This is a genomic window from Burkholderia sp. BCC1047 (genome assembly GCF_902833155.1).
Lineage (GTDB): Bacteria > Pseudomonadota > Gammaproteobacteria > Burkholderiales > Burkholderiaceae > Burkholderia > Burkholderia sola.
The window spans coordinates 1-52621 of record NZ_CADFEH010000047.1 but is presented as its reverse complement, the minus strand read 5'-3'; the positions used below and the strand labels follow the sequence as shown (position 1 = coordinate 52621).

Below are 52621 nucleotides of genomic sequence, written 5' to 3'. Positions count from 1 at the left end.
CACGGGGACTGATCTCGATCCGCCGCACGGTGGATCGCCTCCAGAGCATTAACTGAACCGCCGTATGCGGACCCGCACGTACGGTGGTGTGAGAGGGCCGAGGGGGTAACCCCTCACCCTACTCGATGCCGGCTTACGCCGCCGCGCCGTCAGATCTTCAGGTGCGCGAGCACCCTGGGTGCGACGAGCGCGACGAGCGCCGCGCACAGTGCGACGACCGACAGGCCGATCGTCAGGTTCGCGGCCTGCGCGACCGCGCCGATCACGACCGGACCGAACAGCAGTCCGAAATACGCGAGCCCGGCCACGTGCGCGAGCCCTTCGGCCGCGTGGATGCCCTTCACGCGCGCGGCGGCCGCGAACAGCACCGGCATCATGTTGGCCAGCCCGAGGCCCATCAGCGTGAAACCGGTCAGCACCGCGACCGGATTCGGCAGCAGCAGCGCGCCGATCATCCCCGCACAGGCGAGCGACGCGCTCGCGAACACGAGCTGCGGCGCGCCGAAGCGGGCGCGCACCGCGTCGCCCGCGAAGCGCGCGACGGCCATCCCGCCGGAGAACGCCGCGTACGCGGCGCTCGCGAGCGCGGGGCTCGCCGCGACGACGTCGCGCATGTAGACGGTCGCCCAGTCGTACATCGCGCCTTCGGCGATCAGCGCAACCAGCGCGATGCCGCCGAGCATCCACAACGCGGGCGAGCGCCAGCGGTTGCCGCCGCCGTGCGCCTGTTCGTGGTGCGGTACGTGCGGCAGCACGGCCGGGCTCGCGGCCACGAGCACCGCGGCGCTCGCCGCCGCCGCGAGCGCGAGATGCGCGACCGGCGCCATGCCGGCCGACAGCAGCGCGCCGCCGGCCGCCGCGCCGGCCATCCCGCCGATGCTGAACATCCCGTGCAGCGACGACATGATCGGCTTGCCGAGCGCGATCTCGACCGCGCTGGCCTCGGCGTTCATCGCGACGTCGAGCGTCGCCATCGAGAAGCCGAACAGCGCGAGCACCACGAGCAGCATCCAGTAGTCGGGCACGACGAGGATCAGCGCCGCGCACGCGGACATCACGAGCCCGCCGGCGAGGCACGCGGTGCGCGATCCGACGCGCGCGATCCAGCGCGCGATGGTCAGCATCGCGGCGATCGACCCGCCGGCGACCGCGAACAGCGCGATCGACAGCAGCCCGGGGCTCAGCGCGAACTTGTCGCGCACGGTCGGCACGTGCACGCCCCACGACGCGTACATCATGCCGGCGACGAAGAACAGCGCCATCGACGCCGTGCGCGCGCGCTGGCGGGCCGGCAGCGGCAGCACGCGATGCGCGTCGGGCGGCGCGGCGAACGGGGACGGCGATTCGGAGGAAGGGGATTCGGACACGGGAAGGCTCGTCAGGAAAATGCGCGGGCGCACGCGGCGCCGATCGGATTTGTCCGATTCTATCGAACCGCTTACGATCCTGCCGGGCGCTGGCCGTTCGGCCGATGCGCGGGCGCTCGGGCCGTCCCGCGGCAGTGGCCTCGTGGCGCATTGGCCGTTTGGCCGATGCGCGGCGTGCGGCGCCCGCGGGTAACATCGAAACCCTGGCCGACGCGCCGCCTTTCGACCGCAGGAGTCACCTTGAACATCGATCCCACCTTCGCGCTGCATCTGCTGCACCGCTGCACGTTCGGCACGCTCGCCACCCATGCGCGCGAACCGGAGGGCTTCCCGTATCCGACGGTCGTGCCGTTTGCACCCGATGCAAGCCATCGGCCGGTGATCCTGGTGAGCGGCCTGGCCGAGCACACGCGCAATCTCGCCGCCGATCCGCGCGCCGGTTTCCTCGTCGTCGACGCCAGCGCCGGCGATGTGTTGAGTGCCGAGCGTGCGACGCTGCTGGGCCGGTTCGTGCCGCTCGGCGACGATCCGCACGTCGCCGCGCGTTACCTGCGCTACGAACCGAGCGCCGCGCGCTATCTCGCGCTCGGCGATTTCGGGTTCTGGGCGCTCGAGATCGAGCGGTTGCGCCATATCGTCGGGTTCGGGCGGATGGGCTGGATCGACGGCGCGCAGCTCGATGCGCTGCCGCCGCTCGCGTTCGACGACGAACGGGCGCTGTGGGCGGCATACGACGCGAGCGACGCCCGCCGCGACGGGCTCGACCTGCTCGGCGTCGATCGCCATGGCGCGGACTGGCGATGCGACGGCCGCCGCGTGCGCACGCCGTTCGACGCACCGTCGGCCGACATCGGTGCGCTGCGCGAACAGCTGATCGCCCGCGCAAAGGATGTGACGTGACGTCACGGGTCAGTGATTTGTTCGTTTAGCAAACCGCGTCATCTGGTTTTCGCGAAACTCTCGTCCGATGAAAGCTTTGATTTTCTTCAATGCAGGGTAATTGCGTATGTTGAAAGACCTAATAGCCAATCGCTAATGTCCTAATCTCTATGGAGGAGCGTAAAAATTTGAGAAAAGGCCGCGGCCGGTCAAAATGACATGTGCGAATTTCAATTGATCTCGGGATTTTCATGAATCTCGCTTCTATCAAATCTTTTTTGTGCTAATCTCTGCCTTCAAAAATCCGAGGCACATATATTTCATGAATGGTGAGCTGGCTCAGACCGGCGCCATTGGTCAGATAGATAGAAAGGGAAACTATGTCTTCTTACAAGGACCTGCTGGCCCAGCGGGAGAAGCTGGAGAAGCAAATCGAAGAAGCGAAGTCGCGTGAATACGCTGAAGTGCTGAATGACGTGAAGCAGAAAATTGCCGACTACGGCTTTTCGCTCGCCGAACTCGGCCTCAGCCGCGCGAAGGCCGGCAAGGTCGGTCGTCCGCGCGCAGGCGTGGCGGCCAAGTATCGCGATCCGGAAACGGGCGCGACGTGGTCGGGTCGTGGCAAGCCGCCGCGCTGGATCGCCGGCAAGAACCGCGAACAGTTTGCGATTTAAACGTTCGTTTAGGTTGCCCGCTCTTCGAAAGAGCCGCGTGTCCGTCGAGGAGCGCGGCTTTTTTGTTTTCCGGACACCGGTGGCCCAGCCGGGTCGTCATGAAACTGTAAGCATGTCCGGTGAATGAAAATGCGACACGTTCGCATAAGCGATTGATTTAAATGAGAAATTTGTGGATATTGGCCGGGCTTGCGGGGCGCCTTTGATAGAATTGCGTACCGCACACCGATATCTCATATTTCATGTCCACGTTTTCCGGCGACGCGCAGAGCGCAGATAAGCACGCCGTTGCGCGCAAGAGCACGCTCGTCAGTATTGTCCTCAATGTCGTACTTGCGACATTTCAGATCGCGGTCGGCGTGATTGCGCATTCGCAAGCATTGATTGCGGACGGTGTGCATTCGATTTCCGATTTGATCTCGGATTTTGTCGTGCTGGTTGCGAATCGGCATAGCGGCGCATCGCCGGATGCCGACCACAATTACGGCCATAGCCGCTACGAGACGGTCGCGTCGCTGTTTCTCGGCGCGATCCTGATCGCGGTCGGTATCGGCATGCTCTGGCGCGCCGGCGACCGCCTCGTTAATCTCGAAAACATTCCGGCCGTGCATTTTTCCGCGCTGATCGTGGCGCTGACGGTACTCGTGTCGAAGGAAGCGCTGTTTCGCTACATGCTGCGCGAAGCGCGGCGCGTGCGCTCGGCGATGCTCGTCGCCAACGCATGGCATGCGCGTTCGGATGCGGCGTCGTCGCTCGTCGTCGCGATCGGCATCGTCGGCAGCCTGGCCGGGGTGCGGCTGCTCGATCCGATCGCGGCGGCGATCGTCGGCTTCATGGTCGCGCGCATGGGCTGGACGTTCGGCTATGACGCGTTGCAGGACCTCTCCGACCGCGCGCTCGATACGGCCGACACGGCCGAGATCCGCGCGCTGCTCGTCGCGACGCCCGGCGTGCGCGACGTGCACGACCTGCGCACGCGCAAGATGGGCGATGCCGCGCTCGTGGACGCGCACATCCTCGTCGATCCGAAGATCTCCGTCTCGGAAGGGCATTACATCGCCGAGACCGCGCGGGCGCGCGTGCTGTCCGACCCGCGCGTGCTCGATGCGCTGATCCATGTCGACCCGGAGAACGATGCGGCGCGCCGTCCGGCGCTCGCGCTGCCGCCGCGCGGCGAACTGGCGGCGCGGCTCGAGGCCGCGCTCGCGCAGCGCGGGCTGCATGCGGCGGCGATCAACCTGCATTACCTGAGTACGGGGCTCGAGGTCGACGTGACGCTCGACGGCGATCCGCGCGACACCGATGCGGCGCTGGCCGCCCGGCTCGACATCGACACGCTGAAGCGCGAGTTCGGCGCACGCCGGATCGGCTTCACGCGCACGTTGACCGGGCAGACGTGACTGGCAACCGGCGGCCGGCACCGGCAACGGCGAACGCGGCCCGCCGCAGGGCAGGCCCGCGCGTTACAGCGGCAGTTGCGTGTCGAACTTGATTTCGCGCAGCACGACGCTCGTGCGCACCTGCGACACGGCCGGGATCTTGAAGATGCGTTCGTGCAGGAACACGTCGTAGGCCTTGATGTCCGGCGCGACGATCTTGAGGATGTAATCGGCTTCGCCGGTCGTGCTGTAGCACTCGGTGACTTCCGGGCAGGTCGCGATCTCGCGCTCGAACTGCTCGACGCCGCCTTCGTTGTGGCGCGTCAGGTGCACGTGCGCGAGCGCGCAGACGTGCAGGCCGAGCTTCTCGCGATCGAGCAGCGCCGTGTAGCGCTGGATCACGCCCGACTGTTCCATGTCCTTGATGCGGCGCCAGCACGGCGTGCTCGACAGCCCGACCTGGTCGGAGATTTCCTGAACGGAACGGCGCGCGTCGAGCTGCAACAGGCGAAGGATTTTTTGCGAAAAGGAATCGAGCGTCACCTGCGCCTCCATGCGGCAGCTACAACACGCTGAATGTTAGAGCGCCGGGGAACGAAAGGCAATCTGGCGACGCGCCGTTGAGCGAGATTCGCTAATTTGCTCGCGGATCCGTGGGATTTTGTCCCGCCCCCGCGCTTTCCGACCGATCGGTATCCGACACGGCCAGGCCCGCGAGCGCGGCCTGCTGCCGGCGCAGGTCGGCGAGCATGTTGCAGAACAGCGCGCCTTGCTCGATCGCGTCGTCGAGCGCGACGTGCGTGTGCGGATGGTCGTCGAACCAGTGCTTCGGAAAGCGCGGCTTGATCGCCTTGCGGTACGGCAGGCCCGTCATCGCGAACGCGAGCGTCTTGATGTCGAGCGCCGACCACGAGAACGGGCAGCGCCCCGCGAACCGCATCATGTACCAGAACATGAACGTGAAATCGAAGCCGGCCGGCATCGCGACGAACACCGGCTTGCCGGGCAGCGCCTCGACCCATTCGACGTACGCGACCAGCGCCGCGTCGGGCGTCTGCAGATCGCGCCGGCACGCGGCCCAGGCTTCGGGCTCGGTCTTCCACCACGCTTCCTGCACCGGGTGAGCGCTGGCGCCGGGCAGCGTCTCGAGGTTCGCCGAGAACGTCGCGATCAGCTGCTTGTCCTCGGTATAGGCGGCCGACGCGAAGCTCAGCATCGAATGCGGGCCGGGAATCGGGCCGTCGGCTTCGACGTCGGTGCTGACGTAAATTTCCGGGATGGCGGTCTGGTTCATCCGAATACCTTGTCGGATACGAACGGGTTCGTGCGGCGCTCGTCGCCGAACGTCGACACCGGGCCGTGACCGGGCACGAACGTGACGTCGTCGCCGAGCGGCCACAGCTTTTCCTTGATCGAACGCACGAGATCCTCGTGATTGCCGCGCGGGAAATCGGTGCGGCCGATCGAGCCCGCGAACAGCACGTCGCCGACGATCGCGACGCGATGCGCGCGGCTGAAGAACACGACGTGGCCGGGCGTGTGGCCCGGGCAGTGATAGACCTCGAGCGTCTCGTCGCCGAACCGCACGGTGTCGCCGTCGTTCAGCCAGTGGTCGGGCTCGAACACGTCGGCGGCCGGAAAGCCGAAGCGCTCGCTCTGCGTCGGCAGCTTCTCGATCCAGAAGCGTTCTTCTTCCTGCGGCCCCTCGATCGGCACGCCGTAGCGCGTCGCGAGCGTCTTCGCGCCCGCGCAGTGATCGATGTGCCCGTGCGTGAGCAGCACCTTCTCGACCTGCACGTTCTGCCGCGCGACTTCCTGTTCGATCCGGTCGAGATCGCCGCCCGGATCGACGACGGCGGCGCGGCCCGTCTTCTCGCAGACGAGCAGCGAGCAGTTCTGCTGGAACGGCGTGACCGGAATGAGCGTGACTTTCATGAGGGCACCGGCGGCTAAAAGGAGCGATTGTACCGGTCGCGCGCGTGGCCTGCCGTGCGTGCGATGCATGCCGCGGCACGCGGATCAGGGCATTCCCGGAGCATGCCGATTGTTACAGCCATAGCGAGAATCAATGGTCCGCCGGGGGCCCTTTTCAAGACAAGGTTTTGATTTATGTATAATGCCCCCATTGCGCGTGAATTTCACGCCATTCGCTGGTGTATCGGCCCCGTTAAACGAGGCGTCCGATTCACCGTCAAGCATCAGCCGCCGGGGAGTCCGGCGGTGTATCCAGCACCGAGCAGTCGGTGCTCACGTCTTGTCCGGCCGGGTGCTGCGCGCCCGCCTGCGGCCCTGCTGCCGCGCCGCCGGATGAGGCCTGTGCCGCCGTTCCTGTGCGTTGGTCGTAACGACGCGCGCGAACGTGGAGCCATGTTCGATGGCGGCATGTGGGGTCTGGTCAGGCTGTTGGGGACAGGTTGCGCCAGACGTGAAAGCTAATCAGGACGGTTGCGGCCAGGACGAACGCCGCGCCCATGCTAGCCGCCTGCTCGCATTCGAGCGGGGCGTGCACGCATTTGCCGTCCGGGCCGCATATGTCTGCGTTGTGAAGCAGCGTTGTATCGATGCGGCCCGAACCACAAGGCGACACGTCGATGAATTTACGTTTTCCGAGCCGATTCGGAACCATTGCATTGTTTTTTGCGCTGACGGGCTGTGCGGTGCCATCCAGCCAGACCACCGGCAGCGTGAGCCAGAAGAAGGCGGTCGACAAGACCGCCGCCGCCGCGAAGGCGGACGACGACAAGCAGCCGCTCAATTTCGATTCCGCGCTGGCATCGATGCCGGCTGCCGACAGCAAGGACGCGAAGCAGTCGTCGCTGGCGGACGCCGAGCCGATCGACGGCAAGGATGTGTCCGATTTCCGCCAGAGCGGCCGCGCATCGTGGTACGGGCGGGATTTCCACGGCCGCCGCACCGCGAACGGCGAACGCTTCAACATGAACGCGTTCACCGCCGCGCACCGCACGCTGCCGCTGTCGTCGTACATCAAGGTGACGAACGCATCGACCGGCAAGTGGGTCGTCGTGAAGGTCAACGATCGCGGGCCGTTCAAGCGCGGCCGCGTGCTCGACCTGTCGTATGCGGCGGCCAAGGTGATCGGCCTCGTGCACGCCGGCACGGGCCGCGTGAAGATCGAAGGGCTGTCGCCGCAGGAAGCGCGCGATGCACGCAACGAAATGTTCGCATCGATCTCGGCGAAGTAACGCGGCGCAACAACCCGACGCAATAACACAACGCAACAACCCGGCGGATCGTCCGCTCATGCGCAAAGGGCTGCCTTCCGGCAGCCCTTTGTCATTTCCGCGCGGCGGCGTCGCGTCGCGCGTTAGCCTTCGTTGCCTTCCTTCAGCACGAGCGCACGCGCATACAGCGTGTTGCGCGATGCGCCCGTCAGCGCGGCCGCGAGCTTGGCCGCGCTCTTCACCGGCACCTCTTCCAGCAGCAGCCTGAGCAGCGCGTCGTGCGCGGTGTCGCCGGCTTCGCCGCTTGCCGCTGGCGCGCCTTCGACGACCAGCACGAACTCGCCGCGCTGCCGGTTCGCATCGCCGGCGAGCCAGCTCTGTCCTTCGGCCAGGGTGCCCTGAAACAGTTGCTCGTGTAGCTTGGTGAGCTCGCGCGCGATCAGCAGCCGGCGCGCGGGGCCGAACGCGTCGGCGAGCGCGTCGACGGTTTCGGCGATCCGGTGCGGCGCTTCGTAGAACACCAGCGCGTACGGGTGCGACGCCAGCGCCTGCAGCGCGGTCGCGCGCTGTTTCGCCTTCGGCGGCAGGAAGCCCGCGAACGTGAACGCGCCGGCCCAGTCGCCGGCCACGCTCAGCGCGGTCACGGCCGCGCTTGGGCCCGGCAGCGGAATCACCGGGAAGCCGGCCGCGCGCACGGCGTCGACGAGCCGCGCGCCGGGGTCCGAGATGCCCGGCGTGCCGGCGTCCGACACGTAGGCCACGCGTTCGCCGCCACGCAGCAGTTCGATCACGCGCTGCGCGGCTTCGCGTTCGTTGTGCTCGTGCACGGCGACGAGCGGTTTCGAGATTCCGTAGCGGGCGAGCAGCTGGCCCGTGTTGCGGGTGTCTTCGGCCGCGATGCGGTCGACGAGGCCGAGCACGTGCAGCGCGCGCAGCGTGATGTCGGCCGTATTGCCGATCGGCGTGGCGACCACGTAGAGCGCGGCGTCCGGGTAGTGCTGCGTATGCGCGAGTTCGAGGAGGGCAGTCATGGCAGGCAATGCACGCAATCGCGGCACGAGCGGAACAAGGACGGCATTGTGCCACGCGGCGCCGGCGCGGCCGGAGCGCGCCAGCGATCGGCCGCGTTCGGGCGACAACTTTTCCGGCGCGGCGCGATCCAAACCGGTCGGCGCGGCGTTCGAGCAGCGCGCGCGGCAGTTTCTCGAGCGTCGTGGCCTCGGGTTCGTCGCCGCGAACGTGACGATGCGCGGCGGCGAGCTCGATCTCGTGATGCGCGAGCCAGACGGCATGCTCGTATTCGTCGAAGTGCGCGCGCGGCGCAGCACCCGGCACGGCGGCGCGGCCGCGAGCGTCGGCTGGCGCAAGCGGCGGCGTCTGGTCGCGGCGGCGTTGCAGTTCTGGTCGCGGCACGGCGCCGGCGCCGCGTGCCGTTTCGACGTCGTCGCGTTCGAGGCCGGACGGCTTGCGTGGCTGCGCGACGCATTTCGTACCGACGATGCATAGCCGCGAGCTGTGACGAGATGTAAAGAGTTCTTGCCGGACCGCCGGAGAGGGCGCCGGAGTACGGTAAACTCGCCGCACCCACGATGTCGCGCGAGTTGTGCCGCGCGCCCAGTTCACCAGGAATCGATGTCAGTCGAACGTATTCAGCAACAATTCCGCGACAGCGCCGCGCTTCACGCCGAAGCGGCCGACGCGCTGTCGCTGCCGATCGCAGCCGCGGTCGATGCGATGTTCGCCGCACTGGCGAACGGCAACAAGATCGTCGCGTGCGGTGACGGCCCGTCGGCCGCCGCCGCGCAGTACCTCGCCGCGTCGCTCGTCGGCGGTTTCGAGCGCGAGCGTCCGGGCCTGCCCGCGATCGCGCTGGCCACCGACGCATCGCAGGCCGGCCTCGCGGGCGCGGCGGCGGCCGAGCAGTTGTTCGCGCAGCAGGTGCGCGTGCTGGGCCAGACGGGCGACATCCTGCTGGTGCTCGACGCGGGCGGCGCTTCGCCGCGCGTGCTCGCGGCGATCGACGAGGCGCACGAGCGCGAGATGACCGTCGTCGCGTTGACGGGCGGCAACGACCACACGGTCGCGGCCGCGCTGTCCGATACCGATATTCCGATCAGCGTGCCCGCCGTTCGCGCGGCGCGCATCCACGAAGTCCATCTGCTGACCATCCACTGCCTGTGCGACGGCATCGACGCGATGCTGCTGGGTGAGGATTGAACGAAGGAGAGCCGTCGATGAATCAAAGCCGCGTCAAACAGACGCTCGTCAGAACCACGCTGCTCGCCGCGCTGACGGCGGGCCTCGCCGTGTCGCTGCAGGGTTGTGTGCTCGGGGTCGTGGGCGCAGCGGCCGGCGGCGGCGCGCTGATCGCGACCGATCGCCGCACGCTCGGCGCGCAGACGGAGGATCGCGAGATCCAGGTCAAGTCGCTCACGCAGATCAACAACGGGCTGCCCGACCAGTCGCACGTGAACGTGACGGTGTTCAACCGTCGCGTGCTGCTGACGGGCGAAGTGCCGAACGATGCGTCGAAGCAGCGCGCCGAGGAAATCGTGCGCGGCATCAACAACGTGAACGGCATCGTCAACGAGCTGTCGGTCGGGCCGGCGTCGTCGCTGTCGTCGCGCGCGAACGACTCGTACCTCGAAGGGCGCGTGAAATCGGAGCTGATCGCGACGAAGGGCATCTCGGCGAACTACTACAAGGTCGTCAGCGAGCGCGGCAATCTTTATCTGATGGGGCTCGTCACGGTCGATGAAGGCAATCGCGGCGCGGAAGCCGCGAGCCAGGTGCCGGGCGTCGAGAAGGTCGTGAAGGTGTTCCAGTACGTGAAGCCGCAGGACGCGCAGGCGCTGCAGGACGCGTCGCCCGCGAGCGGCGCATCCGGCGCGCAGGCGGCTGCCGCCCCGGCGGACAGCGCGACGGTGGGCGCGGTGCCCGACGCGTCGGTGCAGTCCGCGCCGCTGCAGCCGCCCGCGCCGATCTCGAATTCGTCGAACGTGCATCCGGGCAATCCGAAGGCGAAGGCGCAATGACGGGCAGGCAGATGACGCAGATCAAACGATGGATGGTGCAGGGCGCCGCGGCCGCGGCGCTCGTGGCCGGCACGCTGGGCGCCGCGCACGCGGACGTCGGCGACGGCCTGAAGGTTGCGCGCAGCAACGCGTGCATGGGCTGCCACGCGGTCGACCGCAAGCTCGTCGGCCCGTCGTTCAAGGATATCGCCGCGCGCTACAAGTCCGATCCGCAGGCCGTCGCGAAGCTGTCGAAGAAGGTGAAGGACGGCGGTTCGGGCGTCTGGGGCGCGATTCCGATGCCCGCGCATCCGCGCATGAGCGACGCCGACGTCCGGTCGGTGGTCGAATGGGTGCTGGCCGGCGCGCCGTCAAAGTAACGCGTCGGGGGTGACGTAACCCCTATTGCCAAGCGCGGAAATGCGTGTGTATGATGATTGACTGTTGGGGCGGTAGCTCAGCTGGGAGAGCGTCGCGTTCGCAATGCGAAGGTCGGGAGTTCGATCCTCCTCCGCTCCACCAACGGAATTTGAAAAGCCCGATCGCGAGATCGGGCCTTTTTGTTTTTCCGCGGGGCCTTGGCCGACGCGCTAGGTCGCCAGCTCGTGGATCAACCTGAACGTCGGCACCGACAACACCGCGAACCCCACCGTAATGACCGCGAGCACCGCGGTCCTCTTCCGCAGCAGCACGCAGACCGCGATCGACAGCCCGCAGAACACGCAGGTCAGAATGATGATCCACCACAGCGCCGCATAGCCCGCCCCGCCTTCGAAGTTCGATACGTTCTGCGTGATCCGGGTCGCGGCATACCCGGCGACGGTCATGCTCGCGGGCAGGCACAGCAACGAATACAGCACGAAGACGATGATCTGTCGCGGTGTCGGATCGGATGACGTCATGAAAAGCGTTCTTGTGCGGACGGAAGAGGGCACCCGACCGTCCGCCGCGCGGGCCGATCAAGGCAGTCGGCAGAATGCGACCGTTTTCCACGTTTGGCAACCGTCCCCCGTCAGCCCACCCGCCATCCCGCCACCCGCGCGCTAAACCCGCCCCAAACTCGGCCGCTTCGGATTATACGTCCACCCCGGCACCAGATACCGCATCGCGACCGCATCGTCACGCGCCGTACCGCCCACCGCGTTGTACAACGCATGCGCGGCCTCGACCTGCACCATGTCCAGTTCGATCCCGAGCCCCGGACGTTCCGGCACGGCCACCTTGCCGCCGACGATCGCGAGCGGCTCGCGCGTGAGCCGCGCGTCGCCTTCCTGCCAGATCCAGTGCGTGTCGATCGCGGTGATCGTGCCGGGCGCGGCCGCTGCCGCATGCGTGAACATCGCGAGCGACACGTCGAAGTGGTTGTTCGAGTGCGAGCCCCACGTGAGCCCCCAGTCGCGGCACAGCTGCGCGAGCCGCACCGAGCCCTGCATCGTCCAGAAATGCGGATCGGCGAGCGGGATGTCGACCGCCTGCAGCCGCACCGCATGATCCATCTGCCGCCAGTCGGTCGCGATCATGTTGGTCGCCGTCGGGATTCCCGTCGCGCGGCGGAATTCGGCCATCACCTCGCGGCCCGAGTAGCCGCCTTCCGGCCCGCACGGATCTTCCGCATAGGCAAGCAGGTGGCCTTGCCCGCGGCACAGCGCGACGGCCTCGTCGAGCGACCACGCGCCGTTCGGGTCGAGCGTCGTGCGAGCGTCGGGAAAGCGCGCCCTGATTGCCGCGATCGCTTCCATCTCGTCGGCGCCGGCCATCACACCGCCCTTCAGCTTGAAATCGGCGAAACCGTAGCGCTCGACCGTGGCTTCGGCCTGCTGCGCGATCGCGGCCGGCGTGAGCGCCGCTTCGTTGCGCAACCGGAACCAGGCGTCCGAAGCGTGCGCCTCGTCGCGATACGGCAGATCGGTGCGGCGTCGGTCGCCGATGTAGAACAGGTACGCGAGCATCGGCACCGCATCGCGCTGCTGGCCTTCGCCGAGCAGCGCCGCGACCGGCACGTCGAGGTGTTGGCCGAGCAGGTCGAGCAGCGCGGCTTCGATCGCGGTGATCACGTTGTCGAGCCGCAGGTTGATCTCGTGCGGCTGGCGCAGCACCGCCGCCTCGCCGGCCGACGTCACTTCGTGGCGGATCGTGCGGCCGGCACCCGCGCCGGACAGCGCCGCGCGCACCGCATTGAGCGTCGCCTGGTAGCGTCCGATCGACTGGCCGACCACGCGATCCGTCATGCGCTCGAGCGCGTGGCGGATGCCTTCGCCGCCCGGTACTTCGCCGACGCCCGTGTGTCCGCTGCTGTCGTCGAGGATCACGAGGTTGCGCGTGAAGTACGGCGCGTGCGCGCCGCACAGGTTGAGCAGCATGCTGTCGCGGCCGGCGACGGGAATCACCTGCATGCGCGTGACGCGCGGGGTGCCGGCACGGCTGGGTTCGGACATCGGTTCGCTCCTGGTTCCGTTGGCGTGCGGGCCGCCGGACGCGCCGGCGCGGCCCGCGCCGTTCATTGAAGCTCGACGCGGCGAATCTCGCCGACGACGAACAGGTAGCAGATCACGGCGACGAGCGCATGCGCGACGACATAGACGAGCGCGCCGTTGAACGAGCCGCTGCGGTCGACGATATAGCCGATCGCGATCGGCGTCGTGATGCTGGAAAGGTTGCCGCACGTGTTGAGCAGCGCGCCGCTCAGGCCGGCGATCTGACGCGGCGCGGTGTCGGCGTTGACGGCCCAGCCGAGCGCGCCGAGCCCCTTGCCGAAGAACGACAGCGCCATGAACAGCACGACGATCACGTGCGAATCGGTGTAGTTGCAGACGATCATCGACATCGACAGCAGCATGCCGAACACGATCGGCACCTTGCGCGCGACCGACAGCGACCGGCCCTGCTTGAGCAGCGCATCGGACACGACGCCGCCGAGAATCCCGCCGAGGAACCCGCACACGGCCGGGATCGACGCGACGAGCCCCGCGTTGAGGATCGACATCCCGCGCGCCTGCACCAGATAGACGGGAAACCACGTGATGAAGAAGTAGGTGAGCGCGTTGATGCAGTACTGCGCGACGTACACGCCGACCAGCATCCGGTTTCTCAGCAGCGCCTTCACGTGACGCATCGACGGGCCGCCTTCGCGTGCGCCCGTCGCCTGGTCGATGTTGACGAGCGCGCCGCCTTCGGCGAGGTAGTCGAGTTCCGCGCGGTTGATGGTCGGGTGCGCCTTCGGGTCGTACATCGTGCGGTTCCACACCAGCACGAACGCGAAGCCGAGCACGCCCATCACCGCGAACACCGACTGCCAGCCGAACGCGTGCACGAGCCAGCCCATCAGCGGCGCGAACACGACGGTCGCCGCGTACTGCGCGGCGTTGAAGATCGCCGATGCGGTGCCGCGTTCGGCGGCCGGGAACCACGCGGACACGATCCGGCTGTTGGCCGGGAACGACGGCGCCTCGGCCGCGCCGACCAGGAAGCGCAGCCCGAACAGCAGCGCGAACGCGGCCGCGCCGCCGAAGAAGCCGATCCCGCCCTGCAGCAGCGTGAACAGCGACCAGAAGAAGATGCTGAATGCGTAGACGATGCGCGATCCGTAACGGTCGAGCAGCCAGCCGCCCGGCAATTGCGCGATCACGTACGACCAGCCGAACGCCGAGAAGATAAAGCCCATCTGCACGTGGCTCAGGTGCAGCGCGCGGGCGAGGCTGGGGCCGGCGATCGCGATCGCCGCGCGATCCGCGTAGTTGATCGTCGTGACCGCGAACAGCACGGCCAGCACCAGCCAGCGCACGCGGGTGCGCCGGGCCGTTGCCGACGCGGACGCCGGCAATGCGTGAAGCGGATTCATGACTTGTCTCCTCCGAAGGGCGGAAGGCGCCGTCGAGCGGCAGGCGCGTCGGGTGCGCGCGTAATGTATTGATGCCGCCGGCGGAGGCCGGGCACCGGACGCCGAGGGCAGGCAGGGCGCCCGGGCCATTCTGTCATGTCGATATTTGCGCTTTCATGCCAATTGCTGACTTGATCGATTCAGCATTTGAATCGATCGAACGAGGGGGGCACGCGCGCGCGTCGTCCGCGCCGCTGCCGTGATGGCGCGCCACATGCTGCGCGAGAAACTCGACGGCCGCGCGTACGCCGGGCAGCTGGCCGCGCCGGTGCGGCATCAGCAGCGTCGTCGTGACGGTGCCGGCGCACCAGCCGGGCAGCACGCGCACGAGCGTACCGGACGCGAGCGCGGCGCCGGCGATCCAGTCGGGCAGGCACGCGAGGCCGAGGCCGGCCGTCGCCGCCTGCAACAGCAGCGTCGATTCGTCGGCCTGCAGCCGCAGGCGCGGCGTCACGTCGACGGCATCGTCGCCGCGCTGCAGCCGCCATGGCTGCGGGCCCGGGTGAAGCCCGTCGTGCTGCGCGAGGTCGGCCGGCGTGTCGGGCGTGCCGGCCCGCGCGAGATAGGCTGGCGCCGCGACGACGACGATCGGCGACGCCGCGAGCGGCCGTTGCACGAGCGCGGAATCGGGCAGCGGCGCGAAATGGCTGCGCACCGCGATGTCGAAGCCTTCCTGCGCGATGTCGACGAGGCGGTCGCTCGCATGAATCTGCAGCAGCAGCTTCGGATGCGCGATCGCCAGCGCCGGCAGGCACGGCGCGAGGATGTGCTGCGCGACCGGCACCGAGCTCGTGATCCGCACGACGCCGGCCGGCTCGGCGGCCTGCCGCAGCACCGCGTCGCGCGCGCTGTCGGCCTCGATCACGGCGGCGCGCGCATGCTCGAAGAATTCGGCGCCGACCGGCGTGAGCCGGAAGCTGCGCGACGTGCGATGCACGAGCCGCGCGCCGAGCGTGCGCTCGAGTTCGGCCACGCGCTTGCTGACCGTCGATTTCGGCAGGTCGAGCCGGCGCGCGGCCGCCGACATGCTGCCGGCATCGACGGCCTGCACGAACAGGTAGAGATCGTTCAGGTTCACTTCCAGCGTCCATATGGAGAAACGACGGGTTTCGATTTTAGCGGCTACTGCGCCATCGTTCGCCATGGGAGCATGACGGCTCGTTCAACTTCCGCGGAATTCTTCGATGTCTCCGATCCTTCTCTACGGTATTCCCGCCGGCTGCTCGTTCGGCTCGATCGTCGCGCTCGAATGGACCGGCCGCCCGTACCGGCTTTCGCGCATCACGATGCCGGGCACTGTGACGAGCGACGCGTTCGTCGCGCTGAACCCCGTCGCCGAGACGCCGGCGTTCGTCACCGCGAACGGCGACGTGCTGACCGAAAGCATCGCGATCCTCGGCCATATCGGCGCGCAGGCGCTCGACAGCGGCCTCGCGTTTCGCCAGGGCAGCGCGGATTTCGACCGGCTGAACCGGATGCTGGCATGGCTGAACACGACGTTCTTCAGTGCATTCGGCGCGCTCTGGTACGTGTACGAACACGACACCGAAGGCGCGGAGAAGGCGGCGCTGCAGGCGTACGGCCGCGGCAAGGTGCTGAAGGCGCACCGGCAGCTCGAAGCGCTGCTCGAACGCGGCGAAGGCCCGTGGCTGCTGGGCGCGCGGCGCACGCTGGCCGACGCGTACTTCACGGGAATCGCGCGCTGGGCCGACTATCACGGCGTGTTCGAGCGCGATGCGTTCCCGCGCGTCGCCGCGCTGCGCGCGCGGCTTGCCGACGATGCCGGCGTGCAGTTCGCGCACGCGATCGAGGAGAACCTGCCGCCGTCGGCGTCGTCGGCGTTCGAAGGGCATGTGTCGCTCGACGACGCGCTGGCCAGCGCGCGCGGCATCGTGGCGCGGGCAAGGGCGACCTGATCGGCCACCGGGGTCGCCCCCGCAGGATGGAATTCGACAGTGACGATATTTTTTTACCCGGATAATATTGACATTCAATTAATACCCGGATAAAAATAGCGCCATTCCGATTCCAGCCCGCGGGCGACCACAATGACTTCTTCTACGCTCCTTCCTTCGTACACCGCCTTCGACGGCCATCGGCGGCTCGCATCGGGCCCGCTTGCGACGGTCGCGCTCGCGGTCCGGCAGGCGGCCGGCGACGCGGCGCCCGGCACGATCCTGATCTTCGACGACGCGACCGGTCGCTCGATCGACCTCGACCTGCGCGGCACGGCGGACGATATCCGCGCGCGCTATGCGGCGCTGTCGGGCGACGCAGCGGCCAGCGCCGGCGAGCCGGGCGGCGCGGTCGCAGGCGAACAGCGCGGCCGCGGCCGCCCGAAGCTCGGCGTGGTGTCGCGCGAGGTCACGCTGCTGCCGCGCCACTGGGAATGGCTCGGCGCGCAGCCGGGCGGTGCGTCGGTCGCGCTGCGCAAGCTCGTCGAGGACGCGCGGCGCACGCATGCGGCGGCCGACCGGCAGCGCGACGCGCAGGCGCGCGCATACCACTTCATGTCGGCGATGGCGGGCGACCTGCCCGGTTTCGAGGAAGCCGCGCGGGCGCTGTATGCGAACGATCCGGCGCGGCTGGCCGAACTGATCGCCGGCTGGCCCGACGACGTGCGCGACCATGCGCTCGCGCTGGCGCGCGGCGATCTGCCGCCGGCCGCCGACGACTGCTGACGGAGCGCCGACGCGATGACCGTATTCGACCTGAACCGCGGCGCGATCGCGCCGGTCGCCGACGAAGTCGACGTCGTCGACCTGCGTGTGACGGGCGCCATTCCGCGCGAACTCGACGGCACGTTGCTGCGCAACGGCCCGAACCCGCCGGGCGGCCGCTTCGAAGGCAACGACGTGCTGTCGTGGTGGCCGGAGGCCGCGATGCTGCATGCGATCGCGTTCGGCGACGGCCGCGCGGCCGGCTACCGGAACCGCTGGGCGCGCACGCGGCGCTGGGCCGCCGTCCATGCACCGGGGCAGGCGCCGCATCTGCCCGACACCAATCCGAACGTGAGCGTGCTGCAGCATGCGGGCGAATTGCTCGCGCTGGCCGAGGGCGGCGCGCCGCTCGCGATCACCGCCTCGCTCGATTCGTTCGGCGTGCCGGCGCGGCACGCGGGCTTCGACGGCGGGATGACCGCGCATCCGAAGGTCGATCCGGTAACCGGCGAGCTGATCCTGTTCCGCGCGGACTGGCGCGCCCCGTGGCTGCGCTACGGCGTGATCGACGCGATGGGCGTGAAGCGTGTCGACGTCGAGATCGAGCTGGGCGCGCCGTCGATGATGCACGACCTCGCGATCACCGAAACCCGCAGCCTGCTGCTCGACCTGAACGTCGGCTACGACTTCTCGCTGCTGAAGCACGGCCACCGGATGCCGTTGCGCTGGCACGACGACCGGCCCGCACGCATCGGCGTGCTGCCGCGCCACGGCGGCGACGTGCGCTGGTTCGGCGTCGAGCCGTGCTTCATCCAGCACGTCGTGAACGCGTACGACTGCGACGCGTCGTGCATCGTGCTCGACGCGGTGCGCTATCCGTCGTTCCTGCGGCTCGACGCGCGCACGGGCCGCTTCGCCGACAACCCGGTCGGCGAGCTGTGGCGCTACGTGATCGATACGGCGAACGGGCTGATCGACGAAGGGCCGCTCGCCGACGGCGGCATCGAGCTGCCGCGCATCAACGAAAGCCGGACCGGGCGCGGCTACCGCTATCTGTATGCGGTCGAGCAGCCGAACAACGCGGAAATGCGCGGCGTGATGCGCTTCGACCACGTGCGCGGCACGACCACGCACTACGCGGTGCCGGCCGGCGACCAGAACGGCGAGCCGGTGTTCGTGCCGCGCCCGGGCGGCGCGGACGAGGACGATGGCTGGCTGCTGGTGATGGTCTACCGCGCGGCGACGGATACGAGCGACGTCGTGATCCTCGATGCGCGCGCGATCGACGCGGGGCCGGTCGCGACCGTGCATCTGCCGCGCCGCGTGCCGGCCGGGTTCCACGGCGCGTGGGTGCCGCGCGAACGTTGAACGTGCGCGTCGGCGGCGCGCGTCACTGCGCGCGCAGCGCGTCGACGATCTTCAGCCGCGCGGCGCGCATCGCCGGCAGGAACCCGCCGACGAGCCCCATCACGAGCGAGAACACGAGCGTTTTCACGACGATCGCGGGTGTCAGCACGAAGCGGAACGACAGGTCCGAGAAGGTCTGGAAGTTGGTCGTCGAGAACGACGCGAACTGCATCAGCGACGCGCACGCGAGCCCCGCGACGCCGCCGACGAAGCCGAGCAGCAGCGCCTCCAGCAGGAACGCGGCGAGCACGTTGGTGCGCTTGAAGCCGAGCGCGCGCAGCGTGCCGATCTCGGCCACGCGGTTCGCGACCGACGCATACATCGTGATCATCGCGCCGATCATCGCGGCGATCGAGAAGATCGTCGACAGCGTGATGCCGAGGATGTTGATGAACGTCGACAGCGCCTTCGACTGGTCGCCGTAGAAGGTCTGCTCGCGCTTCGCCTCGTCGGTCAGGCGCGGATCGACGTCGATGTCGGCCTTGAAGCGCGCGAAGCCGTCGGCGCTCGGGATGCGCAGCACCATCGACGAATAGCTGGTGCGGCGGAACGACTGCATCAGCTGGTCGACGTCGCCCCAGATCTCCGAATCGAAGCCGCTGCCGCCCGCGTCGAAGATGCCGACGATGGTCCAGTCGCGCTGCGCGAAGTGCAGGCGATCGCCGAGCTGCGTGCCGCTGAAGCCTTTCGCGATCGCGCTGCCGACGACGATCTCCGACGAGCCCGGCGCGAACGGGCGGCCGGCCACGAGCGTCACGTGCGGCCGCAGCGCGAGGCCCGCCGGCGACACGCCGCGGATCACGACGTTCGACGGCTTGCCGGTCGACGTCTTCACGAGCGAGATCAGCACCACGGCCTCCTTCGACACGAGCGGCCGGCCGTCGGGGCCGAGCGCGACGGCCGGATGCATCTCGAGCGCATTGGCCTGCTGATGGTCGATCGAACTCTGGATCTCGGTCTCGGCACCCTTGCGGATCACCACCGCGTTGTCGGGTTCGCCGGTCGATACGAGCGTTTTCGTCAGGCCGGCATCGAGCATCTGCACCGTCGCGAACACGAAGATCACGAGCGCCATGCCACCGGCGGTCAACGCGGTGGTGAGCCGCCGGGTCCACAGGTTGCGTGCGATGTAGGTGAGCGGGATCGCCATGCGCGTCTCTATCCGATCGCCCGCAGGCCTTCGACCACGCGCACGCGCGCCGCCTGCCACGCCGGCACGATTGCCGCAGCGAAGCCGACCGCGACCGAGCACGCGGCCTGCAGCACGACCGTCTCGGTCGACACCTTGAATACCGGGAAAATGCCGCCCGCCGCCTGCTTGAACAGGCTCGCGACGGGCGGCGTCGCGAGCATCCCGAGCCCGCCGCCGGCCACCGCGATCACGACCGATTCACCGAACACGATCAGCGCGAGGAACCCGGGGCCGAAGCCGAGCGCCTTCAGCGTCGCGTATTCGGCCGTGCGCTCGCGCGCGCTCATCGCCATCGCGTTGGCCATCACGGCCATGATGATCAGGATCACCACGTACGACACGAGGCGGATCGCCGCGATGATCTGGTTCGACATCGCGACGAAGCCGAGCTGGAACGCCTGCTCGGTCTCGGTCAGCGTTTCGGCGAGCGAGTTCTTGAACACCGCGTCGACGTTGCGCGCGATCGACGCGCCGTCGTCGGGGTTCGCGACGCCGAGCACGAACACGCCGACCTGGTCGGCCTGCTTCGGCGTGCGCTTGCGCACCGTCTCGTTCAGGTAATCCCAGTGGAACACCAGTTGACGCGTGATCGTCGAGTCGTCGCGGCCGTCGAGAATCCCGCGCACGACGAAGTCCCACGTGCCGGGGTAGATCGTGCCCTTCAGCGGAATCACGTCGCCGACCTTGAAGCCGAACTGCGTCGCGAGCTGGCGGCCGACGAGGCAGCCGCGGCGGTCGCGATCGTAGTCGGCGCGCTGCTGCGCCGGCAGGATGAATTCCGGATACAGGTCGAGATAGTTCTCCGACACCGCGAAGCTCGCGAAGAAGTTCTTCGGGTCGCGGTAGATGCCGCCGAACCAGTTCGAGCGGACCACGGCCGTCACGCCGTCGACGCCGCGGATCCGGTTCTCGTAGCTCACCGGCAGCGGAAACACCAGCGAGATCGCGTTGCGCGTGACGAGCCGTCCGCTGGACGCGGCCGCCGCGCCCGCGTACCACGCATCGACGACGGTGTGCAGCAGCCCGAACGCGAGCACGGCGATCGTGAGCCCGAGCACGGTCAGCAGCGTGCGCAGCCGGTGCCGCAGCGCGTTGCGCGCGATCAGCTTCAGCACGTACATCGCGCGCGCTCGCGTCGATCAGGCCGCGTGCCCATCGATCAGCTCCCCCTTTTCCAGATGGACGAGCGAGCGCGCGGCGCCGGCCGCGTGCGCGTCGTGCGTCACCATGATGATCGTCTTGCCGAGCTCGGCGTTCATCCGCTGCAGCATCGCGAGCACGTCGGTGGCCGATGCACGGTCGAGGTCGCCGGTCGGCTCGTCGGCGACGATCAGCACCGGATCGGTGATCAGCGCGCGCGCGATCGCGACGCGCTGCTGCTGGCCGCCCGACAGCTCCGACGGGTAATGGCTCGTGCGATCGCCGAGATTCACCATGTCGAGCACGAGCTCGACGCGCTCGCGCCGCTCGCGGCGCGACAGGTGCGTGAGCATCAGCGGCAGCTCGACGTTCTCGAACGCGGTGAGCACCGGCATCAGGTTGTAGAACTGGAAGATGAAGCCGACGTTCGCCGCGCGCCATTCGGCCAGTTGCGCCTCGGCGAGTCGCGAGATGTCGAGGCCGCCGACGCGCAGCTCGCCGCTGTCGGGCCGGTCGATGCCGGCCACGAGGTTCAGCAGCGTGCTCTTGCCGGAGCCCGACGGCCCCATCAGCGCGACGAAGTCGCCTTCGCCGATGTCGAGCGTGATGTCGGTCAGCACGGGCACGATCTGGTTGCCGCGCCGGTACGACTTCGCGACGTGGCTGAGCTCGACGAGGGGTGGCCGGGCGTCGTTCACGCGCGCTACTTCTTCGCGACGGTCACTTTCGCGCCGTCCTTCAGCTTCGCGCCCGGCGCGAGCACGACCGTGTCGCCGGCTTTCACGCCGCGCACGGCGACGAGTTCGCCGATCCGCGCGCCCTTCGTCACGGCCACCGCATGCACGGCGTCGTCCTTCACGACGAACACGACCGGCCGGCCGTCGCGCTCGACCACGGCGCTCGCCTGCACGGCGGTCACCGGCTGCCGGTCCTGCGCGGTCGCCGGCTTCGACAGGAACGCGATCTTCGCGCTCATGTCGGGCAGCACGCGTTCGTCGCGGTCGACGAAGCGCACCTTCACGAGCACGGTGGCCTTCGAGCGGTCGACGGTCGGCACGATCCGCGACACGCGGCCGGCGAAGCGCATGTCGGGCAGCGCGTCGAGCTGGATCTCGCACGGCTGCTCGGCGCGGATCTTCGCGATGTTCGATTCGGCGACGTCGGCCTCGACCTCGAGCGTCTCCATGTCGGCGATCGTCACGACCGCGCCCTTGCTGTCCGACGCGGACGAGAACGGCGTGATGTTGTCGCCGACGTTCGCGTGCTTCGCGAGCACGATGCCATCGAACGGCGCGCGGATCACCGTCTGGTCGACCGCCACCTGCGCGGCCTGCGCGTTCGCCTCGGCCGACGCGATCGCGGCCTGGTCGCTGTTGAGCGTCGCGCGCGCCTTGTTCACGCGCGCCGTGTCGGTGTCGAGCTGCGCAGCCGGCACGGCGCCCTTCGGCGCGAGCGCGGCGGTGCGGCGCAGCGCGATCTCCGCATCCTTGAGTTCCGCCTGCGCGACGCCGAGGTTCGCACGGGACACCTGCACCTGCGCACGCGCCTGCGCGAGCGACGCTTGCACGTCGTTGCTTTCGAGACGCGCGATGATCTGGTCCTGCTTCACGCGCGTGCCTTCGAGCACGCCGAGCCACTCGACGCGGCCCTGGCCCTTCGACGCGACCGCGGCCTTGCGCTGCGGCACGACGTAGCCGGTCGCATTGAGCTGCGTGTCGTTCTGGTACGGATAGGCGGACGTGACGGACGTGGTGTCGACGGTCGGCCGGCCGGTGAGCGCGAGGCCGGCGACGATCGCGACGACGACGAGCGCGGCGGCGACCGCATAGCGCGCCCAGCGGCGCCGGCGCGGCACCGGGGCGATCGGACGCCGGTCGATTTTCAGTTTGTCCAGATTGTGATCGGGCAATTTGAGCGCCTCGAGACGGCGGCGGTCGTGCGACCGGCCGCGATCCGGTTTCCGGGGAAAGGGACGGATGGACGCCAGTATAAGCGTCGCCCCGGCGCCGCGCGAGCCGGTTTGCGGCGCCGTGCGGCGGCAGGCCCGTCCGGCCCGCCGGCGCCGGCCGACGCGCCCGCCCCCGGGGAAACCCGAGGATGCAAGCAACGTGTCAACTTGCCGCGAATGCGGTGCGTTATGGAACCAGTGCGTCAGGTTTTGTCGCGATGGCACGGCGAAAGCCGGCCTCGCGGCCTGGGGCTCCGGTGCGAATGCCTCGCATCTTTACTTACCGGTACGTTTGATTTTTTCTCCGCTAAAGGAAGAACAATGAAGAAGACGCTCGCTTCGATCATCGCCGCAGCATTCGCACTCGCATCGGTTTCGGCATTCGCACAGGCGTCCGCGCCGGCAGCCGACACGTCGGCTGCCGCATCGGCACCGGCCAAGAAGGATCACAGCAAGCCGAAGCACCAGCTGAAGCACCACGGTTCGAAGAAGGGCCAGGCGAAGGCTGCAGCCGCATCGGCCGCCGGCACGAACGACGCAGGCACGCAGAACTAAGCGGCTCCGCCGCCACGGCCGGCGTTGCCGGTCATCGGTCGGCCAACCCCGCATGCTCCGGCATGCGGGGTTTTGTTTTTTCAGGCGCCGAATGCGCACCGCGCCCGGCCGGCGGCAGGCGCTGCAGCGCGCCGGCATCTGTGTTTAACTCGCGGCTTCACGGAGCGAAGGAGCGAGACATGGATCTCGGGTTTATCGGGCTGGGCGAAATGGGGCAGGCGATCGCGACGAACCTGCTGAAGGCGGGCCACACGGTGCGGGTCTGGAACCGGTCGCGCGAGCGGGCCGAGCCGCTCGCGGCATTCGGCGCGAAGATCGTCGACACGCCGGCCGACGCGTTTCGCGGCGACGCGGTGTTCTCGATGCTCGGCGACGATGCGGCCGCGCGCGCGGTATTCGACGACGCGCTGCTGGCCCAGGCGCCGCGCGGGCTGATCCACGTGAACATGGCGACGGTGTCGGTCGCGCTCGCCGAATCGCTCGCGCACGCGCATGCGTCGCGCGGCATCGACTATGTCGCCGCGCCGGTGATGGGGCGGCCCGACGTCGCGGCCGCCGCGCGCCTGACGATCATGGCCGGCGGCCCGGCCGAGGCGATCGACCGCATGCAGCCGCTGTTCGATGCGATCGGCCAGAAGACCTGGCGCTTCGGCTCGCTGCCGCAGCATGCGAACGTCGCGAAGATCGCCGCGAACTTCACGCTCGCGTCGGCGATCGAGACGCTCGGCGAGGCGTCCGCGCTGCTCGGCGCGCACGGCGTCGCGATGCGCGATTTCCTCGACGTGATCACCAGCAGCGTGTTTCCGGGGCCCGTCTACGAAGGCTACGGCGCGATGATCGCCGAGCGGCGCTACGAGCCCGCGCGCTTCAAGGCGCGGCTCGGGCTGAAGGACGTCCGGCTCGCGCTGGAGGCCGGCGACGCGACGTCGGTGCCGCTGCCGGTGGCGAGCGTCGTGCGCGACAGCCTGCTCGACGCGCTCGCGCACGGCGGCGGCGACCAGGATTTCGCGGTGCTCGGCGAGGCCGCGCTGCGCCGCGCGGGCCGCTGACACGCGACAGGAGCGCGACAGACACGCGACCCGCACGGCATAATCGACAGTCCGTTTTCCCTACATTCATTTCAGGCAGAGGCAGTCATGAACTTGCATACGTGGTGGCTTTTCGTGGCGACGGTGTTCGTCGTGTCGGCGATTCCGGGCCCGAACATGCTGCTCGTGATGACGCACGGCGCGCGCCACGGGCTGCGGCGCTCGTCCGCGACGATGGCCGGCTGCCTGAGCGCGCTGGTGCTGATGCTCGCGGTCTCCGCGGCCGGGCTCGGCGCGGTGCTCGAAGCATGGCCGGCGACGTTCGATGCGTTGCGCTTCGCGGGCGCAGCCTATCTGATCTATCTCGGCGTGAAGGCGTGGCGCGCGCGCGTGGACGACGCGCCGGCGGCCGACGTCGATGCGGTGTCGCCGCAAGCGGCCTCGACATCGCGCGTCGCGCTGTTCCGCAACGGCTTCCTGGTCGCGGGCAGCAACCCGAAGGCGATCCTGTTCGCGGCCGCGCTGCTGCCGCAGTTCATCAACGCGGCCGAGCCGACGCTGCCGCAGTTCGGCATCCTCGTCGTCACGTTCGCGGTGATCGAGGTGAGCTGGTATCTCGTCTACGCGGCGTTCGGCACGCGCATCGGCGCCACGCTGAAGAGCCAGAGCGTCGCGAAGGTGTTCAACCGGCTGACGGGCGGGCTGTTCGTCGGCTTCGGCGCGATGATGGCGCTGGTCCGTCACTGACTCCCGGCCGACCCCGGCGTACGGAACGCCCCATCTCTCGCAAGAGGGTGGGGCGTTCGGCTTTTGGGCGCCGCTTCACCGGTGAGTGCTCACGCACGCGGCCGATCCAGCGCCGCCGCGCCGGGCCCGCGTCCGGTCGCCAGCCCGAACACGGTCGCCGCGCCGGCGAACGCGAATCCGACGCCACACACCGCGCTCCAGCCGCCCCATGCCCACGCGCTGCCCGCGAGCACCGCGCCGAGCGCGCCGCCGACGAAGAACAGCCCGACGAACAGCCCGTTCAGGCGTCCGCGCGCGGCCGGGTTCAGCAGGTTGATCGCGCGGCGACCGATCGTCTGATCGACGATCACGCCCGCATCGAGCAGCGCCGCGCCGCCGGCCAGCAGCGCGAGCGCGACGCCGCGATGCGCGTGCGCATCGAAGCCGAACCAGCCTGCACCGGCGACGCCGAGCACGACGAGCGCCGCGAGCATCGTGCCGTGCGCGAGCCGCTGCGCGGCCGGGCCGTGCCCGCGGTCGCCCGCGCGGCCGGCGAGCGGCGTGACGATCGCGCCGCTGGCGCCGGCGAACGCGAACAGCGCAATGCCGTGCAGATCGAGCGCGAACGGCGGCTGCGCGAGCCGCAGCCCGACGGCGGTCCAGAACGCGCTGAACGCGGCCATCGCGAGCGCGGCCGACAGCGCATGCCGGCGCAGCACCGGTTCGTCGGCAAGCAGCCGTGCCATCGACGCGAGCAACGCGCGGTAACTGGCCGTGATCGACGGCGTGCGCGCCGGCAGGCGCAGCGCGAGCACGACCGCGATCGCCGCGTTCGCGAGCGCGGCGAGCAGATAGAACGCGCGCCAGCCGGCCGATCCCGCGATCAGGCTCGCGAGCGGCCGCGACAGCAGGATCCCGAGCATCAGCCCGCTCATCACGTTGCCGACCGCGCGGCCGCGCTGTGCGTCGGGCGCCATCGACGCGGCCATCGGCACGAGCATCTGGATCACGCTCGACGCGGCGCCGGCCGCGAGCGTCGCGAGCAGGAACACGGTGCCCGACTGCGTGAAGGCGGGCAGCGCGAGCGCGGCCGCGCAGACGGCGAGCGTCGCGACGATCAAACGGCGGTTCTCGAGCAGGTCGACCAGCGGCACGAGCAACGCGAGCCCGGCCGCATAGCCGAGCTGCGGCAGCATCGCGACGAGGCCCGCGAGGCCGGGCGGCAGGTGCAGGTCCGCGCTGATCGGGCCGGTCAATGGCTGCGCGGCGAACAGGTCCATCACGATCACGCCGACCGTCGCGGCGAAGAACAGCGTCATGCCGGTGCTCAGTGCGGGCGGCGCGGGCGCGGCGACGGTCGGGGAAACGGGGGTGGAGCAACGATGGGCAGGGCAGTTCATCTGAAACCCGGAGGTGGAGGTCTAAGGAACTCCCATCGTAGGTGTCCGATCTTTATGCGACAATTGAAATATGTCTAACATGATTATGCGAGTTTGTTTTGAATACGCGTGATCTCCAGGCGTTCGTCGCGGTCGTCGACAGCGGATCGATGGTCGCCGCCGCCGCGAAGCTCCATCTGACGCAGCCGGGCCTGACGCGGCGCGTGCAGAACCTCGAAACGCTGCTCGGCGTGCCGCTGCTCGAACGGCAGAGCAAGCCGCTGAAGCCGACCGCCGCCGGGCGCGACGTCTACGCGCTCGCGCGCAACGTGCTCGGTGCGGTCGACGAACTGATGGCGGCGGGCGCGCCGGACAGCGAGCCGTCGGGCGAGCTGCGCATCGGCGTGCCGCCGTTTCTGTCGGAGCTCGCGCTGGAGCGGCCGATCGACCGGCTGCGCGACGCATTTCCGCGCCTCACGTTGCGCGTGACGGCCGGCTGGTCGCCCGCGCTGGTGCAGGGCATCGAGCGCGGCGCGCTCGACGTCGCGACCGTGATGGTGCCCGCGAGCGCGGCGCTGCCGGACGCATTGACGGCGACGCTGCTCGCCACGCAGCCGACGGTGCTCGTCGCCGCGCGCGATTTCCCGCTGCCGGACGGCCCGCTGTCGCTCGACACGCTGTCGGGCTTTCCGTGGGTACTGAGCCAGGACGGCTGCGGGATGCGTTCGGCGCTGAGCCGCGCGCTCGGCGCGGCCGGGCTGCCGTTCGACGTCGCGGTCGAGGCATTCGGCTCGGAACTGCAGTTGTCGCTCGTCGCGCGCGGTGCCGGCATCGGCATCGCGCCGCCGAACGCGCTGGCGCGCAGCGCGCATCGCGATGCGCTGAGGGTGGTGGAAACAGCGGGGCTGGAAACGCGGATCAACGTATGGATCGTGCACGGCACGCTGCCGGGCCGTCTCATGCGGCCGGTCGCGCTGCTGCGCGACGCACTGGGCGAGGTGCTGGAGCGGGAGAACGGAAAGGGGTCAGGCGCCGTGACGGAGAAGTAGAGGCCGCGTTCGAGGGAAAATCCTTATTTTCTCTACGGAAATGTTGCATTGCGGAAACCAATTCGCTATGATTGCACCTGTCTCCTCCATGTCTCCTCTGATATGGATTCAGCCCGCCGATCAGGCGGGCTTTTTTTTGCCTGCGATTGTGTCGCAGCGCTCCATTTCCATTCGCCGACGGCCGCCGCGCTCAGAACTTGTACGTCATCCCGACGTAGCTGATGATCGGGTCCGCCTTCAGGTCCGATTTCGACTCGGCGAGCACCGAGCCGTCCGCCGCCTTGATCGTCACCGTCGACGTCGTCTTCAGCGGGATGTAGGTCACCGACGCGACCAGCCCGAAGTGTTCCGTCAGGTTGTACTGCAGGCCCGCGTTGAACACCGGCTGCCACGACGACGATGCCTTCGCCTCCACCGACGTCGTACCTGGCTTGCCCGCGCCCGCCGCGAGGATCGCGCCGAGGTTGTCCTGCGTCTGCTTGATGAAGTTCGTATTGAGCTGCAGGTCGCTGAACCAGTTGTACGACACGCCGAGGCCGAGGAACGGGCGGAACTTCGCGGTCGCCTGCCCGAAGTAGTACTGCAGGATCACCGCCGGGCTCCACTGCCGCACGCTCTTCACGATTGGGTTGACCGAGGCCAGCCCGATGTTCTGCGTACCGAGCGCGCCGGCCGGCCCCGGCGGCTTGATCGTGCCCTGGCCCGACACCTTGAACACCGGCGGCACGCCGGCCACCGACGTGACCGCGATGTGGTCGGTCAGGAAGTGGCTGACCGTCAGGCCGACGGTGTCGGCGCCGCTCGTGTGCAGCCCGGTGCCGGCCGACGTGAACGACGGCGGCAGCCGCAGCGGCGTGTTGATCGGCGTCGGCGCGACGTTGGTCGTCATCGGCGTGCTGCTCTGCTGCGGCATGATGTGGAACCAGCCCAGCGTGACGACGTTGCTGCCGGCGCTCTGCGCGTGCGCGGCGAGCGGCGCCACGGCGGCGGCGCCCGCCGCCGCGCAGAGAAGGGTTTTCTTCATCACGGCTTTCCCCTCCGCTTACTGGACGAATGCGCCGATCGTGAAATACGGCGTCGATCCCGCGTTGTCGAGGAAACCGAACACGCCGCCCGAGAAGATGAACTTGCCGGTCGGCGACGTGCTGCCCGAACCCGTATGGATCGTCGTGACCGTGCCCGGCACCTTCTGCGTGTAGTCGAGGTCGAGCACTCTCGTGAGCGACGCCTGCGACGGCTGGAACGGATCGAGCAGCGTGGCCTGCTTGTCGATCAGCGCGGTGGTCCGGTAATCGAACTGGCTGTCGACGCCGATGTATTCGCCGTTCTGCGAACCGGCCGCGACGGCCGTCTGCGGCGCGAGGATCGAGATGCTCGATTCGTCGTCGGCGGTCAGGCCCGGCACGCCGTTGCTGTCCGGCGTCGGATTCGGGTTCGCGACCCCCGTGCGCACGAGGATCGGCACGAGCTGGTTGCGCAGCTTGCCCACGACCATGAAGCCCTTGCCCTGCGGCGTGGCCGACAGCGTCGGCTTCAGCTGGCTCGCGTAGTTGTTCGACTGGAACGCGCCGCTGCCGTCGGCCGACTGCACGAAATTCGTGCCCTGCTGCGTGCACGCGCCGCCGGCGAACTGGCCCGTCGTGTCGCACTTGGTCCACGTGCCGTCCGCGTTGATCGTCACCTTCGCGTCGATCGACGCCGGCCCGAATTTCTGCGACGGCACTTCGCCGAAGCCGATGTGGCTGTACGTACCCGCGACCTTCGTGATGTCGGTTTCGATCGACGAGAAGCCGATGAACGGGTAGTACGGGAATTTCGTGTCGGGCACCGCGGCCTGGCCGAGCACGCCGTCGAACTGGATCTCCTTGCCGGGAATCGTGCCGCCCGCGACGCCGAAGCCGACGAAGATGCGCGCCGGACGCGACGCATCGAGGCTCGCGCCGTTCAGGCGGAACGCGCACTGGTTCAGCTTGTTGGTCGGCAGCAGCGTTTCCTGCGTGAGCGTGCCGCTGTCGACGGTGCCCGCGCGGGTCGGCGTGACGGTGCCGGTCTTTTGCGGCACCGCCGATTCGACATAGGTGACCTGCCAGGTCATCTTGGTCGTGTCGAGCTGGACCTTCGCGAGTTCGCCGCTGCCCGCGCCGCCCGTAAACACGGTGTTGTAGTCGAGCGTGGCAGGGCAAAGCCGGTCTTCGACGAGCGGCGGCGGGTTGTCGCTGCCGCCGCCGCAGGCGGAAAGAAGGGGGGCGGCAAAGGCCGCCGCCAGAATGAGGTTGCGCTTCATGTTGCTCCTCCAGATTTGTCTTGTGCGGCGGCCAGCTCCCTGTCGGCCGCTTCTGTTGGTCGTGCTCGTCTTGTTGGCGCCGTGCCGAGCGCCTTCGTGCCTTCCCTGCGTCGCGCGGCGGCAGGCCGGCCGCTGCGTCCTCGATCGCTACTTGCTGATCTGCGCGCCCACGCCGAAGTACGGGGTCGACGACGTCGTCGAATTCGCCGACGTCGACGTGACGCCGCCGTTCACCGTGCCCTGGATCAGCGCCGCGTACAGCCCGCCCGTCGCGATCACCACGCCCGATGCGGACGGGTAGCTCGCGCCGCTCGGCGGGGCGGTCTTCGCGTTCAGCAGGCCCGGCGTCGTCTGGCCGTAGTCGAGCGTGAAGCCGTCTTCCTCGGCCTGCGTGGACGGGTTGATGAACGACGCGTTGCCGCCGCGGATCAGCGCGGCCGTGTACTTGAAGTTCGAGTCCGCGCCCGCGTAGCCGCCGTCGATCGCGCCCGACGTGATCGCCGTCGCCGCGCCGAGCACCGCGATCCCCGATTCGTCGTCGACCTGCGCATCGACGTGCAGTGGGGGCGTGCCGAGGTTCACGTTGCCCGTGCGCACGATCACCGGCACCGTCGCGCCGTTGAGCTGGCCGATCACCATATGTGCGCTGGCCGACTTGCCGGTCGCGCCGACGATCGGCAGTTGGGTCTGCGGCAGCGTCTGCGGCGCCTTGGCGCTGTCGAAGTAGCCGCCGTTCGCGCTCGTTTTCCACGGATCGCCGGTCGTCTGGCAGCCACCCGACCCGCTCGACGTGCACGCGCCGTTCGCGTCGAACGTCTCGCTCGAGGTCGAGCCCTTCGTCGCGTAGTTGCCCGACGGCACGAGGTGGTAGAGCAGCGCGTTGTACGTGCCCGGCAGTTTTGACAGATCGGTCGTCGTGTTCGCGAAGCCGAGGAACGGATAGAAGTCGAAGTGACGGTTCGGCACCTGGCCGACGTTCTGCACGACGCCCGGGATGATCGTCAGCCCGTCGTACTGGATCGTCGCGCCCGGAATGCCGCCGCCCGCGACGCCCATGCCGACCAGCAGCATCGGCGGGTTCGCCTGGTTGAAGTCGGCGGCCGTCGAATAGGTCGAGCCATCCGGCGCGGGGCCGGTGCCCGGCGTGAGGACGAACGCGCAGCGCGTCTGTTCGGCGGTCGGCAGCGTGCCGGCCGGCGGATGGATGACCTTGCCGGTGATCGTCGTGCCGACGCGGCTCGGCGTGACGGTGCCCGTCTTCAGCGGAATCGGCGATTCGAGCCACTTGAGCGTGTACGTCATCGCGACCGCGTCGATGTTGACGCTGACGATCTCGCCGCTACCCGCGCCGCCGAGATACGTGCTCTTCACGATATCCGCGTTGGCCGGGCACAGTGCGCCGTTGATCGGTTGCGAAGGCGGCTGCCCTTGCGTGCCGCAGCTCGAGCCGGAACATTGGGGCGCGTTGATCGGCGCGAGCGCGCCGCCTGAGTCCCCCCCACCACATGCAACCAGGAAAGGGGCAATGGCAAAGGCCGTTGCCACCCCCTTCGATAAGGTGTGCGACATGCCGCTGTCTCCAATCGTTTAATTGTGCGAGCTAATGTCGCTGCCTGGGTTTTTGCTGTCAATTGATGAACCCGTCTAAAAAAGGCGATTGAAACGGGATCTGCGAATTGAATGCTTGTCCAATAAGGCAAACGGTAAGAATTTAAACGCGAGACTGGCTGTCGAAAGCTGCCGAAGTGGGGAATGCGCGACGCCCGGCACGCGCTCGCAGCACCTTCTGGCGTATAACGGCAGCGTTTAAATCAACGGGTATCCGGTTTATCCCTATTCGGGATTGACTGGATAAGGAAGGGGCTGGATTAATCCGCTTGTAATCGCGCAATCGAAAGCTTGTAAATATTTGTAAATGCGCGGCGCGCTGTATTTATATATTGCCTGGTACGGGTAAATAAAAAGCCGGCCAATGGCCGGCTTTGCATGGCATGCGATGTTGAATCAGCGTTTGAGGCCCGCGTCCTCGGCCGCGCCGATGTTGAGGTTCATGCACTGGATCGCGGCGCCCGACGCACCCTTGCCCAGGTTGTCGAGGCGCGCGACCGTGACGAAGCGCTCCGCGTTGCCGAACACGAACAGGTCGACGCGGTTCGTGTCGTTGTTCGCCTGCACGTCGAAGAAGCCGCCGTCGAGGTTCGCGTCCGCATCGAACGGTGCGACGCGCACGAACGCTTCGTCCGCGTAGTACTCGGCGAACACGCGCTGCACGTCCTGCGGCGTCGCGCGCTTCGCGAGCTGCTCGGGCGTGAAGTAGGTCGTCACCGCGAGGCCCTTCAGGAACGGGCCGACGATCGGCGTGAAGATCGGCGCGTGGGCGAGGCCCGTGTGCGCGGCCATTTCCGGCAGGTGCTTGTGCGCGAGGCCGAGCGCGTACGGGCGCGGGCTCGCGAGCTTGCCGCCCGGCGCGGCGCTTTCGTACTCGGCGATCATCGACTTGCCGCCGCCGCTGTAGCCGGTGATCGAGTAGCTGTGCGCGGCGAACGTCGGCGCGACGATGCCCGCATCGACGAGCGGACGCATCGCGAGCACGAACGCCGACGCGTGGCAGCCGGGCACCGCGATGCGCTTCGACGTGCGAATCTTCTCGCGCTGCGCGCGGGTCAGCTCGGGCAGGCCGTACGCCCAGTCGGCGCTGGTGCGGAACGCGGTGCTCGCGTCGATCAGCGTGGTGTTCGGGTTCTCGACGAGCGACGCGGATTCGCGCGACGCGACGTCCGGCAGGCACAGGAACGTGACGTCCGACGCGTTGATCAGGCGGCGGCGCTCGTCGACGTCCTTGCGCTTCGCTTCCTCGATGCGCAGGATCTCGATGTCGCTGCGTGCCGACAGGTATTCGAAGATCTTGAGGCCGGTCGTGCCTTCCTGGCCGTCGACAAAAACTTTGGTGCTCATTTCGCTCTCACTGAATGAAACGGGAGCCGCGGCGCCCTGAAACCGCCATTTTAAGACGTCATCCGGCGGCACTGCAGCGCGCGGGGTGAAAAAAGACGGCCGGCAGGCCGTCTCGTGTCCATCTTCGTGTCCCTTTGACGCCCGCCGGCACGCGCGCGGGCCGGGGAACGCGCGCGCTCAGCGGGCGCCGGCGTCCCAGCGGGCGGCCGCTTCGGCGACGCGCCGGCCGAATGCCTTGCCGGTCTCGAGGTCGCCCGGCAGCGGCCCCTCGTCGGGCGTCGCATCGGCCGGCGACTGCGCGAGCAGGCCCGTGGAGCCGCCGAGGTAGTTGATGTCGTTGCGCGTGGCCGCCTTAGAGTTCGCCGGCATCAGGCTCGTGCCGACCCACACCATCCCATGCTGCATCGCCAGCGTGACGAAATATTGAATCGTCGAGAACTTGTCGCCGTTCATCGTCGCGGAGTTCGTGAAGCCTGCGGCGATCTTGTCCTTCCATTTCTGCGTGAACCACGCTTTCGACGTGGCATCGGCGAATTGCTTGAACTGCGCGGACGGGCCGCCCATGTAGGTCGGCGCGCCGAAGACGATCGCGTCCGCCGCGTCGAGCGCGGCCCAGCCTGCGTCGTCGAGGTCGCCGACGGCGATCAGGCGCACGTTCGCACCCGCATCCTGCGCGCCGGCGTGCACGGCTTCGGCCAGCTTCTGCGTGTGACCGTAGCCGCTGTGATAGACGATGACGATGTTCGACATGAAGCGTTCTCCGGAAAGGGACGGGAACGGCGGGCCGTCGGCCCGCCGCGTCACGCGTCGCCGGCAGGCGGCGCGACGGTCGCGCGGCACGGGATGCCGCGACCGGTGACGACGAGTCTAGCAAGCCGAAATGACGACACGACGTGCGCGTGCGGCCCGCGGAAATTCGCGGTGGCCGGCGATCGCGGCACCGCCGCCGGGCAGCGCGCGGCGCGACTACTGGCCGTAAGTGACCGTGAGTTGCGCGGTGCCGATCGCGAGCGTGCCGATCTCGTGCTCGAACATCGGCGCGGGGCGACCCTGCGAAATGCGCAGGTCGGTGCCTTTGAGCGCGTAAACGGTGATCACGTAGCGATGCGGCTTGCCGGGCGGCGGGCACGGGCCGCCGTAGCCGTCGATCCCGTAGTCGTTGCGTGCCTCGCTCGCGCCGATGCGGCGCAGGAAGCCGGATGCGCTCGCGTCGGCCGGCAGGCTCGTGACGGTTGCCGGAATACCTGCGACGGCCCAGTGCCACCAGCCGTGCCCGGGCGCATCGGGATCGAAGATCGTGACCGCGTAGCCGCGCGTGCCGGGCGGCGGGTTGCGCCACGCGAGTTGCGGCGAGCGGTTCGCGCCCTTGCAGTCGCCGCGGTCGAACACGTTCGCGGCCCGCACGCGGGCGCCGGGCGTCAGGTCGTCGCTCGTCACGGTGAACGGCCCTTCCGCATGCGCGGGCAGCGCCGCGAACACGGCGGCGCACAGGAGGGCGGGGAGGAGGAACGCAGACGGGCGGCCCGATGGCGCAGGCGGAGTGATCCGGCGATCCACACGCATATGGCGCTTCTCCCGTCACGTGGGCCGGGCCGCGGCGCCCGGCATTGTTGGCGTTGTGTGTTGCCCGCGCCGCTGACGGCGGCGATGGGTCAAGTCTAGCATTAGGGTTCGATGAGCGACGCACGCCGGCGCCCGCGATTGCGATCGGTCAGCGCGCCGGTCGGTGGACGAAAAAAAGCCGCCTGCGATGAAGCAGGCGGCTTGTTCAGCCAGCGCGCCGGCACGCATGCCGGCGTGGCGTCATTCCTTCGGGGCCGTCGCGCCGCCGTGCGCGGCCGACCATTCGGCCGGTGCGTGCAGGAATTTCTCGACTTCGTCGAGCGTCTTCGTCTCGAAGTAGCCCGACGCCTTCGCGACGCGCAGCACGTCCCACCACGTGGCGAGCGCGTGCAGGTCGACGTCGATGTCCTTCAGGACCGACACGCTTTCCTTGAAGATGTCGTAGTGGAACAGCACGAAGCAGTGGTTCACCGTCGCGCCCGCGGTGCGCAGCGCGTTGACGAAGTTGATCTTGCTGCGGCTGTCGGTCGTCAGGTCTTCCACCAGCAGCACGCGCGAGCCTTCCTCGAGATGGCCTTCGATCTGCGCGTTGCGGCCGAAACCCTTCGGCTTTTTGCGCACGTACTGCATCGGCACCATCATGCGGTCCGCGATCCATGCCGCGAACGGGATGCCGGCCGTCTCGCCGCCCGCCACCGCGTCGATCTGCTCGAAGCCGATGTCGCGCGTAATCGTCGTTTCCGCCATTTCCATCAGCGCACGGCGCACGCGCGGATACGAGATCAGCTTGCGGCAGTCGATATAGACGGGGCTTGCCCAGCCGGACGTGAAGATGAACGGTTTTTCGGCATTGAAGTGCACCGCCTGCACTTCGAGCAGGATTTTGGCGGTCGTATCCGAGATCGACTGACGATCGTAGCCTGTCATGGGCATTCCTTGGGTGATGAGCGAGGAGCGGGCGCGGGCCCGATGGCGCAGCAAGGGGAACCTGCCCGAAGGGCCGGGGCGCGATTGGCGGACCAATCGCATCGCTGCGCGCGTAGCCCGCTATTTTACCCGATTCAGGCCGGTTTTCGGCGGAATTCGCGCGCGCCGCCGCGCCGCTCGCCACCGGCGAAACAAACGGGGCACGACCAGTCCGACACGGACGCCGGGGATGCGGCGGTGCACCAACGGAGGTCATTTAGGGGGTGTACACTAGGCGACCCTAAGAAATCGTTCAGTACTTTGTACTTTCCTCTTGCCACCCGCCAAGGTTCGTTGGCGTGCCCATCCGGCGCGTCGCGGGCCGTCTCGCAGTCGACCATCCCCTCGATTCAAGCAGACGCGGCCGAAGGTGCTGTGTACTGAGTCGTCAATATTTCGCATGTCTCTCGCAGGTCAATCATGGACGAACAACTGAAGCAGGCCGCTCTCGCTTATCACCTGAACCCGAAACCCGGCAAGATTTCGGTCACCCCGACCAAGCCGCTGTCGAACCAGCTCGATCTGTCGCTCGCCTATTCGCCGGGCGTCGCCGCCGCGTGCGAGGCGATCCACGCCGATCCGCTCGACGCGCAGAAGTACACGTCGCGCGGCAACCTCGTCGGCGTCATCACGAACGGCACGGCCGTGCTCGGCCTCGGCAACATCGGCCCGCTCGCCGCGAAGCCGGTGATGGAAGGCAAGGGCTGCCTCTTCAAGAAATTCGCGGGCATCGACGTGTTCGACATCGAACTCTCGGAGTCCGACCCCGACAAGCTCGTCGAGGCGATCGCGATGCTCGAGCCGACGCTCGGCGGCATCAACCTCGAGGACATCAAGGCGCCGGAGTGCTTCTACATCGAGCAGAAGCTGCGCGAGCGCATGAAGATCCCCGTCTTCCACGACGACCAGCACGGCACCGCGATCATCGCGTCGGCCGCGATCCTGAACGGCCTGAAGGTCGTCGGCAAGAACCTCGCCGACGTGAAGCTCGTGTGTTCGGGCGCCGGCGCGGCAGCGATCGCGTGTCTGGACCTGCTGGTGAACCTCGGCCTCACGAAGACGAACATCCTCGTCGCCGATTCGAAGGGCGTGATCTACGAAGGCCGCGGCAACCTCGATCCGTCGAAGCAGCGCTATGCGGCGAACACCGACGCGCGCTCGCTCGCCGACGCGATCGTCGGCGCGGACGTGTTCCTCGGCTGCTCGAGCGCGGGCGTGCTGAAGCAGGACATGGTCAAGACGATGGGCGAGCGCCCGCTGATCCTGGCGCTCGCGAACCCGGAACCGGAAATCCGCCCGGAAGACGCGAAGGCCGTGCGCCCGGACGCGATCGTCGCGACCGGCCGTTCGGACTACCCGAACCAGGTCAACAACGTGCTGTGCTTCCCGTTCATCTTCCGCGGCGCGCTCGACGTCGGCGCGACGACGATCACGGAAGAAATGAAGCTCGCGTGCGTGCGCGCGATCGCCGAGCTGGCGCAGGAAACCGACCAGAGCGAGGAAGTGGCGAAGGCGTATGAAGGCCACTCGCTCGAATTCGGCCCGGAATACCTGATTCCTAAGCCGTTCGACCCGCGCCTGATCATCAAGATCGCGCCGGCCGTGGCGCAAGCCGCGATGGATTCTGGCGTCGCCACGCGCCCGATCCAGGACATGGACGCGTACCGCGAACAGCTCGGCGCGACCGTCTACCGCACCGGCATGGTGATGCGTCCGGTGTTCGCGACCGCCAAGCAGAAGGAAGCCCGCATCGTGTTCGCCGAAGGCGAGGACGAGCGCGTGCTGCGCGCCGCGCAGTTCGTGCTGCTGGAAAAGATCGCGAAGCCGATCATCATCGGCCGTCCGTCGGTCGTCGACATGCGCCTCGCGAAGATCGGCTCGAAGCTGAAGGCCGGCACCGATTTCGAAATCGTCGATCCGGAAGACGATGCGCGCTACCACCGCTACTGGCAGGCGTATCAGGAGATCGGCGCGCGCGACGGCGTGACGCCGGAAGTCGCGAAGGCCGCGATGCGCAAGTTCAACACGCTGATCGGCGCGATGCTCGTGCATCTGGGCGATGCGGACGGGATGATCTGCGGGATGATCGACACGTTCCACAGCCACCTGAAGTTCATCGAGCAGGTGCTGGGCCGCGCGAAGGGCGCCGAGCATTTCGCCGCGATGAACCTGCTGATGCTGCCGGGCCGCAACCTGTTCGTGTGCGATACGTACGTGAACGAGCTGCCGAGCGCCGACCAGCTCGCCGACATGACGATCCAGGCCGCGGCCGAGATCGAGCGCTTCGGCATCACGCCGAAGGCCGCGCTGCTGTCGAACTCGAACTTCGGCAGCGCGCCGTCGGCGTCGTCGCGCCGGATGGCCGAGGCCCGCAAGCTGATCGTCGAACGCGCGCCGAACCTCGAGGTCGACGGTGAAATGCACGGCGACGCGGCGCTGTCGGAACTGATCCGCAAGCAGGCGTTCCCGGGCACGACGCTGTCGGGCGAGGCGAACCTGCTGATCATGCCGAACGTCGAAGCCGCGAACATCGCGTACAACCTGCTGAAGATGGTCGGCGGCGAAGGCGTGACGGTCGGCCCGTTCCTGCTCGGCGCGGCCAAGCCGGTTCACATCCTGACGCCGGCCGCGACCGTGCGCCGGATCATCAACATGACGGCCGTTGCCGCCGCGAACGTGAACACGAAGTAAGTCCACGCTCGCGTGTGCCGCGCGTCACGCGCGGCACAATGAAAAACGCCACGGAACCTGCGTTCCGTGGCGTTTTTTTTGCGTGAACCCGAAGGGGCGACGGCGGCGCGGGTCGCGCATCCGGGGGAGGCCGACCGAACCGCGACCGCCCGTCCGCCGCCCCGCGCGCGCCGTGGCTTACGCGACCTGCTGATGCGACTGGCCGCCTGCCGGCGAACGCCACTTCGCGAGCAGCGTGTCCCACTTCTGCCGCACCGCGCGCAGGTTGTTCTCCTTCACGTGGCCGTAGCCGCGAATGCCGTCCGGCAGCGCCGCAAGCTCGAGCGCAAGCGGCCGGTTGGCCGCGTTCAGCCTGCCCAGCACCTCGCCGATCAGCGCTTCATATTCGCCGATCAGCGCGCGCTCGGTGCGGCGCTCCGCGGTGCGGCCGAACGGGTCGAGCCCCGTGCCGCGCAGGAACTTCGCCTTCGCGAGCAGCCGGAACGCGGACATCATCCACGGGCCGTACGCCTTCTTCACGAGATGGCCGTGGGCGTCCGTCTTCGCGAACAGCGGCGGCGCGAGGTGGAATTTCAGCTTCCAGTCGCCTTCGAACTGCGCGGTCAGCCGCGCGAGGAACGCGGGATCGGACTGCAGCCGCGCGACCTCGTATTCGTCCTTGTACGCCATCAGCTTGAACAGGTTGCGCGCGACCGCTTCGGTCAGCGGCTCCTGCACCGTGTCGCCGTCCGCCAGCGCGCGCTCGGCGGCGCGCACCTTGTCGACGAATGCCGCATAACGCGACGCGTACGCGGCGTTCTGGTACGCGGTGAGGAATTCGACGCGCTTCGCGATCAGCGCGTCGACCGCCTTCTTCGTGTGCAGCGAAATCACCGTCGCGCCTTGCGCGGGCCGGGCGTCGCCGGCCGCGGCCTGCTTCACGCTGGCCAGGTCGTGCGCGGCGCGGCGGCCCCAGTCGAACGCCGCGCGGTTCTTGTCGACCGACACCGCGTTCAGCTCGATCGCGCGTTCGAGCGATGCGAGCGTCAGCGGCAGCCAGCCCTTCTGCCACGCGTAGCCGAGCACGAACGGGTTCGTGTAGATCGCGTCCCCGAGCAGCGCGACCGCGAAGCGGTTCGCATCGATGAAGTCGACCGCTTCACCGGCTGCCGCGCGGATGTCGTTCTCCGCGGACACGCCGGGGAACGCCCAGTTCGGGTTCTTGATGAACTCGGCGGTCGGCGTCTGCGCGCTGTTGACGACCACGCGCGTCGTGTCGTGCCGCATCCGCGACGTGCATTCGTCGCCGGCCGTGACGATCGCGTCGCAGCCGATCACGAGATCGGCTTCGCCCATCGCGATCCGCGTCGCATGAATGTCGGTCGGCGCGTGCGAGATCTGCACGTGGCTCATCACCGCGCCGCCTTTCTGCGCGAGGCCGGTGACGTCGAGCACGGTCACGCCCTTGTTCTCGAGGTGCGCGGCCATCCCGAGCAGCGCACCGATCGTGACGACGCCCGTGCCGCCCACGCCGGTGACGAGCACGCCGTACGCGCGGTCGATCGCCGGCAGCGTCGGTTCGGGAATCGGCGGCAGCGCACCGCCGTCGACCGCCACCGCCTTCGGCTTCTTCAACTGGCCGCCCTCGACCGTGACGAAGCTCGGGCAGAACCCCTTCACGCAAGAAAAGTCCTTGTTGCAGCTCGACTGGTTGATCTGGCGCTTCGTGCCGAATTCGGTTTCCAGCGGCTCGACCGACAGGCAGTTCGACTGCACCGAGCAGTCGCCGCAGCCTTCGCACACCGCGTCGTTGATCACGACGCGTTTCGCCGGGTCCGGATACGTGCCGCGTTTGCGGCGGCGGCGCTTCTCGGTCGCGCAGGTCTGGTCGTAGATCAGGATCGTCGTGCCTTCGATCTCGCGCAGCGCGCGCTGCACGTCGTCGAGCTGGTCGCGATGGTGGATCGTCACGCCCGGCGCGAGCAGCGCCTTCTGGCTGTCGTACTTCTCCGGCTCGTCGGTGACGATCACGATCTTCTTCGCGCCTTCGGACGCGAGCTGGTGCGTGATCTGCGGCACCGTCAGCACGCCGTCGACCGGCTGGCCGCCCGTCATCGCGACCGCGTCGTTGTAGAGGATCTTGTAGGTGATGTTCGCCTTCGACGAGATCGCCGCGCGCACCGCGAGCAGGCCCGAATGGAAATAGGTGCCGTCGCCGAGGTTCGCGAACACGTGCTTCTCGTCGGTGAACGGTGCCTGGCCGATCCACGGCACGCCTTCGCCGCCCATCTGGCTGAAGGTGCTCGTGCTGCGGTCCATCCACACGGTCATGTAGTGGCAGCCGATCCCGGCGATCGCGCGCGAGCCTTCCGGCACGTTGGTCGACGTGTTGTGCGGGCAGCCCGAGCAGAACCACGGCTTGCGCTCGGTCTGCACGTGCGGCTTCGCGAGCGCCATTTCCTTCGCGTTGATCACCGCGAGCCGCGCGGCGATGCGCGCGCGCACGTCGGACGGCAACTCGAACTTCTCGAGCCGCGTCGCGATCGCCTTCGCGATGATCGCCGGCGACAGTTCGTAGTGCGCGGGCAGCAGCCAGTTGCCCATCGGCACCGACCATTCGCCGCCGGCGCCATCCTTCTCGTCGAACTTGCCGAACACCCGCGGGCGCTGCGCGTCGGGCCAGTTGTACAGCTCCTCCTTGATCGCGTATTCGAGGATCTGGCGCTTTTCCTCGACGACCAGGATTTCGTCGAGGCCGCGCGCGAACGCCTGCGCGCCCTGCGCTTCGAGCGGCCACACGCAGCCGACCTTGTAGAGCCGGATGCCGATCCGCGCGCAGGTTTCGTCGTCGAGGCCGAGGTCGGTCAGCGCCTGGCGCACGTCGAGGTACGCCTTGCCGCCGGTCATGATCCCGAAGCGCGCATGCGGCGAATCGATCTCGATCCGGTCGAGCTTGTTTGCGCGCACGTAGGCGAGCGCCGCGTACCACTTGTAGTCGAGCAACCGCGCTTCCTGCACGAGCGGCGGATCGGGCCAGCGGATGTTCAGCCCGCCTTCCGGCAGGATGAAGTCGGTCGGCAGCACGATCTCGGTGCGATGCGGGTCGATGTCGACCGACGCCGACGATTCGACGACGTCCGTCACGCACTTGAGCGCGACCCACAGGCCCGAGTAGCGGCTCATCGCCCAGCCATGCAGGCCGAAGTCGAGATATTCCTGCACGTTGGACGGGAACAGCACCGGCAGCCCGCAGGCCTTGAAGATGTGCTCGGACTGATGCGCGAGCGTGGACGATTTCGCCGCGTGGTCGTCGCCGGCCAGCACCAGCACGCCGCCGTGCTGCGACGAACCGGCAGAGTTCGCGTGCTTGAAGACGTCGCCGGTGCGATCGACGCCCGGGCCCTTGCCGTACCACATGCCGAACACGCCGTCGTGCTTCGCGCCGGGGTACAGGTTCACTTGCTGGGAGCCCCACACCGCGGTGGCGGCGAGATCTTCGTTGAGGCCGGGCTGGAACACGATCTGGTGGGCGGCCAGGTGCTGCTTGGCTTTCCACAGCGACAGATCGAGGCCGCCAAGCGGCGAGCCGCGGTAGCCGGAGATGAAGCCGGCCGTATTGAGACCGGCGGCGCGGTCGCGTTCCTGCTGGAGCATCGGCAGGCGCACGAGGGCCTGGATGCCGCTCATGTACGCGCGGCCGCGTTCCAGCGTGTATTTGTCGTCAAGCGTGACGGACTTCAGCGCGGCTTCTAGCGACGCGCGTTGGTCTGCGTCTAGCGGGGCATTCATTAACTGTCTCCTCCACCCGGTCTGGGATCACCAAAACTTCGGTTGCGTCGGCATCTTTTGGACGCGTCCGCAGTGGCCGGCATGTTCGCCGGTTTTAAGGGATGGTAGCACTGGGGCAAACCCGCCGCCCATCGGTCGCAACGCGGGGGAAAGAGCGGTCCCGCACCATCAAACAGGGCGAGATGATGCGTTACATCATGTAAAAGCATGTAAAGCGGCATTGATCTGCGGGCAAATGCCGTTAATCTTGTCGGCCTGCCGGAGGTGCCCGGCCGCGTGGATTCGTTCCGACGCAGTCGGGGAGGCGCCGGCAGTTTTACAGGAGGTGCAATGAACACACGTCATATCCAGAGTTTCCTGATCGTGTCCGCCGCGTTTTTCTCGATGACGGGCCCGGTGCACGCGCGAGGCGCGAGCGCGCTGGCGGCAGCCGGCGCACAGATGCAGCACATCGCGCCCGCTCGGGACGCCGCAGCTCAGCCGTCGGTCGAGCGTGCCGCCGAGTCGAAGGCGAACGTGCGTTGATGCGATCGCGCGACCCTCGGGTTGCGCCGGCATGCAAAAAGGGCGGGAATCCGAGGATTCCCGCCCTTTTTCTTTGTGCTGCGCGGATCGTGCGGCCGCCCGGGTTGCCCGGAGCCAGCCGGCGCCGGCCGCGCGGCGAGTGCGTCAGGCCTTGTCCTGCACGACGCCGCGGCGGATCTGATCGAGCTCGATCGATTCGAACAGCGCCTTGAAGTTGCCTTCGCCGAAGCCCTGGTTGCCCTTGCGCTGGATGATCTCGAAGAAGATCGGCCCGATCTGGTTTTCGGTGAAGATCTGCAGCAGCAGGTCGTCGCGTGCGCCGTCGATCAGGATCTTGCGCTTCTTCAGCTCGTCCAGCGATTCGCCGTGGTTCGGCACGCGGCGGTCGACCAGTTCGTAATACGTGTCGATCGTGTCGAGCAGCTTCACTTCCTTGCTGCGCAGCCCGTCGACCGCCTGATAGATGTCGCGCGCGCCGAGCGCGATGTGCTGGATCCCTTCGCCGTGATACGCGTCGAGGTATTCCTGGATCTGGCCGGCCGTGTCCGAGCCTTCCTCGTTGATCGGGATGCGGATCTTGCCGCACGGCGACGTCATCGCCTTCGACTTCACGCCCGTCACCTTGCCTTCGATGTCGAAATAGCGCACTTCGCGGAAGTTGAACAGGCGCTCGTAGAACTCGGCCCATTCCTGCATGCGGCCGCGATGCACGTTGTGCGTCAGGTGGTCGATGTAGGTGAGGCCGTGGCCGACCGGGTTCGCGTTCGCGCCGGGAATCGGCTCGAAGTCGACGTCGTAGATGCTGATGTCGCCGATCGCGCCCGGTTGCGCGCCGTTCTTGCCGCGCCAGCGGTCGACGAAGTAGATCAGCGAATCGCCGATGCCCTTGATCGCCGGGATGTTCAGCTCCATCGGGCCCGTCTTGTTGTCGAAGCCCCATGCGCCGAGTTCCAGCGCGTGCCGGTACGCCTTCGCGGCGTCCTGCACGCGGAACGCGATCGCGCAGATCGACGGGCCGTGCAGCCGCGCGAAGCGTTGCGCGAACGAATCGGGTTCGGCGTTGATGATGAAGTTGATGTCGCCCTGGCGGTACACCGTCACGTCCTTGTGGCGGTGGCGCGCGATCGCGGTGAAACCCATCCGTTCGAACAGTTGTCCGAGTGCTTTCGGGTCCGGTGCCGTGTATTCGATGAATTCGAAGCCGTCGGTGCCGACGGGGTTGTCCCAGGTGGGGATCTGCATGTCGTGTCTCCTGTGCGGGGCGATCAGCCGGGGGCGGCGTGCGCGTGCCCGGCGTGGTTCGATGTCGACGGCCGCGCCCATCACGAGCGTGCGCGGCAAGCCGAGACATGCGACAGAGTGTAGCGGGCGGCCGCGAGCGGAAACTTGCGAACTTAATCGCCCGCGCCTACGATGGCGCAATTTCCAGTCTCAAAACACTCAGTGGAGGGCAGAAGATGGCGCAAGCCGAATTGGATGCCATCGACCGGCGCATTCTCGCGATTCTTCAGGAGAACGGGCGCCTGTCGAACCAGGAGATCGCCGAGCGCGTGAACCTGTCGCCGAGCCCGTGCTTGCGGCGAATCCGGCGGCTCGAGGAAATCGGCGTGATCACCGGCTACGTCGCGCTGCTGAATCCGCAGAAGCTCGGGCTCGACCTGCTCGCCTACGTGAGCGTGCGGCTCGAAAAGCGCGGCGGCCTCGCGCCGGTCCGGGCCGACGAGACGTCGGCGCGCGCGGGCGCGACCCACGCGGAGCTGTTCCGCGCGGCCGTGCAGACCTGGCCGGAAGTGGTCGCGTGCCATGCGATGACGGGCGACATGGATTACCTGCTGCGCGTGCAGGTCGAGGACATGGCGCATTTCTCCCGCTTCGTGCAGGAGCATCTGCTGCATCACCCGTCGGTGATCGACGTGAAGACGAGCTTCTCGCTCGATTGCTTCAAGGAAACGACGGCGTTGCCGATTCGTTCGGTGCGCTAGCGTGGCGGGGAAGGGAGCGCCGGGCGCGCCGCAGGCGCGGCCCGGCTGGCCGACGTCAGACCGTCAGTGTGGCCGGCATCAGCGATTCGATGAACTTCGTCGTGCGGCGCGCCTGGCGCTTCATCGCGTAGTCGAACACCGCGGCCTGTTCCTGCAGCATCTCGGCGATGATCGTCGAGTGGTCGGCCGGCGGCAGCGACAGATACGCATCGGCTTCGCCGTACGCGTACTCGATCCGCATCCCGGACTTCTTCGCGATGTGCATCATCGTCGCGTTACGCGACAGGCAGTGCATGTACAGCATCGTCACGTGCGTATTGCGGCTGCGGATCGCCGCGCGCTCGAACAGTTTCGAGCCGACGCCGCGGCCGCGCGCGCTTTCGAGCACCGACACGCCGAATTCGGCCGTGCGCGTGTCGCCCTCGGCCGGCAGGTAGGCCAGGTGGCCGACGCCGATCAGTTCGAGGTCGTGGTCGAACACGCCGAACACCGTATCGCGACCGAAGTCGAGCGTGCGGACATAGTTCTCGATCACGTGATCGGGCACCATCTGGCCGAAGCGCAGCAGGCGGTCCTCTTCGTCGAGCGAGAGAAAGTGGGTGAGCATTTGCTCACGGTCTTTGGAAGCCAGTTCCCTGACGAGAACCGGCGCAGTAGCGACCTTGCCGACAGCAGCGGCACGGCCGTTGAATTGCGTGTTCATCGTGGGTTCCTCAGTGTGGGTGCACAAGCGGGTTGTGCAATGCAACAGCATTTTACCCGAGCGGGGTTGGGGAAAACCCGTATTTGACGTTATTTGTGCTGAGGGGGAATTCTAAAACCGCTTAGTTAATTCTGTAAGTTATTGATTTTAAGCGAATTTAAAATTCATCATATGAAATGCGCGGCAGGCGGTCGGCTGTGCCCGTCGCGCAACGCATGCTGCTGCGCGGCAATCAGACCGCCGTCGACAGCCCGCGCTCGATCAGGTCGATCACCTGTTCCGCGAAGTCGCGGTAGCCGAGGCGGCCGCCCGGCTTCAGCCACGTGAAGGTCCAGTTGATCATCCCGAACACCATCATCGTCACCGAGGTCTGGTTTTCCTTCGAGATGCGGTCCGGGTACGCACGCGCGAGCTGCCGCGTAAACGCCGCGACGATGTCGCGCTGGCGGTCGAGCACGATTTCGCGCTGTGCGTCCTCGAGATACTTCACGTCGTTGAGCAGCGCGACGTGGCGGCTGTGCGACGTCTCGTATTCGGCGAGGAACGCGCGCACGAGTTCGGCGAACGCGTCGCGCTCGCTGAGGCCGCGCCGCTGGCTCGCGCCCTCGACCTCGGCGATGATCAGCATCAGCCGTTTCGTGTAGCGGTCGAGCAGGTCGAACAGGATCGCTTCCTTGCTCTCGTAATAGTGATAGAGCCGCGCCTTCGACGTGCCGCTCGCGGTCGCGAGATCGGACATCGACGTACTCGGGTAGCTCGTCTGCGCGAATTTCTCGGCGGCCAGGTCGAGGATCTGCTCGCGCTGGGATTCGTGGTCGGGCGCTCGGGTTCGGGCCATGGTCGAATGCGGAAGATTAGCGGTGCGCGGCGGCGCGCACCTGCGTGGAAGAGAGGGCGTCGGGCGCGTCGTCCTGCAGCTCGAGCCGGCCGGCGGCCGCGAGTTCGCGACAGCGCCACCACGCGATCGAGTCGCTGACGAACAGCCCGCCGCGGTCGGCGGCGGCCATGATGCTGCCAACGAGGTGTCGCGCGGGCTGCCAGTCGGTTTCCGCGCGCGCGACGATCAACGCGTCGAGATCGGCGTAGTGGCCGCTCTTGATCGTGTTGCTGACCCAATAACGCAGTTCGGCGTTCAGATGTTTCGCTTCCTGCCATTCGAGCGCGAGGCGGCCGATGCGCAGGACCGAGACCGGCGCGGCCGCCGGCCGCTTGCGCGCCAGTTCCGCGGGCGAGAACATCCCGGTCGCGCAGGCCTGGTCGGTACGCGACAGCGCTGCGCGCTGCGCGGCGTCGAGATCGGCGGCCGACAGCCGCACCTCGTTCAGGCGCTGCGGCACGTTGCGCAGGTGGTAGGCGACGCGGCGCAGCAGCAGCTTGTCGCCGACGCTCGGCGCGTGCCACACGACGACCTGGCCGGTCTCCGTCGCGAGCTGGTCGAGGCGCGCGAATTCGGCCTCGATTTCCGCGTTCCAGTCGGGGATCTGGTCGCCGAGCACGTGCTGCCAGAAGGTGGCGCGCGTGTCGGGCGTCTCGTCGGCGCCTTTCAGCGGCCCGACGCCGAGATCGTCGAGCAAACCGACGACGCGCTCGTCGCGTCCGGCTTGCGCGAGGGCCTCGCGCAGCGACGCGGCGGCGGTGCCGCCCTGAATCACATGAATGGTACTCATCGGCCTGTCGTCAACAAAAGAAAACCGCCGGCCGGGCGGACGTTGCGATGTCCAGCCGGCCGGCGGCCCCTAGTGTAAGCGAGATGTGTGACGACGAGAAACCCGTGCGCCGCGGCGGTCCGACGCCGCTCAACGTTCGTCGAAGCTCACGACGACCTTGTCGCTGACCGGGTGACACTGGCACGTGAGCACGAAACCGTCCTTCACTTCGTGCGCCTCGAGCGTGTAGTTCTTCTCCATCCGCACTTCGCCTTCGACCACCTTCGCGCGGCACGTGCAGCACACGCCGCCCTTGCATGCGTACGGCAGCGCGAGGCCCGCGCGCAGGCCCACGTCGAGCAGGCTCACGCCTTCGTACGGCAGACGCAGCTTGCGCTTCTTGCCGTCGAGCACGATTTCGAGGTCGGCGGCCGGCGTCTGGTCGGTGATCTCGACGACCGGTGCGCCGGCCTGCGGCAGCGGCGTGCCGAAGCGCTCGACGTGCACCTTCGCCTGCGGCACGCCGGCCGCCTTCAGCGCGGCTTCGGCCGCGTCCATCATCGGTGCCGGGCCGCAGATGAACGCCTCGTCGATCGCGTCGGCCGGCGTCAGCGTCGCGAGGAATTCCGCGCATTTCGCCTGGTCGAGCACGCCGTTGAACAGCTCGACGTCCTGCAGGTCGTCCGACAGCACGTGATAGAGGACGAAGCGGTTCATGTAGCGGTTCTTCAGATCCTCGAGCTCCTCCGCGAACATGATCGCGTCGACGCTGCGGTTGCCGTAGATCAGCGTAAACGTGCTGCGCGGCTCGAGTTCGAGCGTCGTTTTCACGATCGCGAGCACCGGCGTGATCCCCGAGCCGCCGGAAAACGCGACGTACTGCTTGCCGTGATCGGCGTTCAGGTGCGTGAAGAAGCGGCCGTCCGGCGTCATCACGTCGATCGTGTGGCCGGGCTTCAGCGTGTCGAACGCGAAGTTCGAGAAGCGGCCGCCGCGCACGCGCTTGATGCCGATGCGCAGTTCGCCGTCGCGATCGTAGTCCGTCGTGCCGACGCAGATCGAATACGAGCGGCGCGTTTCCTCGCCGTCGATGTGGGTCTTCAACGTGACGAACTGGCCCTGCGTGAAGCGATATGCGTCGCGCAGCTCGGGCGGCACGTCGAACGAGACGGTCACGGCGTCGGCGGTCTCGGGCCGCACGTCGCGGATACGCAGCGGGTGAAATTGCGGGGTCGCCATATTCAGTAGGGTTTGAAGTAGTCGAAGGGTTCGCGGCAGTCGACGCAGCGATACAGCGCCTTGCAGGCCGTGGACGCGAATTGCGCGAGACGTTCGGTGCGAGCGGAGCCGCAGCGCGGACAGGCGGGCGCCGCGACCGGCCGCGGCACGAAGCGCACGACGTTCTCCCGCGGCGCGGCGCTGCCGCACTGGCCGACCGGCGGCGCGATGCCGTACGCGCGCAGCTTGTCGCGCGCTTCCTGCGTGATCCAGTCGGTCGTCCACGCGGGGGCGAGCACCGTCTCGATCCGGTGCGGCGGCAGATCGGCGGCCTGCAGCGCGGCGGCGATGTCCTCGGCGATCTGCGACATCGCCGGGCAACCCGAGTAGGTCGGCGTGATCACGACTTCGAGCTGGCCGTCGTCGGTGCGCCGGACGTCGCGCAGGATGCCGAGCTCGCGGATCGACACGACCGGAATCTCCGGATCGGGCACGGCTTCGAGCACGTCCCACGCGCGGGCGAGCAGCGGATCGTCGCGGTGCGCGGCGGCGATAGGAGCGGTGGTCTGGGCGGACATCGTCGGGCTCCGTGGCGTGGGCCGGTTACCAGCTCGCGCCGGGGTGCTGGCGCGCGAGGCTCTGCATTTCGGCGAGCAGGTAGCCCATGTGTTCCGAATGCTCGCCCTGCTTGCCGGTCGTCACGTGCTTCACCGGCGCCGGCAGCGCGAGCGTGGCCTCCGCGAGCGCGTCGTCCACGTCCGCGCGCCACGCGGCCTCGAGCGCGGCCGGCGCCGGGCCGATGCCCGCGGCGACGATCGCGTCGTCGATCGCATCGGCGGCGAAGCATTCGCGCGTGTACGGCATCAGGTAGTCGAGCGCGGCCTGCGCGCGGCGGTGCGATTCGTCGGTGCCGTCGCCGAGGCGCACGAGCCATTCGCGCGCATGCTGGACGTGATAGCGGGTTTCCTTCACCGATTTCGCGGCGATCGCGGCGAGCTGCGTGTCGGTCGACGTTTCCAGCGCGCTCCACACGTGCAGCATCAGCGCCGCGTACAGGAAGTTGCGCACGATCGTCACCGCATAGTCCTTGTCGGCGTGTGCGGTGCCGGAGACGGGCCCGTAGTGCGGCAGTTCGGCGAGCGTGAAGTTCGCGAACTCGCGCTCGGTGCGGAAGTACGCGTAATCGTCTTCCGTCTTCGCCGCGCCGGTGAGCTGGCGCTCGAGCTCGGCCGCGTGCGTATACAGCATGCGCGCCTGACCGATGAGGTCGAGGCTCATGTTGGTGAGCGCGATGTCTTCCTCGAGGATCGGGCCATGGCCGCACCATTCGGCGTTGCGCTGACCGAGGATCAGCGCGTTGTCCGCGAGGCGCAGCACGTAGGAGAGGTGTTCGGGCGTGATCGTCATGGCGCGGGCGTTACATGTGGTTGACTTCGTCGGGCAACGTGTAGAACGTCGGGTGACGGTAGATCTTGTCGCCCGCCGGTTCGAACAGTTCGGCCTTCTCGCTCGGGTCCGATGCGGTGATCGCCGACGATGGCACCACCCAGATGCTCACGCCTTCCTGGCGGCGCGTGTAGACGTCGCGCGCCATGCGCAGCGCCATCGTCGCGTCGGCGGCGTGCAGGCTGCCGCAATGCTTGTGGTCGAGGCCCTGCTTGCTGCGCACGAACACTTCCCAGATCGGCCATTCCTTGTTCATCGCTTTCTCCTGATTCCTGAATTCGGGGGGTGCCGCTCAGGCGGCGTGCTGTTCGGCGCGGGCGCGGCGCTTCGCTTCATGTGCGAGCGCGGCTTCGCGCACCCAGGCGCCGTCCTCGTGTGCTTTCACGCGCGTCGCGAGGCGTTCCTTGTTGCACGGGCCGTCGCCGTTGACGACGCGCCAGAATTCGTCCCAGTCGATCGTGCCGTAGTCGTGGTGGCCGCGCGCCTCGTTCCATTTCAGGTCGGGGTCGGGCAGCGTCACGCCGAGCACCTTCGCCTGGTCGACCGTCGCGTCGACGAATTTCTGGCGCAGGTCGTCGTTCGAGATCCGCTTGATGCCCCATTTCGCGGACTGGCTGCTGTGGACCGAATCGGCGTCGCTCGGGCCGAACATCATCAGCACCGGCCACCACCAGCGGTCGACGGCCTGCTGGACCATCGCGCGTTGCGCGTCGCTGCCCTTCATCATCGACAGCAGCGCGTCGAAACCCTGGCGCTGGTGGAACGACTCTTCCTTGCACACGCGGATCATCGCGCGCGCATACGGGCCGTACGTGCAGCGGCACAGCGGGATCTGATTCATGATCGCGGCGCCGTCGACGAGCCAGCCGATCACCCCGACATCGGCCCAGGTCGGCGTCGGGTAGTTGAAGATGCTCGAGTATTTCGCCTTGCCGGCGTGCAGTGCGTCGATCAGCGCGTCGCGCGATACGCCGAGCGTTTCGGCCGCGCTGTACAGGTAGAGGCCGTGGCCGGCTTCGTCCTGCACCTTCGCGAGCAGGATCGCCTTGCGCTTCAGGCTCGGCGCGCGCGAGATCCAGTTGCCTTCCGGCAGCATGCCGACGACTTCCGAATGCGCGTGCTGCGAGATCTGGCGTACCAGCGTCTTGCGATATGCGTCGGGCATCCAGTCCTGCGGTTCGATCTTGCCGTCCGCGGCCATCACCGCATCGAACCGCGCCTGCTCGGGCGACTCGGCTGCGGCGTCGAGCGGCGCGACGTTGCCGGGGATGTCGAGGGATTGCGTGTACATGGCGAAAGCTCTCGTCCGGTTGAATGTGTGCGAAGTATAAACCAACCGACCGGTCGGTTAATAAATTTGTTGCGAATTTTCGGCAGGACACGGGTAAACGAGGGACGTCGGGGTGCGATCCGGTCGCGCACGTGTGGCCTCGTACGTGGGTCTCGCGTCTTCTGCGGCACAATGCCCGCTTTCCGATGAGGATTTTGCCGATGTCATTTCGAAGCAGTGTCGCCGCGGCCGTGCTGGGCGCGGCCGTTTTCGTGTCGCCGCTTGCGGCGTCGGCGGCGTCGGGCTCGCCGGTGGGTTGGGTCGCCGCGTGGGCGACCGCGCTGCAGCCGATTCCCGACCTCGCCGCACCGCCGCCGCTCTACCGCGCACCCGACGTGGCCGGGCGAACCGTGCGGCAGGTCGTCTACCCGACCGTGTCCGGGCCGGCCGCGCGGATTCGCGTGAGCAACGCCTACGGTCGTGCGCCGCTGGTCGTCGAGGCTGCGAGCCTCGCGCGTGCCGGCGAAGGGGCCGCGCTCGCCGGCGGCGCGGTGGTGCCGGTCCGGTTCGGCGGCAGCGCGTCGGTGACGCTCGCACCGGGCCAGGCGCGCGAAAGCGATCCGGTGTCGATCGACGTGACGGCCGCTCAGCCGTATGCGATCAGTCTCCAGATGGGGCCGAACCAGCAGATGACGGTCTGGCATCGCGTGTCGAACCAGTTCAACTATGTGTCCGTGCCGGGCGATCACGTGGGCGATCCCGGGGCCGGCGCGTTTCGCACCCGCTTTATTCAATATGCATGGGTGACGGAACTCGCCGTCGAAGTCGGCTCCGCACGGGGCAGCGTCGCCGCGATCGGCGATTCGATCACCGACGGGTTGCGCTCCAGCGTGAACCGGAACCGTCGCTGGCCCGACGCGCTCGCACGCCGGCTGATGGCGTCGGGTGCCGATTCGATCGGCGTCGTGAATCTCGGCATCAGCGGGAACCGGCTGCTCAGCGATTCCGCGTGTTACGGCACGTCGCTGGCGTCGCGGTTCGAGCGTGACGCGCTGTCGCGCTCGGGCGTGAAGGCGGCGATCGTGCTGATCGGGATCAACGACATCAACTTCGCGGCGATGCCGCCGCGCGCGGGGCTCGATTGCGATCACCCGCATACGCAGGTGACCGCCGCATCGCTGATCGACGGCTATCGCCGGCTGATCGACGCGGCGCACCGCCAGGGCGTGAAGGTCTTCGGCGCGACGCTGACGCCGGCGGCGTTGCCGGCCGGACGCGAAGCGATCCGGCTAGAGGTGAACCGGTGGATCCGGAGCGGAGGCGGGTTCGACGGCGTGGTGGACTTCGACGCTGTGCTGCGCGATCCGGCGCGCCCGAGCGTGCTGCAGCGCCGATACGATAGCGGCGACGGCATCCATCCGAGCGATGCGGGCTACACGGCGATGGCCGACGCGGTGCCGATCGAGCAACTGCAGGCTGCGGTGGGCGGCAAATGACGCGCCTCTATATATAGAGGGAAAGGTTGCCGACGGCCTGCGGGCCGGCAGCCCGACATCGTCCGTCGAGCCAGAAGCCTCCGTGCGCGTCAGCGCACGGAGGCTTTTTCAAACTTTCTTCACAAAGAGCTTGCGCGGACGGGGGCGGGTGCTTAGAATCACGCCTCTTTCGCGCTAACGGAAACGCGGCGCGGAAGGAAAGGAAGCGGTGCTGTCGGGTTCGGATGTAGCGGGCCTTGGCGGCGCAGGAAGTTGAGCCCCGCAGTCGCAACGATGTAGTGTAAAAAGTTGTTGACGAGCTGCGAAATACGGTTCATAATCTCGCTTCTCTGCTGCTGAAAACGCAGCGCTGCTGGGAAACACGAAGTTTCTCGCAGACATGCTCTTTAAAAATTAACAGCCGATAAGTGTGGGCGCTTGATGGCAGCGAGCTGATCCTAGGATCAGATAGCGAAAGTATCAAGAGTCTCACACTAAAGTAAGTCAGGTTTATGAAGTGATTCATATTCCTGTCAGCTTTGAGTGAGCGACCGGTTCTTAACTGAACCGAAAACAGTAACAGGTTTAAACTGAAGAGTTTGATCCTGGCTCAGATTGAACGCTGGCGGCATGCCTTACACATGCAAGTCGAACGGCAGCACGGGTGCTTGCA

General features: G+C 67.7%; 51 protein-coding genes, 1 tRNA gene and 1 rRNA gene. 21 read left to right on the top strand and 32 right to left on the bottom strand.

Going from position 1 to position 52621, the window contains the following annotated elements:
* Nucleotides 1-149: 149 nt before the first annotated feature.
* Nucleotides 150-1367: an MFS transporter gene (locus HWX55_RS32660; RefSeq protein ID WP_175978713.1), complete on the bottom strand. Its 1218-nt coding sequence runs from the start codon at nt 1365-1367 to the stop codon at nt 150-152.
* A gap of 240 nt (nt 1368-1607) precedes the next feature.
* Between HWX55_RS32660 and HWX55_RS32655 the strand changes: the two genes are divergently transcribed.
* The 3 genes from HWX55_RS32655 to HWX55_RS32645 all read left to right on the top strand — a co-directional run bounded on the left by HWX55_RS32655 (nt 1608) and on the right by HWX55_RS32645 (nt 4320).
* Complete coding sequence (locus HWX55_RS32655; RefSeq protein WP_175978712.1) at nt 1608-2267, top strand: pyridoxamine 5'-phosphate oxidase family protein; 660 nt, start codon at nt 1608-1610, stop codon at nt 2265-2267.
* 359 nt (nt 2268-2626) lie between these two features.
* Nucleotides 2627-2920 (top strand): H-NS histone family protein, encoded by a 294-nt coding sequence (locus tag HWX55_RS32650; protein WP_006491875.1) that lies wholly within the window; start codon nt 2627-2629, stop codon nt 2918-2920.
* A 242-nt stretch (nt 2921-3162) separates the two neighbouring features.
* Entirely contained in the window at nt 3163-4320 is a 1158-nt protein-coding gene (locus tag HWX55_RS32645) for a cation diffusion facilitator family transporter (RefSeq protein ID WP_050011832.1), read from the top strand.
* A gap of 63 nt (nt 4321-4383) precedes the next feature.
* On the opposite strand, the gene HWX55_RS32640 is transcribed toward HWX55_RS32645, so the two are convergent.
* From HWX55_RS32640 to HWX55_RS32625, 4 genes are all read right to left on the bottom strand, one after another.
* Nucleotides 4384-4854, bottom strand: a complete 471-nt coding sequence (locus tag HWX55_RS32640; RefSeq protein ID WP_006477376.1) for an Lrp/AsnC family transcriptional regulator — start codon at nt 4852-4854, stop codon at nt 4384-4386.
* A 79-nt stretch (nt 4855-4933) separates the two neighbouring features.
* A complete protein-coding gene (locus HWX55_RS32635; protein ID WP_050011833.1) occupies nt 4934-5593 on the bottom strand; it encodes an exonuclease in 660 nt (219 codons plus the stop codon).
* Nucleotides 5590-6234 (bottom strand): MBL fold metallo-hydrolase, encoded by a 645-nt coding sequence (locus HWX55_RS32630; RefSeq protein ID WP_050011834.1) that lies wholly within the window; start codon nt 6232-6234, stop codon nt 5590-5592. The genes HWX55_RS32635 and HWX55_RS32630 overlap by 4 nt, the downstream gene beginning before the upstream one ends.
* 460 nt (nt 6235-6694) lie before the next feature.
* On the bottom strand, nt 6695-7009 hold the full coding sequence (locus tag HWX55_RS32625; RefSeq protein WP_175978683.1) for a hypothetical protein: 315 nt from the start codon (nt 7007-7009) through the stop codon (nt 6695-6697).
* On the opposite strand from HWX55_RS32625, the gene HWX55_RS32620 reads away from it, so the two are divergent.
* Nucleotides 6891-7502 (top strand): septal ring lytic transglycosylase RlpA family protein, encoded by a 612-nt coding sequence (locus HWX55_RS32620; RefSeq protein ID WP_175978711.1) that lies wholly within the window; start codon nt 6891-6893, stop codon nt 7500-7502. The two genes, HWX55_RS32625 and HWX55_RS32620, sit on opposite strands and share 119 nt — an antisense overlap.
* A gap of 122 nt (nt 7503-7624) precedes the next feature.
* Here HWX55_RS32620 and rsmI read toward each other — a convergent pair whose 3' ends face one another.
* Nucleotides 7625-8512, bottom strand: a complete 888-nt coding sequence (rsmI, locus tag HWX55_RS32615; RefSeq protein WP_175978710.1) for a 16S rRNA (cytidine(1402)-2'-O)-methyltransferase — start codon at nt 8510-8512, stop codon at nt 7625-7627.
* Nucleotides 8513-8558: 46 nt separating this feature from the next.
* Here rsmI and HWX55_RS32610 point away from each other — a divergent pair, with 46 nt between their 5' ends.
* From HWX55_RS32610 to HWX55_RS32590, 5 genes are all read left to right on the top strand, one after another.
* Nucleotides 8559-8987 (top strand): YraN family protein, encoded by a 429-nt coding sequence (locus HWX55_RS32610; RefSeq protein WP_175978714.1) that lies wholly within the window; start codon nt 8559-8561, stop codon nt 8985-8987.
* Nucleotides 8988-9113: 126 nt separating this feature from the next.
* On the top strand, nt 9114-9698 hold the full coding sequence (locus HWX55_RS32605) for an SIS domain-containing protein (RefSeq protein WP_089466408.1): 585 nt from the start codon (nt 9114-9116) through the stop codon (nt 9696-9698).
* Nucleotides 9699-9715: 17 nt separating this feature from the next.
* Nucleotides 9716-10516 (top strand): BON domain-containing protein, encoded by an 801-nt coding sequence (locus tag HWX55_RS32600; RefSeq protein ID WP_175978709.1) that lies wholly within the window; start codon nt 9716-9718, stop codon nt 10514-10516.
* Complete coding sequence (locus HWX55_RS32595) at nt 10513-10875, top strand: c-type cytochrome (RefSeq protein WP_050011840.1); 363 nt, start codon at nt 10513-10515, stop codon at nt 10873-10875. The genes HWX55_RS32600 and HWX55_RS32595 overlap by 4 nt, the downstream gene beginning before the upstream one ends.
* Before the next feature lie 66 nt (nt 10876-10941).
* A tRNA-Ala gene (locus tag HWX55_RS32590) sits at nt 10942-11017 on the top strand.
* A 68-nt stretch (nt 11018-11085) separates the two neighbouring features.
* Here the strand turns inward: HWX55_RS32590 and HWX55_RS32585 are convergent.
* From HWX55_RS32585 to HWX55_RS32570, 4 genes are all read right to left on the bottom strand, one after another.
* Nucleotides 11086-11397 (bottom strand): hypothetical protein, encoded by a 312-nt coding sequence (locus HWX55_RS32585; RefSeq protein ID WP_175978708.1) that lies wholly within the window; start codon nt 11395-11397, stop codon nt 11086-11088.
* Between the two features lie 141 nt (nt 11398-11538).
* A complete protein-coding gene (locus tag HWX55_RS32580) occupies nt 11539-12930 on the bottom strand; it encodes an enolase C-terminal domain-like protein (RefSeq protein WP_175978707.1) in 1392 nt (463 codons plus the stop codon).
* 62 nt (nt 12931-12992) lie between these two features.
* Nucleotides 12993-14333 (bottom strand): MFS transporter, encoded by a 1341-nt coding sequence (locus tag HWX55_RS32575; RefSeq protein ID WP_175978706.1) that lies wholly within the window; start codon nt 14331-14333, stop codon nt 12993-12995.
* Between the two features lie 133 nt (nt 14334-14466).
* Entirely contained in the window at nt 14467-15516 is a 1050-nt protein-coding gene (locus HWX55_RS32570) for a LysR family transcriptional regulator (RefSeq protein ID WP_244140689.1), read from the bottom strand.
* A gap of 40 nt (nt 15517-15556) precedes the next feature.
* Here HWX55_RS32570 and HWX55_RS32565 point away from each other — a divergent pair, with 40 nt between their 5' ends.
* The 3 genes from HWX55_RS32565 to HWX55_RS32555 all read left to right on the top strand — a co-directional run bounded on the left by HWX55_RS32565 (nt 15557) and on the right by HWX55_RS32555 (nt 18400).
* Nucleotides 15557-16288, top strand: a complete 732-nt coding sequence (locus HWX55_RS32565) for a glutathione S-transferase (RefSeq protein WP_175978705.1) — start codon at nt 15557-15559, stop codon at nt 16286-16288.
* Between the two features lie 132 nt (nt 16289-16420).
* Nucleotides 16421-17053 (top strand): DUF2239 family protein, encoded by a 633-nt coding sequence (locus HWX55_RS32560; RefSeq protein WP_175978704.1) that lies wholly within the window; start codon nt 16421-16423, stop codon nt 17051-17053.
* A 15-nt stretch (nt 17054-17068) separates the two neighbouring features.
* The gene (locus HWX55_RS32555) at nt 17069-18400 is read left to right on the top strand and encodes a carotenoid oxygenase family protein (RefSeq protein ID WP_175978703.1); all 1332 of its coding nucleotides are present in this window, start codon (nt 17069-17071) and stop codon (nt 18398-18400) included.
* A 22-nt stretch (nt 18401-18422) separates the two neighbouring features.
* Here HWX55_RS32555 and HWX55_RS32550 read toward each other — a convergent pair whose 3' ends face one another.
* The 4 genes from HWX55_RS32550 to HWX55_RS32535 are packed head-to-tail and all read right to left on the bottom strand — an operon-like array spanning nt 18423 to nt 22680.
* Complete coding sequence (locus HWX55_RS32550; RefSeq protein ID WP_175978702.1) at nt 18423-19589, bottom strand: ABC transporter permease; 1167 nt, start codon at nt 19587-19589, stop codon at nt 18423-18425.
* Nucleotides 19590-19597: 8 nt separating this feature from the next.
* The gene (locus tag HWX55_RS32545; RefSeq protein ID WP_175978701.1) at nt 19598-20752 is read right to left on the bottom strand and encodes an ABC transporter permease; all 1155 of its coding nucleotides are present in this window, start codon (nt 20750-20752) and stop codon (nt 19598-19600) included.
* A gap of 18 nt (nt 20753-20770) precedes the next feature.
* Nucleotides 20771-21469: an ABC transporter ATP-binding protein gene (locus HWX55_RS32540; protein WP_175978700.1), complete on the bottom strand. Its 699-nt coding sequence runs from the start codon at nt 21467-21469 to the stop codon at nt 20771-20773.
* A gap of 5 nt (nt 21470-21474) precedes the next feature.
* Nucleotides 21475-22680: an efflux RND transporter periplasmic adaptor subunit gene (locus HWX55_RS32535; protein WP_175978699.1), complete on the bottom strand. Its 1206-nt coding sequence runs from the start codon at nt 22678-22680 to the stop codon at nt 21475-21477.
* Between the two features lie 360 nt (nt 22681-23040).
* On the opposite strand from HWX55_RS32535, the gene HWX55_RS32530 reads away from it, so the two are divergent.
* The 3 genes from HWX55_RS32530 to HWX55_RS32520 all read left to right on the top strand — a co-directional run bounded on the left by HWX55_RS32530 (nt 23041) and on the right by HWX55_RS32520 (nt 25049).
* Nucleotides 23041-23274: a hypothetical protein gene (locus HWX55_RS32530; RefSeq protein WP_012327737.1), complete on the top strand. Its 234-nt coding sequence runs from the start codon at nt 23041-23043 to the stop codon at nt 23272-23274.
* A 62-nt stretch (nt 23275-23336) separates the two neighbouring features.
* Nucleotides 23337-24323, top strand: coding sequence for an NAD(P)-dependent oxidoreductase (locus HWX55_RS32525; RefSeq protein WP_279612708.1), 987 nt, complete (start codon nt 23337-23339; stop codon nt 24321-24323).
* Nucleotides 24324-24410: 87 nt separating this feature from the next.
* Nucleotides 24411-25049, top strand: coding sequence for a LysE family translocator (locus tag HWX55_RS32520; RefSeq protein WP_175978697.1), 639 nt, complete (start codon nt 24411-24413; stop codon nt 25047-25049).
* Nucleotides 25050-25138: 89 nt separating this feature from the next.
* Here the strand turns inward: HWX55_RS32520 and HWX55_RS32515 are convergent, their stop codons facing one another.
* Entirely contained in the window at nt 25139-26428 is a 1290-nt protein-coding gene (locus HWX55_RS32515; RefSeq protein WP_175978696.1) for an MFS transporter, read from the bottom strand.
* Between the two features lie 98 nt (nt 26429-26526).
* On the opposite strand from HWX55_RS32515, the gene HWX55_RS32510 reads away from it, so the two are divergent.
* Nucleotides 26527-27456, top strand: coding sequence for a LysR family transcriptional regulator (locus tag HWX55_RS32510; RefSeq protein WP_175978695.1), 930 nt, complete (start codon nt 26527-26529; stop codon nt 27454-27456).
* Nucleotides 27457-27646: 190 nt separating this feature from the next.
* Here the strand turns inward: HWX55_RS32510 and HWX55_RS32505 are convergent, their stop codons facing one another.
* From HWX55_RS32505 to HWX55_RS32475, 7 genes are all read right to left on the bottom strand, one after another.
* Nucleotides 27647-28480 (bottom strand): OmpW family outer membrane protein, encoded by an 834-nt coding sequence (locus tag HWX55_RS32505; RefSeq protein WP_089488059.1) that lies wholly within the window; start codon nt 28478-28480, stop codon nt 27647-27649.
* A gap of 18 nt (nt 28481-28498) precedes the next feature.
* A complete protein-coding gene (locus HWX55_RS32500; protein ID WP_175978694.1) occupies nt 28499-29740 on the bottom strand; it encodes a DUF2957 domain-containing protein in 1242 nt (413 codons plus the stop codon).
* A 147-nt stretch (nt 29741-29887) separates the two neighbouring features.
* Entirely contained in the window at nt 29888-31309 is a 1422-nt protein-coding gene (locus tag HWX55_RS32495) for a DUF2957 domain-containing protein (protein ID WP_175978693.1), read from the bottom strand.
* Nucleotides 31310-31744: 435 nt separating this feature from the next.
* Entirely contained in the window at nt 31745-32695 is a 951-nt protein-coding gene (gene argC, locus HWX55_RS32490) for an N-acetyl-gamma-glutamyl-phosphate reductase (RefSeq protein WP_089466425.1), read from the bottom strand.
* 177 nt (nt 32696-32872) lie between these two features.
* The gene (locus HWX55_RS32485) at nt 32873-33445 is read right to left on the bottom strand and encodes a flavodoxin family protein (protein WP_059232638.1); all 573 of its coding nucleotides are present in this window, start codon (nt 33443-33445) and stop codon (nt 32873-32875) included.
* Between the two features lie 216 nt (nt 33446-33661).
* Nucleotides 33662-34258 carry a YbhB/YbcL family Raf kinase inhibitor-like protein gene (locus HWX55_RS32480; protein ID WP_089434407.1) on the bottom strand — a complete coding sequence of 199 codons (597 nt, stop codon included), beginning with the start codon at nt 34256-34258 and terminating at the stop codon, nt 33662-33664.
* 240 nt (nt 34259-34498) lie between these two features.
* The gene (locus HWX55_RS32475) at nt 34499-35185 is read right to left on the bottom strand and encodes an orotate phosphoribosyltransferase (RefSeq protein ID WP_011546659.1); all 687 of its coding nucleotides are present in this window, start codon (nt 35183-35185) and stop codon (nt 34499-34501) included.
* Nucleotides 35186-35644: 459 nt separating this feature from the next.
* On the opposite strand from HWX55_RS32475, the gene HWX55_RS32470 reads away from it, so the two are divergent.
* Nucleotides 35645-37915, top strand: a complete 2271-nt coding sequence (locus HWX55_RS32470) for an NADP-dependent malic enzyme (RefSeq protein WP_175978692.1) — start codon at nt 35645-35647, stop codon at nt 37913-37915.
* A 177-nt stretch (nt 37916-38092) separates the two neighbouring features.
* Here HWX55_RS32470 and HWX55_RS32465 read toward each other — a convergent pair whose 3' ends face one another.
* Entirely contained in the window at nt 38093-41683 is a 3591-nt protein-coding gene (locus HWX55_RS32465; protein WP_175978691.1) for an indolepyruvate ferredoxin oxidoreductase family protein, read from the bottom strand.
* A gap of 330 nt (nt 41684-42013) precedes the next feature.
* Between HWX55_RS32465 and HWX55_RS32460 the strand changes: the two genes are divergently transcribed.
* Nucleotides 42014-42208: a hypothetical protein gene (locus tag HWX55_RS32460; protein WP_175978690.1), complete on the top strand. Its 195-nt coding sequence runs from the start codon at nt 42014-42016 to the stop codon at nt 42206-42208.
* A gap of 144 nt (nt 42209-42352) precedes the next feature.
* Here the strand turns inward: HWX55_RS32460 and hppD are convergent, their stop codons facing one another.
* Nucleotides 42353-43450, bottom strand: a complete 1098-nt coding sequence (hppD, locus tag HWX55_RS32455; RefSeq protein WP_175978689.1) for a 4-hydroxyphenylpyruvate dioxygenase — start codon at nt 43448-43450, stop codon at nt 42353-42355.
* Between the two features lie 215 nt (nt 43451-43665).
* Between hppD and HWX55_RS32450 the strand changes: the two genes are divergently transcribed.
* Nucleotides 43666-44190 carry an Lrp/AsnC family transcriptional regulator gene (locus HWX55_RS32450; RefSeq protein WP_040143005.1) on the top strand — a complete coding sequence of 175 codons (525 nt, stop codon included), beginning with the start codon at nt 43666-43668 and terminating at the stop codon, nt 44188-44190.
* Between the two features lie 55 nt (nt 44191-44245).
* On the opposite strand, the gene HWX55_RS32445 is transcribed toward HWX55_RS32450, so the two are convergent.
* The 8 genes from HWX55_RS32445 to paaA all read right to left on the bottom strand — a co-directional run bounded on the left by HWX55_RS32445 (nt 44246) and on the right by paaA (nt 50494).
* Nucleotides 44246-44893: a GNAT family protein gene (locus HWX55_RS32445; RefSeq protein WP_175978688.1), complete on the bottom strand. Its 648-nt coding sequence runs from the start codon at nt 44891-44893 to the stop codon at nt 44246-44248.
* A 232-nt stretch (nt 44894-45125) separates the two neighbouring features.
* Nucleotides 45126-45731 (bottom strand): TetR/AcrR family transcriptional regulator, encoded by a 606-nt coding sequence (locus HWX55_RS32440; RefSeq protein ID WP_060258360.1) that lies wholly within the window; start codon nt 45729-45731, stop codon nt 45126-45128.
* 16 nt (nt 45732-45747) lie between these two features.
* A complete protein-coding gene (locus HWX55_RS32435; protein WP_175978687.1) occupies nt 45748-46560 on the bottom strand; it encodes a DUF1835 domain-containing protein in 813 nt (270 codons plus the stop codon).
* A 129-nt stretch (nt 46561-46689) separates the two neighbouring features.
* A complete protein-coding gene (paaE, locus tag HWX55_RS32430; protein WP_175978686.1) occupies nt 46690-47778 on the bottom strand; it encodes a 1,2-phenylacetyl-CoA epoxidase subunit PaaE in 1089 nt (362 codons plus the stop codon).
* A 2-nt stretch (nt 47779-47780) separates the two neighbouring features.
* The gene (gene paaD / locus HWX55_RS32425) at nt 47781-48335 is read right to left on the bottom strand and encodes a 1,2-phenylacetyl-CoA epoxidase subunit PaaD (protein WP_175978685.1); all 555 of its coding nucleotides are present in this window, start codon (nt 48333-48335) and stop codon (nt 47781-47783) included.
* 25 nt (nt 48336-48360) lie between these two features.
* Nucleotides 48361-49164, bottom strand: coding sequence for a 1,2-phenylacetyl-CoA epoxidase subunit PaaC (gene paaC / locus HWX55_RS32420; protein ID WP_050018276.1), 804 nt, complete (start codon nt 49162-49164; stop codon nt 48361-48363).
* A 10-nt stretch (nt 49165-49174) separates the two neighbouring features.
* Nucleotides 49175-49459 (bottom strand): 1,2-phenylacetyl-CoA epoxidase subunit PaaB, encoded by a 285-nt coding sequence (gene paaB / locus HWX55_RS32415; RefSeq protein ID WP_006482881.1) that lies wholly within the window; start codon nt 49457-49459, stop codon nt 49175-49177.
* Nucleotides 49460-49495: 36 nt separating this feature from the next.
* Nucleotides 49496-50494, bottom strand: coding sequence for a 1,2-phenylacetyl-CoA epoxidase subunit PaaA (paaA, locus tag HWX55_RS32410; protein ID WP_059830023.1), 999 nt, complete (start codon nt 50492-50494; stop codon nt 49496-49498).
* A gap of 200 nt (nt 50495-50694) precedes the next feature.
* On the opposite strand from paaA, the gene HWX55_RS32405 reads away from it, so the two are divergent.
* Both HWX55_RS32405 and HWX55_RS32400 read left to right on the top strand, forming a co-directional pair.
* Nucleotides 50695-51969, top strand: coding sequence for an SGNH/GDSL hydrolase family protein (locus tag HWX55_RS32405; RefSeq protein ID WP_175978684.1), 1275 nt, complete (start codon nt 50695-50697; stop codon nt 51967-51969).
* Nucleotides 51970-52535: 566 nt separating this feature from the next.
* Nucleotides 52536-52621: ribosomal RNA gene (locus tag HWX55_RS32400) — 16S ribosomal RNA — on the top strand; the annotation flags it as partial.

Excerpts from the sequence above, each read along its gene's own strand:
- HWX55_RS32650 (WP_006491875.1), top strand. The coding sequence starts at position 2,627 with ATGTCTTCTTACAAGGACCTGCTGGCCCAGCGGGAGAAGCTGGAGAAG.
- HWX55_RS32645 (WP_050011832.1), top strand. The coding sequence starts at position 3,163 with ATGTCCACGTTTTCCGGCGACGCGCAGAGCGCAGATAAGCACGCCGTT.
- HWX55_RS32640 (WP_006477376.1), bottom strand. The coding sequence starts at position 4,854 with ATGGAGGCGCAGGTGACGCTCGATTCCTTTTCGCAAAAAATCCTTCGC.
- HWX55_RS32635 (WP_050011833.1), bottom strand. The coding sequence starts at position 5,593 with ATGAACCAGACCGCCATCCCGGAAATTTACGTCAGCACCGACGTCGAA.
- HWX55_RS32630 (WP_050011834.1), bottom strand. The coding sequence starts at position 6,234 with ATGAAAGTCACGCTCATTCCGGTCACGCCGTTCCAGCAGAACTGCTCG.
- HWX55_RS32620 (WP_175978711.1), top strand. The coding sequence starts at position 6,891 with ATGAATTTACGTTTTCCGAGCCGATTCGGAACCATTGCATTGTTTTTT.
- rsmI (WP_175978710.1), bottom strand. The coding sequence starts at position 8,512 with ATGACTGCCCTCCTCGAACTCGCGCATACGCAGCACTACCCGGACGCC.
- HWX55_RS32605 (WP_089466408.1), top strand. The coding sequence starts at position 9,114 with ATGTCAGTCGAACGTATTCAGCAACAATTCCGCGACAGCGCCGCGCTT.
- HWX55_RS32600 (WP_175978709.1), top strand. The coding sequence starts at position 9,716 with ATGAATCAAAGCCGCGTCAAACAGACGCTCGTCAGAACCACGCTGCTC.
- HWX55_RS32595 (WP_050011840.1), top strand. The coding sequence starts at position 10,513 with ATGACGGGCAGGCAGATGACGCAGATCAAACGATGGATGGTGCAGGGC.
- HWX55_RS32585 (WP_175978708.1), bottom strand. The coding sequence starts at position 11,397 with ATGACGTCATCCGATCCGACACCGCGACAGATCATCGTCTTCGTGCTG.
- HWX55_RS32580 (WP_175978707.1), bottom strand. The coding sequence starts at position 12,930 with ATGTCCGAACCCAGCCGTGCCGGCACCCCGCGCGTCACGCGCATGCAG.
- HWX55_RS32575 (WP_175978706.1), bottom strand. The coding sequence starts at position 14,333 with ATGAATCCGCTTCACGCATTGCCGGCGTCCGCGTCGGCAACGGCCCGG.
- HWX55_RS32570 (WP_244140689.1), bottom strand. The coding sequence starts at position 15,516 with ATGGCGAACGATGGCGCAGTAGCCGCTAAAATCGAAACCCGTCGTTTC.
- HWX55_RS32565 (WP_175978705.1), top strand. The coding sequence starts at position 15,557 with ATGTCTCCGATCCTTCTCTACGGTATTCCCGCCGGCTGCTCGTTCGGC.
- HWX55_RS32560 (WP_175978704.1), top strand. The coding sequence starts at position 16,421 with ATGACTTCTTCTACGCTCCTTCCTTCGTACACCGCCTTCGACGGCCAT.
- HWX55_RS32555 (WP_175978703.1), top strand. The coding sequence starts at position 17,069 with ATGACCGTATTCGACCTGAACCGCGGCGCGATCGCGCCGGTCGCCGAC.
- HWX55_RS32550 (WP_175978702.1), bottom strand. The coding sequence starts at position 19,589 with ATGGCGATCCCGCTCACCTACATCGCACGCAACCTGTGGACCCGGCGG.
- HWX55_RS32545 (WP_175978701.1), bottom strand. The coding sequence starts at position 20,752 with ATGTACGTGCTGAAGCTGATCGCGCGCAACGCGCTGCGGCACCGGCTG.
- HWX55_RS32530 (WP_012327737.1), top strand. The coding sequence starts at position 23,041 with ATGAAGAAGACGCTCGCTTCGATCATCGCCGCAGCATTCGCACTCGCA.
- HWX55_RS32525 (WP_279612708.1), top strand. The coding sequence starts at position 23,337 with ATGCGGGGTTTTGTTTTTTCAGGCGCCGAATGCGCACCGCGCCCGGCC.
- HWX55_RS32520 (WP_175978697.1), top strand. The coding sequence starts at position 24,411 with ATGAACTTGCATACGTGGTGGCTTTTCGTGGCGACGGTGTTCGTCGTG.
- HWX55_RS32515 (WP_175978696.1), bottom strand. The coding sequence starts at position 26,428 with ATGAACTGCCCTGCCCATCGTTGCTCCACCCCCGTTTCCCCGACCGTC.
- HWX55_RS32505 (WP_089488059.1), bottom strand. The coding sequence starts at position 28,480 with ATGAAGAAAACCCTTCTCTGCGCGGCGGCGGGCGCCGCCGCCGTGGCG.
- HWX55_RS32500 (WP_175978694.1), bottom strand. The coding sequence starts at position 29,740 with ATGAAGCGCAACCTCATTCTGGCGGCGGCCTTTGCCGCCCCCCTTCTT.
- HWX55_RS32495 (WP_175978693.1), bottom strand. The coding sequence starts at position 31,309 with ATGTCGCACACCTTATCGAAGGGGGTGGCAACGGCCTTTGCCATTGCC.
- argC (WP_089466425.1), bottom strand. The coding sequence starts at position 32,695 with ATGAGCACCAAAGTTTTTGTCGACGGCCAGGAAGGCACGACCGGCCTC.
- HWX55_RS32485 (WP_059232638.1), bottom strand. The coding sequence starts at position 33,445 with ATGTCGAACATCGTCATCGTCTATCACAGCGGCTACGGTCACACGCAG.
- HWX55_RS32480 (WP_089434407.1), bottom strand. The coding sequence starts at position 34,258 with ATGCGTGTGGATCGCCGGATCACTCCGCCTGCGCCATCGGGCCGCCCG.
- HWX55_RS32475 (WP_011546659.1), bottom strand. The coding sequence starts at position 35,185 with ATGACAGGCTACGATCGTCAGTCGATCTCGGATACGACCGCCAAAATC.
- HWX55_RS32470 (WP_175978692.1), top strand. The coding sequence starts at position 35,645 with ATGGACGAACAACTGAAGCAGGCCGCTCTCGCTTATCACCTGAACCCG.
- HWX55_RS32465 (WP_175978691.1), bottom strand. The coding sequence starts at position 41,683 with ATGAATGCCCCGCTAGACGCAGACCAACGCGCGTCGCTAGAAGCCGCG.
- HWX55_RS32460 (WP_175978690.1), top strand. The coding sequence starts at position 42,014 with ATGAACACACGTCATATCCAGAGTTTCCTGATCGTGTCCGCCGCGTTT.
- hppD (WP_175978689.1), bottom strand. The coding sequence starts at position 43,450 with ATGCAGATCCCCACCTGGGACAACCCCGTCGGCACCGACGGCTTCGAA.
- HWX55_RS32450 (WP_040143005.1), top strand. The coding sequence starts at position 43,666 with ATGGCGCAAGCCGAATTGGATGCCATCGACCGGCGCATTCTCGCGATT.
- HWX55_RS32445 (WP_175978688.1), bottom strand. The coding sequence starts at position 44,893 with ATGAACACGCAATTCAACGGCCGTGCCGCTGCTGTCGGCAAGGTCGCT.
- HWX55_RS32440 (WP_060258360.1), bottom strand. The coding sequence starts at position 45,731 with ATGGCCCGAACCCGAGCGCCCGACCACGAATCCCAGCGCGAGCAGATC.
- HWX55_RS32435 (WP_175978687.1), bottom strand. The coding sequence starts at position 46,560 with ATGAGTACCATTCATGTGATTCAGGGCGGCACCGCCGCCGCGTCGCTG.
- paaE (WP_175978686.1), bottom strand. The coding sequence starts at position 47,778 with ATGGCGACCCCGCAATTTCACCCGCTGCGTATCCGCGACGTGCGGCCC.
- paaD (WP_175978685.1), bottom strand. The coding sequence starts at position 48,335 with ATGTCCGCCCAGACCACCGCTCCTATCGCCGCCGCGCACCGCGACGAT.
- paaC (WP_050018276.1), bottom strand. The coding sequence starts at position 49,164 with ATGACGATCACGCCCGAACACCTCTCCTACGTGCTGCGCCTCGCGGAC.
- paaB (WP_006482881.1), bottom strand. The coding sequence starts at position 49,459 with ATGAACAAGGAATGGCCGATCTGGGAAGTGTTCGTGCGCAGCAAGCAG.
- paaA (WP_059830023.1), bottom strand. The coding sequence starts at position 50,494 with ATGTACACGCAATCCCTCGACATCCCCGGCAACGTCGCGCCGCTCGAC.
- HWX55_RS32405 (WP_175978684.1), top strand. The coding sequence starts at position 50,695 with ATGTCATTTCGAAGCAGTGTCGCCGCGGCCGTGCTGGGCGCGGCCGTT.